The sequence below is a fragment of the Lentzea chajnantorensis genome (assembly GCF_054300775.1).
Map to the genome: position 1 here is coordinate 1187120 of NZ_JBSDZT010000002.1, position 57671 is coordinate 1244790.

Consider the following 57671-nt stretch of genomic DNA (forward strand, 5'->3'; position numbering starts at 1 on the left):
GGCCTTCGCGTCGAAGCCGGGGTTCTCGTAGAAGTTCGCGTCCTCCGCGGCGAGCACCGCGTGCTTGACGTTGTCCGGGATCTCCTCGTAGGTCAGCATCGTGCGGTTCTGACCGGGCGAGGTGATCTTGCCCATCTCCGAGCCGTCGGAGTACTTCAGCGTGATCGTCTTGTCCTGGTCGGCCGCGATCTCGTCCGGGCGCGGCCAGTTCACGAGCGGGTACGCCACGGCGACGGCGATCACCGGACCGAGGATCATCAGTCCGAGCGCGACGAAGGCACCGATCCGGACGCGCTTCCAGATCTTCTTCTTGCGCAGGCGGCGCTCCTCCTCCTCGGTGAGCTTCCGGCTCGTCGTCGTCGTAGTACTCGTCGTCGTCGACCGGTGCGCCGGCGAGCAGGAACTCGTCGTCGGGCTCGCGGTGGGTCAGCAGGTCGGGTTCGCGCTGCGCCGGCGGCCGGTTGACCGGGGGCAGCTGCGTGGTCCGCTCCTCACCGGGCTTGCGCGGGGGAACGCCGGGGCGGCCGGGACCACCCTGCGGGCCGGCGGGACCACCGGGGCCACCGGGGCCACCGGGGCGGCGGGCGCCGGGAGGCGGTGGGACCGGCATGCCACCGGGCGGCGTGGGCGGGCGACCGCCGGGACCGCCTGGACCCTGACCACCGGGACCACCGGGACCTTGACCACCGGGGCTGCCGGGACCAGGTGCACCGGGACCGCCCTGCGGACGGCCGGGACCACCCTGGGGCCCGCCAGGGGCGCCCTGGGGTCCGCCTGGTCCGTTCGGGCGGCGTGGGGGCTGCTGCTGTGGGAAACCACCGGGCGGCGTGCCACCCTGGGGAGGGCGTGCGAAACCGCCGGGCGGAGTGCCCGGTCGCGGCTGATTCGGGGCATCGCGCCTGCCGCCGTCCGGGTCGTCCCCGGTCGGCCACTGCGGCTCGCCGCCGCGCTGCCTGTCATCATGCTGGTCGTTCACGTGAAAAGGCCTCCCAGACCGGCGTGCATCAGCACACGGTTCGGTGGTCGTACTTCGTTCGCAGCAGGCTCACCGGTGGTTCACTCCGCCGCAGTCCTCCTGCGTGGCTTTTCCAGCCCACGCTTCCCCAGGACGTATGACTGCACCAGGTGGTTCCAACTGCATGTGCGACAGACTTCCACCACGTACACGGTGAACTCGTCGAAGAGGGTTGCCATGCGCGCGAGTTCTTCAGCTGTGCGGGCCGAGCCGGTCGCGTGCTTCAGCTCGTCACCGTAGACCCACGACACGTGGGTCAGCGGTTCCTTGCGGCACACCGGGCACGGCACGTCCGTCTGCGTGCCGTGGAACTTCGCAGCTCGGAGCAGGTAGGGGCTCGCGTCGCAGACCTCCATGGTGCCCGTCCGGCCGGAGTAGACCTCGGCCAGCAGCGCACGCCGCTGCAGCGAGTAGTCCACGACCTGCCGTTGGGTCAACACGTGACCAGAGTACGTGCCGAGTCCTTTCCGATGATGGGCCGTTCAGGGCAGCAGGGTCCGGGGCGGTATCACGGTGTGCCACATCCCACAACGAAGAGGGGTCCACGATGTATCGCGTCGATATAATCACCTCACCTATCGGTGCAGGTGCGAGGAGGTGACTCGTGTTCGAGTTCGCGCTGCTCGGCCTGCTGCACGAGGCGCCCATGCACGGCTACGAGCTGCGCAAGCGCTTGCACGACCTGCTCGGAGCGTTTCGCGCGTTCTCCTACGGATCGCTGTACCCAACACTGCGGCGACTCCAGCGTGCGGGCCTGATCGTGGAGGAAGGGCCGGAGGAGTCGGCCCTTGCTTGGGGACGTCGGGCACGCAAGGTCTACAAGCTCACTCCGGAAGGCAAGGAGAGGTTCGCCGACATGCTCGTCAACGCGGGTCCGCAGACCTGGGACGACGACTCGTTCGGCGTGCACCTGGCGTTCTTCTCGCGGACGCCGGCCGACGTCAGGATCCGCATCCTGGAAGGCCGGCGGCGGTGTGTCGAGGAACGCAGGGAGGGGCTGCGGGAGCGGCTCACGCGCACGGGTGAGCAGATCGACCGCTACACCCGTGAGCTGCACCGGCTGGGCCTGGAGGGCACGGAGCGCGAGGTGCGGTGGCTCAACGAGCTCATCGCGCACGAACAGTCCGAGCAGGACGAGTAGTACTCACCGTTGATCAAGGAGGACTGGGCAATGGGCGGAAATCGCCGCACCGTTCGCGTGGCCATCGTCGGGGTTGGCAACTGCGCGGCGTCGCTGGTGCAGGGCGTCCACTACTACCGGGACGCCGACCCGAGCACCCGCGTGCCCGGCCTGATGCACGTGCAGTTCGGCGACTACCACGTGCGCGACGTCGAGTTCGTCGCCGCGTTCGACGTCGATGCGAAGAAGGTCGGTGTCGACCTGGCCGAGGCGATCGTGGCCAGCCAGAACAACACGATCAAGATCGCGGACGTGCCGCCGCTGGGCGTGGTCGTGCAGCGCGGGCACACGTTCGACGGTCTCGGCCGCTTCTACCGCGAGACGATCGAGGAGTCCGACTCCGAGCCGGTCGACGTGGTCGCGGCGCTGCGCGAGGCCGAGGTCGACGTGCTGGTCTCGTACCTGCCCGTGGGCTCGGAGGAGGCCGACCGCTTCTACGCCCAGTGCGCGATCGACGCGGGTGTGGCGTTCGTCAACGCCCTGCCGGTGTTCATCGCCTCGGACCCGGAGTGGGCCGAGAAGTTCCGCGCGGCCGGCGTGCCGATCGTGGGTGACGACATCAAGTCGCAGGTCGGCGCCACCATCACGCACCGCGTGCTGGCCAAGCTCTTCGAGGACCGCGGCGTCCAGCTCGACCGCACCATGCAGCTGAACGTGGGCGGCAACATGGACTTCCTCAACATGAAGGAGCTGGAGCGCCTGGAGTCCAAGAAGGTCTCCAAGACCCAGTCCGTCACCTCGCAGCTGTCCCGCGACATCGGCAAGGACAACGTCCACATCGGCCCGTCCGACTACGTGGCGTGGCTCGACGACCGCAAGTGGGCGTACGTGCGCCTCGAAGGCCGCGCGTTCGGCGACGTGCCGCTGAACCTGGAGTACAAGCTGGAGGTCTGGGACTCCCCGAACTCCGCGGGCATCATCATCGACGCCGTGCGCGCCGCGAAGATCGCCCTGGACCGCGGTGTCGGCGGCCCGATCCTCTCGGCGTCGTCGTACTTCATGAAGTCCCCGCCCGTGCAGTACTCGGACTCCGAGGCCCACGCGGCCGTCGAGGCCTTCATCCGCGGCGAGTGATGTCCGGTCGTCTGCAAGTACCACCAACACGGGTGTTGGTGGTACTTGCAGACGCCGTTCAGCGCTTCGAGAGGCGCAGCCTCTGCCAGGTGCCGTCCGCGGTCCAGCCGCCGTCCACCGGCAACGCCACCCCGTTGACGTACTTCGAGCCGTCACCCGCGAGGAACCGCACGGCCTGCGCGATGTCGTCCGGCGCCGCGAACCGCCCCATCGGCACGTGGTCCGTGATGTCGTCGTCCACGTAGTACCCGCCGGCCTGCGACTCGACGTCCATCTCCGTCTTGACCCAGCCGGGGCACACCGCGTTGACCCTGATCCCCCGCCCGCCCCACTCGACGGCGAGCGTGCGCGTCAACCCGATCAACCCGTGCTTCGTCGTGTTGTACGCCGCCCGGTCCGCCACCCCCCGCAACCCGGCGACGGACGCGATGTTGACGACACTGCCGCTGCGCTGCGCGAGCATCACCTTGCCCAGCGCCTGCGTGAGCAGGAACGGTCCGGTCAGGTTGACCGCCATGATCTGCTGCCACTGCTCCAGCGTGGTGTCCTCGAACGGCACGATGCCGGCGATCCCCGCGTTGTTGACCAGCACGTCCACCCGCCCGTAGGTGCTCGTGACGTGCTCGGTGAGGCGCTGCACGTCCTGGGCGTCGGCGACGTTGCCGACGATCCCGCCCTCGCTCTCCCGCAGGTCGAACCCGACGACGGTGAACCCGTCCGCGCGCAGCACCTCGGCGATGCTCCGGCCCATGCCCTGCGCCGTGCCGGTCACCACAGCCACTCGTTGCGTCATGCGGGCCACGCTAGGCACCGCGCGGGCGCGGCGGGAGATGTGCGCACTGTGGTCTGGTGCTCAGCACCAGTCTTCGCGGCCGGTTACGCGAGCGCGTCCGGCAGGTCGGAGATCGACTCCAGCACCGTCACCTGGGCCAGCACGTCCTCCGCAGGCGGGAAGTGCGGGTTCGGCACGGCCAGCACGGTCATCCCGGCCGCCAGCGCGGCCTTCAACCCGTTCGTCGAGTCCTCCACGGCATAGCAACGAGCCGGGTCGACGCCCAACCGCGAAGCCGCCAGCAGGTACACGTCCGGCGACGGCTTCCCGGCGGCGCAGGACTCCGACGACACCGCCACGGGCACCGGCAACCCGGTCACGTCCAGGAACACCCTGATCAGCACGGCCGGCGCGGACGAGGCGATCGCCACCGGGAAACGGGACGCCACCGAGCGGACCGCGTCCACGGCGCCGGGGATCACCGGCAGGTGCGCCGCGTAGGCCTTCTCCATCTCCGCGATCACCCCGGCGGAGGCCTCGTCCGCCGACAGCCGGACGCCCAGCGACACCAGGTAGGCGCCCCACTCGGGTGTCGACATGCCCTGCATCGCCCTGGTCGCCTCGGCGGTCCACGTGCCGCCGTGCGCCGCCGCGAATGCCCGGCGCACCTCGTCCCACACCTGCTCGGAGTCGATCAGCACGCCGTCGAGGTCGAAGATCACCGCTTCCACGACGAGAACCGTACTGTGACGCGTTGTGCTTCGCCATGCTAAGTAAATCTGTTAGGGTAGCTAAGTGAATTTCAAGGCTCAGCCCAAACAGGTGTGGATCACTGCTTTCGCAGCCGTGATCGCCTTCATGGGGATCGGGCTCGTGGACCCGATCCTGTTGTCCATCGCAGAGGGTCTGCACGCAACACCGTCGCAGGTCACCCTCCTCTTCTCCTCCTACCTCGGCGTGCAGGTCGTGGCGATGCTCTTCACGGGCGCGGCGACGGCGCGGTTCGGCGCCAAGCGCACGCTCGTCGGCGGGCTCGCGCTGATCGTGGTCGCCACGCTGGCGTGTTCGGCGGCGGGGAGCATCGGTCAGCTCGTCGGTCTCCGCGCGGTCTGGGGGCTCGGCAACGCGTTCTTCATCGCGACCGCGCTCAGCGTCATCGTCGGTGCGGCCAGCGGCGGGCAGAAGGGGGCGATCCTGCTCTACGAGGCCGCGCTCGGGCTCGGTCTGAGCGTCGGGCCGCTGCTCGGGGCGTTGCTCGGCAGCTTCTCGTGGCGCGGGCCGTTCCTCGGCACCGCCGTCCTCATGGCCGTCGCACTGGTCCTCTGTGCAACGTTCCTGGCTCGGGACGCGCACCACGAACGCCAGAAGATCGGCGTGCTCGACCCGCTCAAGGCGCTGCGGCACCCCGTTCTGCTGCGCACCTCCATCGGCGCGGCGCTCTACACGGCCGCGTTCTTCACGGTCCTGGCGTGGTCGCCGTTCGTGCTGCAGTGGGGTGCCGTCGAGATCGGGCTCATCTTCTTCGGCTGGGGCGTGTGCGTCGCCGTCTCCAGCGTCTTCCTCGCGCCGCGGCTCGCGGACCGCTTCGGTGAGAAGAGCGCGGTCATCGGGTCGGTGCTCGCGTTCGCCGCGCTGATGCTGCTGATGGCGGTGCCGAGCAAGCCGCTGCTGGTGGTCGCCGTGATCGTCAGCGGTGTCGTCAGCGGGCTGCTGAACACGCTGTTCACCGGCGCCGCGATGAGCGTCAGCGACGCGCCGCGGCCGGTGGCGAGCGCCGGGTACAACTTCCTGCGCTGGCTCGGTGGCGCGCTGGCGGCGACGTTCGTCAGCCACCTCGCGCAGCCGTTCGTCGTCGCGGCGGTGCTGTGCGCAGGCGCGGCGGTGCTGCTGGCGTTCAACCGCACGGACACGCACGAGGTACCGACGGAAGTCGTGATTGCCGGTGAGCAGCTAGTCGGTTAACGAAGGGTGAACTACGGTCGGTCGCGGTTCCCGAACCGACCGTAGGAGGCCCCCACCATGATCCCTCTGCCGCTCGTCAACCACCGGATCGGCAGAGCAGCGGTGACATGCGAGTACCGCTGCGGGGACGCGTGCTTCCACGACGTCCCGAACACCTCCGGCAACTCCTACTTCGGCGACCTCGTCAGCCGCCGCACCGCCCTCAGGGCCGGTGCCGTGGTCGCCGCCGCCGCGACGGTCGCACTGCCCGCGACCGCTGCCGCCGCCGCTGACGACGTTGTCACCACCGCCGCCCAGCCCGAGGCGCAGGGACACCGCCCGCCCAGGGGCCTCGACTTCACGCCGGTCGAGGTCAACACCAAGGACGAGGTCGTCGTCCCGGAGGGGTACGAGCAGGCGGTCGTGATCCGCTGGGGCGACCCGCTGTTCCCCGGCGTCCCCGACTTCGACTTCGACGACCAGACGGCCGCCAAGCAGGAGAAGCAGTTCGGCTTCAACTGCGACTTCGCCGCGATCCTGCCGCTGGACCCGCTGGAGCTGAGCGGGATCATGGTCACGAACCACGAGTACACCAGCGAGCCGTTCATGTTCCGCGGCTACGACCCGAACAACCCCACCGAGGAGCAGGTCAAGATCGCCTGGGCCGCGCACGGCCTGTCGGTGTTCATGATCAAGCGGTCGTACTTCTCCGGCCACTACCGGCCGCGGTTCAGCAGGTACAACCGCCGCATCACCCTCAACACGCCGTTCGAGGTGCGCGGCCCGGTCGCCGGCAGCGACCTGCTGAAGACCTCCGCCGACCCCACCGGCAGGAAGGTCCTCGGCACGATCAACAACTGCTCCGGCGGCGTCACGCCGTGGGGCACGATCCTGTCCGGCGAGGAGAACTTCAACCAGTACTTCGCCAACGCCGCCACCCGCAACGACCCGCGGCTGAGCCGCTACGGCGTCACCGGCACGGCGACCACGCGCAAGTGGGAGCGCTTCGACAAGCGCTGGGACCTCGCGCAGGAACCCAACGAGGTCAACAGGTTCGGCTGGGTCATCGAGCTCGACCCGCACGACCCGGACTCGACGCCGGTCAAGCACACGCACCTCGGCCGCTTCAAGCACGAGACCGCGAACATCCGCGTCGCAGAGGACGGCCGCGTGGTCGCGTACTCCGGTGACGACGAGCGGTTCGAGTACATCTACAAGTTCGTCTCCACCGGGAAGATGAAGCCGGGCAAGAGCAAGGCCGCGCGCCGGCACAACATGACGCTGCTCGACGACGGCACGCTCTACGTCGCGCGGTTCACCGGCGACAGCCCGGTCTCGGAGATCGACGGCACCGGCAAGCTGCCCAGCGACGGCAGGTTCGACGGCACCGGCGAGTGGATTCCGCTGGCCGCGGGCACCAGGTCGTTCGTGCCGGGCATGACCGCCGAGGAGGTGTACGTCTTCACGCGCATCGCGGCGGACAAGGTCGGCGCGACGAAGATGGACCGCCCCGAGGACATCGAGTGCCACCCGCGCACCGGCACCGTCTACTGCGCGCTCAGCAACAACGTCGAACGCGGCGTCACCCCCGGCAGGGAGGGCGCGACCGAGCCGAACCCGCGCGTGAACAACCGGCACGGGCAGGTGCTGGAGCTGACCGAGCGCAAGGGCGACGCGCTCGCGCTGACGTTCGACTGGGACCTGTTCCTGGTCTGCGGCTTCCCCGAGGACCCGAACACGTACTTCGGCGGGTACGACAAGTCCCAGGTGAGCCCGATCTCCAGTCCGGACAACGTGGCGTTCGACCGCTTCGGCAACCTGTGGATCTCCACGGACGCCGACGGCAAGCTCAACGGGCTGAACGACGGCCTCTACGGCGTGCCGCTGGAGGGTCCGGAACGCGGTCACCTCAAGCTGTTCCTCACGGTCCCGCGCGGCGCCGAGACGTGCGGCCCGGTGATCGGCGAGCGGGTCATCACCGTGTGCGTGCAGCACCCCGGTGAGGTGGACGGCGCGAGCGCCGACAAGCCCGTCTCGAACTGGCCGGACCGCGGTACGAGCCGGCCGCGCCCGTCGGTCGTCGCGGTGTGGCGCAAGGGCCGTCGTCAGCTCGGTGAGATCGGCTGATCACCCTGCGTGCCGTGGTCTTTCGGGAGTAGTACGAGTTCGCCTGCCGTTCACCTGCTGGACGGCGGGCGATCTCGTTGGGCTCTTAGGTTCGGCCAGTTCCCACACTGACCGATCTCGGAGGCCTGCGTGTCCTCACCCACCGATCGGGGCCGCCGCCTGCTGCCCCTGCTCCCGACGAACCACCCGCTCGGGCGTCAGGCCGTCACCTGCGAGTTCCGCTGCGGCAACGCGTGTGCGCACGAGGCGCCCAACTCGTCGCGCAACGCCTACTTCGGCGACGTCGTCAAGGAGGTCGTGAGCCGCCGCGGCATGCTGAAGGCGGGTGCGGTCGTCGCCGCCGCCGGTGCCGGCGCGCTGGCGTTCTCCGGTGCGGCTGCCGCTGCCCCGGCGCACACCGGCGCCGAGGCCCTCGGCCGCGGCCACGGCGGTGGCAAGGACCCCGGCGGTCTCAACTTCGAGCCGGTGGCGCCCAACACCCTCGACCAGCTCAGCGTTCCGCAGGGGTTCCAGCAGGACGTCGTCATCCGCTGGGGTGACGCGGTGCTGGACGACGCGCCGAAGTTCGACTTCGACAACCAGACGCCGGAGGCGCAGGCCAAGCAGTTCGGCTTCAACAACGACTTCTGCGGCCTCGTCCCGGTGCCGGGCGACCCCAACAGCTGGCTCATGGTGAGCAACCACGAGTACACGACCGAGTCGTTCATGTTCAAGGACTGGTCGTCCACGACGATCACCGAGAAGCACGCCAAGATCGCGTGGGCCGCGCACGGCCTGTCGGTCGTGATGGTCGACCGCGACCCGCGCACCGGCCGGCTCTTCGTCTGCCCGGACGACAAGAAGAAGTACAACCGCCGCATCACCCTCACCACGCCGTTCGAGGTGAAGGGCCCGGCCGCCGGCTCGAAGCACCTGAGGACCTCCGCCGACCCGACCGGCCGCAGGGTGCTGGGCACGCAGAACAACTGCGCCGGTGGCGTCACGCCGTGGGGCACGATCCTGTCCGGCGAGGAGAACTTCAACCAGTACTTCGCCAACGGCGGCACCGTGACCGACCCGGACACGAAGGCCAAGTTCGCCCGCTACGGCATCAGCGGCGGCGCGACCCTGCGCCAGTGGGAGCGCTTCGACAAGCGCTTCGACCTGGCCCAGGAACCCAACGAGGCCAACCGCTTCGGCTGGATCGTCGAGATCGACCCGCTGGACAAGAACTCGACGCCGGTCAAGCACACCGCGCTCGGCCGCTTCAAGCACGAGGGCGCGAACGTCATCGTCGCCAAGGACGGCCGCGTGGTCGCGTACATGGGCGACGACGAGCGCTTCGACTACATGTACAAGTTCGTCTCCGACGAGAAGATGCAGAAGGGCCAGTCGAAGCGCGCCCGCGAGCACAACAAGCAGTTGCTGGACAAGGGAACGCTGTACGTCGCGCGCTTCTCCGGCGACAGCCCGGCCGCCGAGATCGACGGCACCGGCAAGCTCCCCGCCGACGGCGAGTTCGACGGCACCGGCGAGTGGATCCCGCTGGCGCACAACGACAGGTCGTTCGTGCCCGGCTTCACCGCCGAGGAGGTCTACGTCTTCACGCGCCTGGCCGCCGACAAGGTGGGCGCCACGAAGATGGACCGCCCGGAGGACGTCGAGCCCTCGACGCACAACCGCCGGATCTACGCCGCGCTCACCAACAACACCGACCGCGGCAAGGCCGGCAAGGAGGGCCCGACCGAGATCAACCCGCGCAACGGCAACAAGCACGGCCACGTGCTGGAGATCGAGGAGCGCCGCAGCGACAACACGGCGACCACGTTCTCGTGGAAGCTGCTGCTGGTCTGCGGTGACCCCAACGACCCCGGCACGTACTTCGGCGGGTTCGACAAGTCCCAGGTCAGCGCGATCTCCTGCCCGGACAACGTCGCGTTCGACACGCACGGCAACCTGTGGATCTCCACGGACGGCAACGCGCTGGGCTCCAACGACGGCCTGTTCGCGGTGCCGGTCGAGGGCAAGCGCCGCGGTCAGGTGAAGCAGTTCCTCACCGTGCCGCGGGGTGCGGAGACGTGCGGCCCGGTCATCACCGAGGACTTCGTCCTGGTGTCGGTGCAGCACCCCGGTGAGATCGACGGGGCGTCGGCGAACAACCCGCTGTCGCACTGGCCGGACGGCGGCACGTCCCAGCCGCGTCCGTCCGTCGCGGTGGTGTGGCGCAAGGACCGTCGCAAGATCTGCGACTGACCCGAGGCCGACCGGTGCGGCCACCCGTCCCGTGACGGGTGGCCGTGCCACCGGCTGAGACGGTACTGAACCGGCCCGGAAACCGGCCCGTAGCCCACGGTGTGATGAAACGTGCTGGCTTGGTCCTGGTCTCGTCGACCCTCCTGGGCATCCTCGCGGGAGGCGTGGGCTCCACCGCCGCGCCGACCCCGGACCTCCTCGGTGACTCCGCCGTGCGGACCGCACCCGCGGTCCAGGTCCCGCCCGGTCACCGGCTCGCCGCCAAGTTCTACGCCAAGGGCGTGCAGACCTACAGCTGCACGGCAGGTGCGTGGAAGGGCCTGGAACCCGCCGCCACCCTGGCCGACCGGCTCGGCCGGGCCGTGGGCCTGCACAGCCGCGGCCCGATCTGGGTGTCCACCGTGGACGGCAGCGCGGTCGAGGCCGCCCCGGTCGACGGTGCCCGCAACGAGGTGCAGGGCGCTGTTCCCGAACTGTTGCTGCAGGCCAAGTCCACCAGGGGCACCGGCGTGTTCTCCGGCGTCAGCTACGTGCAGCGGCTCGCCACCAAGGGCGGCGTCGCACCCGCGGGCAGCTGCACCGAGGGCGCCCAGACGTCCGTGCACTACGAGGCGCTCTACACCTTCTCCGTGCCCGCCCGCTGAACCAGCGCCACCACCGCTGCGCTGACCATCGTGATGCCGACGACCCACAGGCCGGTCTTCTGCGTCCCGGTGAGGTCGCGCAGCCACCCGGTGACGTAGGGCGCGGCGAACCCGCTCACGTTGCCCAGCGAGTTGATCAACGCGATCCCGCCGGCCGCCGCCGTGCCGCCCAGGAAGCTCGTGGGCAGCGCCCAGAACGTGGGCAGGGCGGCGCAGACGCCGATGGCGCACACCGAGACCGCCACCATCGCCGCGACGGGGTGCTCCAGGTGCAGCGCCACGGGGATCGCCGCGCCACCGAGCAGCATCGGCGCGGCGACGTGCCACTTCCGCTCCCCGGTGCGGTCGCCGTGCCTGGCCCACAGGACCATGGCGACCGCGCCGAGGACGTACGGGATGGCGTTGATCAGCCCGCGTTCGACGACGCCCGCACCCGGCGCGAGGCCCTTGATGATCGTCGGCAAGAAGAACCCCAGCGTGTACAGGCCGTACACGATGCCGAAGTACACGAAGCTCAACGCCAGGACGCGCGGGTGCGTGAGCGCCTTGCGCAGCGGCCAGTGCTCCTCCGCGGGCTGCTCGACGGCCTCCTCCGGCTTGTCCGGCAGCCAGAACCAGGTGACGAACGCCAGCGCGATGGCGGGCAGCCCCTCGACCAGGAACATCGTGCGCCAGTCCGTCCACTGGATCAGCAGCCCGCTGAGCGTGGCGCCCAGCGCCGTCGAGATCGGCACCGCGACCATGAACATCGCGACGACCTTCGCCCGGTCCTCCTGCGGGTACCAGTACGTCAGGTACAGGATGATCCCGGGGAAGAACCCGGCCTCCGCCACACCCAGCAGGAACCGCAGCACGATCAGCACGGTCCCGTTGGGCACGAACGCCATCGCGCTCGCCAGCACACCCCAGCTGATCATGATCCGCGCGATCCACCTGCGGGCGCCGAACCGGTGCAGCGCCAGGTTGCTGGGCACCTCCAGCAGCAGGTAGCCGAGGAAGAACACGCCGGAGGCGAACCCGAACACCGTCGCGGTGAGCTGGAGCTCCTCCGACATGCCGTTCGGCCCGGCGAACCCGATGTTGACCCGGTCCAGGTAGTTGATGAAGTAGAGCAGGCACAGGTACGGCAGGATCAGCTTCTTCGGCACTACAGTTCCCCCATGACTGATCGTCCGGTCGCCCTCGTCACCGGGGCCTCCAGCGGAATCGGCTCGGCCATCGCCAGAAGTCTGGCCCCGACCCACGACCTGTTGCTAGGCGGACGCGACGAAACGTCCCTCTCGCTGCTCGCCGCCGAGCTCCCAGGAGCGCAGGCCTGGCCGTTCGACCTGACGAACACCGCCTCCGCCGACCTCGGCGCGCTCCCCCGCCTGGACGTGCTGGTCCACAGCGCCGGCGTGGCGGTCCTCGGCCCGCTCGCCGAGGCCACGGAGGACGACTGGCGCAAGACCTTCGAGGTCAACGTCTTCGCCGTCGCCGCGCTGACGCAGCTGCTGCTGCCCCGGCTCCGCGAAGCCTCCGGCCAGGTCGTGCTGATCAACTCCGGCGCCGGTCTGCGCGTCAACCCGGGCTGGGGCGTCTACGCGGCCTCGAAGTTCGCACTCCGCGCCTACGCCGACGCCCTGCGCGCCGACGAGCCCGCACTGCGCGTGACCTCGATCTTCCCCGGCCGCACGGACACGCCGATGCAGCAGGACGTGCGGCGCCAGGAGGGCGGCGACTACGACGCCACCCAGTACCTGGACGCGGCCTCGGTGGGGCGGGCGGTGGCGTCGGCCGTGCTGGCCACGCCGGACGCCCACATCACCGAGCTGGTCCTCCGTCCACAGCCCCGCTGAAGTTGTCCACAGGATTGTCAACAGCCTGTGGCTAGTGGCTGACGCTCCGGAGTCGCTGCGCGACCGCCGTCACGCCGGCCTGCGCCTCCTGCCGGTCCACCCGCGTCGACTCCCCACCGGCGACGACGTGGTCGCCCGCCACCCACACGTCCGTGACCCGGCGCGAGCCCGCCGCCCAGACCAGGTTCGCCAGCAGCTGGTCGTCCGGCGCGTCCAGACCGGTCGCGAACGCGGGGTCGTCGGCGTCGACGTGCACGACGTCGGCCCAGCGACCGGTCTCCAGCGCGCCGATGTCGTCGCGGCTCAACGCGTCGGCGCCGCCGCGGGTGGCCATCAGCAACGCCTGGGCGGCGCCGAGTGCGGTGGCGTCCATGGCCGAGGCGCGGGCGAAGAGGGCGGCGAGGCGGGCCGCGGCGAGGAGGTCGAGGTCGTCGCTCGACGCGGGGCCGTCGGTGCCGAGGCCGACGTGCACGCCGGCGGTCAGCAGGTCGCGGACCCGTGCGATGCCCGAGGCGAGCTTCGCGTTCGAGGCGGGGCAGTGGGCCACGCCGACGCCGAACGACGCGTACAGGGCGATGTCGTCGTCGGACAGGTGCACGGAGTGCGCGGACAGCACGCGGCCGCCGAGCACGTCCGAGGCCTTCAGCAGTGCCGGCACCGAGCCGAACTCCGCGCGGGCGGCCTCGTCCTCGAACGGCGACTCGGCCACGTGCACCATGAACAGCGCGCCGCGGGCCCGTGCCTCCTGCGCGATGGCCGTCAGCTGCGGGGCCGACAGCGTGTAGGCGGAGTGCGGCCCGTAGGCCAGCTCGACCCGCTCGCCGGGGCCGAAGCGCAGGCCGTCGGCGTCGATCCAGGCGGAGATCTCGCCGGTCAGCGCCTTCCAGTCCATGCCGGGCACGTCGAGGATCGCCCCGCCGAACACCACCCGCGAGCCGGCCGCCAGCACCGACGACACCAGCTCGGGACCGTGGAAGTACATCTCGGCCGAGGTCGTCACGCCGTGCCGCAGCATCTCCACGGCGCCCAGCAGCATGCCGGTGCCGATGTCCGCCGGCGTCATCCGCGCCTCGTTCGGCCACATCTGCTCCTGCAGCCAGCGCAGCAGCGGCAGGTCGGAGCCCAGACCGCGCAGCACCGTCATCGGGCTGTGCGCGTGGGTGTTCACCAGACCGGGCATCAGGATGCCGGACAACGAACGGACCTCGCCGTCGAAGGCGGGCGCGTCCGAGAGCGGGCCCACGTGGGTGATGCGGCCGTCGACCACGTCCACGACCGCGTCGCGCAGGACGGAGCAGGACGGGTCGCAGGGCAGGACCACGGGGGCGTGCAGACGCAGTGACATGCGGAGGATCCTGCCATTGTGATGCCGATCACAAACATGCATAGGTGGGCGAAGTGGGGGAATCCCGTCCCTGTCGGGCGCGGGCCGACCCCCAGGGTCCGCCCCGACCAAAAACTTCACCCCATCCAAGGGGCCCGTCGCGTCGCGCGACGGGCCTTTTGTGCATCCCGCGCAACCGCGGGTGCGGCCCCGGCGTCACTTGATCATGTCGAAGAAGCCGTGCACGTCCCGTGGAGACCTCCGGCGCGCACAGAAGCCCGCCACCCCCAAGCCGCCCACCCGGCGCTGAGTTGGCATGATCACCTCGCACGGGTACGGGCGTGATCATGCGGAGGCATCAGTGGCCGACATCGACCCACAGAACGACGACCAGCTCACCGATGTCGAGATGACGCAGGAGTTCGACGTCATCCGCGACGACAGCTGAGCTAGCTGATCGGCAGCTCGGCGCGGACCGTCCACCCCGTCGGTTCGCGTCGGCCTGCGGAGAACGTCCCGCCGAGCAGCTCCACCCGCTCGCGCATCCCCACGATCCCGTAACCGCCCGACCCCCCGACGGGAACGCCTGAGGCGACGCCGTCGTCCGCCACGCCCAGCCGCAGCACACCGTCGCCGGAGGACAGTTCCACGTCCACTGAGGACACAGCGGCGGCGTGCTTCCTGGTGTTGGTCAACGACTCCTGCACCAGCCGCAGCACGGACCGCGCGAGCTCCTGCGGCACCGCGTCCCGCAGGTCGAACGACAGCCGCACCGGCAGCTCCGACTCCTCCGCCAGCGCGCGCACGTCGTCCTCCAGCGACGAGGACGCGGCCGGTCCGGTGGACGTCCCGTCCCGCATCGTCCCGACCAGGCGCCGCATCGCCGTCAACGCCTCCGCGCCGGACGCGGCGATGGACGGCAGCACGTCGACCTCGCGGTTCACCTGCCCGGCCTGGGCGTGCACCACGATCGCCGTCACGTAGTGCGCCACCACGTCGTGCAGCTCGCGCGCCAACGCCATCCGCTCGGCGTTCTGGGCGGCGGCGACGGAGGCCGCCAGCTGGGATGCGCGTTCGTTGTCGCGGGCGCGGAAGTACAGGCCGGTGCCGACCGCGAGGACGAGCATGATGGTGGCGCCGAACAGGTACGACGTCGGGTCCGGCCGCCACTCGCGGTACTCGGTGGCCGACACGACCGGCCACCCCAGCACCTCTGCCGTGATGACCGCCGCGATGACCAGCAGCGTGCCCGCGACCGCACGCCAGGAGGAGCCTTCCCGCACGAGGATCGCGATGGTCGCCATCGCGGCACCGGTGACCGAGATGTTCACGCCGCTGACGAAGAAGTGCGGCTCGAACGCCACACCGAGGAACCGCAGGTACAGGGCGGTGCAGACGACCGCGAAGGCCAGCGCCAGCGCCGCGTCGAACGGCCGGCGCGGCGCGAGCACCGCGATCGCGCAGACGACCAGCACGCCGGGGACCTGCCACCAGCCGAGGTCGGTGGTGATCGAGCCGGTCTCGGCGATGACGATGCCGGTGAGCGAGAGCGCCAGCGGCCACTGGCGTTTGGCGAGCAACCGCCAGTTCAGATCCGTGCTCTCCACCCGGTACACGGTAAAGCCGGAGGTCTGATCCCGCGTCCGACCGGGGTCTGGGACGCCATCAGCCAGAAGGCTGAGTGGGCGACCTGCGGAAATACCCTCACGGCGGATGCCGGATCACGCCCCGGTCACGGACTCTGGAGGAGCTGAAGTCGGGGAACGGAGGACGTCGTGTTGTCAGTCGTGTTCACCTGGGCCGCCGCTGTGGTCGGTCTGCTGGTCCTTGCCCTCATGGCCCTGTCGGGCGTGCTGATCGACTCCAAGCACTAGGTGCGCGACCAGCGTGTGGTGGGGAAGTCAGACGCTGGTCAGGGAGTTCTGCTGGCGCAGCAGCTCGGCCAGCCTGCTGGTCGGCTGCGGACGCGTCTCGTCCACCGCGGCGGCGAAGCGCGCCGGAGCACCGGTCCGTGCGCGCGCCGCGGCGGCCGGGTCCAGCCGGAAGGCCGGACGGGCCGCGGACGGGCGCTGGCGCGAGCGCAGCCAGGCGAGCCGGTGCAACGCCTCCGCGTGGTGGTCCGTGATCGTGACGGCCGCCTGGTCGAACGAGTGCAGCACTGCCGCGTTCAGGTGAACGGTCGCGAAGTCCCGCCACAGCGTGCGTTCGGACGAGGTGTCGAGGCCCATCGCCTCCGCCACCACGCGCGCCACCCCGTAGGCGCCTTCCTCCGCCAGTGACCGGGTGCCGATCTCCGCGCCGACGAACCACGAGTTGAACGGCGCCGCCGGGTAGTGCACGCCGCCGATCGACAGCCGCATGTTCGAGATCACCGGCACCGCGTGCCAGCGCAGCCCCATCTCGCCGAACCACGGCAGCGTCGGGTGCTCCAGCGGCACCTCGTGCACGACCTCGGGCGGCAACGTGAACAGCCGCGGCCCCTCGTGCTGCGTCTCCACCACCAGCGGCAGCACGTCGAACCGCGACCTGCGGGCCGGCGGCCGCCACCCCATGCCCTGCGCGGTCTCGGTGAACTGGGCGTAGCGCCGGTCGCCGGTGCCGTCGGCGTACCCGGCGTACCGGATCAGCTGCTCGTTCCAGATCACCGGCCCCGGCGAGCCGGGCGCGTCCGGCGCGAAGACGGTCACCAGCGGCCGGATCTCACCGCCGTTCGTCGCCAGCCGCAGGTGTTCCACGCACTCGCCGGCCACCGCGGCGGCGTTGCGGTAGCCGCGCAGGTCGCGGACCTTGAGCCGCCGCCACGGCACCCCGGAGGTGCACCAGCCGGAGTCGCGCAACGCGATCCGCGCGCCGTAGGCGAGCTCGTGGGTGGTGTGGCGGTAGGTTCCGGTCTCGGCGATCTCGGCGCGCACCTGAGCGATGCGGGCGGACAACGAGCCTGCGTCGGAGTGCGCCGCGTGGAACATGCGGACGAACTCCTCCGCGACGGGGAGGACGTCGGGGGTCACGGAGCGAGAACCTAATTCCGCGGCGGCCTCACGCGTCACTGCCACTCGGGGCACATCGGGTGATCAACACCTGCCACCTGATCGGGTGACAGCAGGACCCGCAGTGGTGAACGCCGCAGCTTGAGACCTCGATCAGGTGAGGTCGTTCCGCTTGAACATCAGGTCGTGCGACACGCGCCCCTCGTTCACGGCCCGCTGCTCGAACTTCGTGACCGGCCGCCAGTCCGGCCGCGGCGCCCAGCCGTCGTACATGTTCGTCAGCAGCCGCTCGCCGGAGCACACCGCGAGCATCTGCTCCGCGTAGTTCTCCCAGTCGGTGGCGAGGTGCAGCACGCCACCCGGCTCCAGCCGCGAGGCCAGCAGCGCCACGAACTCGGGCTGCACCAGGCGGCGCTTGTGGTGCTTCTTCTTCGGCCACGGGTCCGGGAAGAAGATCCGCACACCGTGCAACGACGCGGGTGCCACGTGGTCGGTCAGCAGGTCGACGGCGTCACCGCGCAGCACGCGCAGGTTGTCGAGCCCGCCCAGGTGCTCGGCGCGCAGCAGCAGCTGGGCCAGACCGGGCTTGTAGACCTCGACGGCGACGTAGTTCAGCTCGGGCGCGGCGGCCACGAGCTGGGAGGTGGTCTCGCCCATGCCGGAACCGATCTCCAGCAGGACGGGTGCGGGACGACCGAACCACGACGTGAAGTCGAGCGGCCCCTCGGGCAGCGTCTTCACGTCGTGGCCGAGCTTCTCCCAATGGGTGTCCCAGGCACGCTCCTGCCCCACGGTCATGCGCTCGCCGCGCTGCACGAAGCTGACGATGGAACGGTGGTGCTCAGGCCTGGTCACGACCGGACAGCCTAGGCGATGAGCTCGATGTCCTCGATTTGCGCACGCAGGTCGGCGACGGTGAAGTCGATCGGCTGGGCCTGACCGGGACCCCGGTGCGCCGGCACCAGGTGGATCCAGCCGCGGTGGGAGTCGGTGAACTGGACGGTGGTGGGTGTCGCCGGACCGTAGACACCGGTTTCGGAGGGGACGTACTCCCAGTAACCGACCTCGCCGAAGTCGGCCCACGGCACGTACACCCAGCCGGGGCGGGACGACAGGAGCTCGGTGACGGCGTCCTCGACGGCGTGACCCTCGGTGCGGGACCGGAGTCTGCCCCGGTCGAGCGCGCGCAGCCACCAGGGTGCAGGTGCGTCCTCGACGTCTCGAACGGACCGGTACATCGCGAGGACCTGGTTTTCGTCGCCCTTGTTCACCCACGACTTGCGTGCGTCTGCAGGGGACAGAGCGAGATCAAGAGAGTTGGGCGCCTCGAGCGCACTAGCCCATTCGAGGCCGAGCATTGCTTCGACACGAACCACTGGCCACCTCCGGCCTCGGGATAACCCCATTGAACGCCAACTCAAACGTGAGGGATGTCCGAATAGTGGTGTTTCACGGGTTGTTAACACCACTATTACGCTGAGTGTGACCCCGGGCACGTTGCGCCGCGCAGCGGAAACACGATGTACCCGACGTGCCACTGCTCCCCGCTCTCGCCGTCGTGCTGCCGTTGCTGCTCGCCGCGCAGACGATCGAGGAGCAGGAGTGGCACCTCGACGCGCTCGACGTCTACAGCGCGCAGGCCCAGACCCGCGGCGACGGCGTGATCGTCGGCGTGATCGACTCCGGTGTCGACGCGAGGCACCCGGACCTGGTCGGACGCGTCCTGCCGGGCACCGGTTTCGGCAGCTCCAAGGGCACCGACGGCACCACCGACACCGACGGGCACGGCACCGCCATGGCCGCGATCATCGCGGGGACCGGTCGCAACGGCGGTGCCCTCGGCATCGCGCCCGGCGCGAAGGTCCTCCCCGTCGCGAGCGCGGAGAAGACGCAGTTCGCGCTCGACGTCGTGGCCGAGAGCATCCGGTGGGCCACCGACCACGGCGCCAAGGTGATCAACCTGTCGCTGGGCTTCACCGGCTCGACGACGCCGGGCCTCGTCCGTGCCGTGAACTACGCGGTGGAGAAGGACGTCGTCCTCGTCGCCGCGACCGGCAACGAGGGCAAGGCGGTCTCGGCACCCGCGAACATCGGCGGCGTGATCGCGGTCGCGGGCACGAACCGCACCGGTCAGCCGTGGAAGTCCTCCAACGTCGGTGCGGGCACCGTGCTCGCCGCGCCCGCCGAGGGCATCGTCACCGCCGCGCCGGAGAGCGTGTACTCCAGCGGCTACGCCGAGATGGACGGCACGAGCGCGGCGTCGGCGATCGTGGCCGGTGCCGCGGCGCTGGTGCGGGCCAAGCACCCGGACATGGCGGCCAAGGACGTCGTCAACGCGCTGATCAGGACCGCGAAGGACGTCGACGTGCCCGGCCGCGACGACCGGACCGGTTTCGGCCTGGTCGACCCGGCCGCCGCCGTCGCGGCCCAGCTGCCGCCGGTGGAGCGCAACCCGCTGCTGCCGCCGCCCGCGCCGTCGACCGACCCGGCGCCGGCCGCGGTGGCTCAGGAACGGGTCGCGCAGCAGGTCGTCGTGAAGGACCGGCTGCCGTTCGTCGCCGGCACCGCCGGCGGCGTCGCGCTGCTCACGGCGTTGCTGATCGCGCTGCCCACCGCCCGGTCGCGCCGCCGCCCGCAGCCGGAACGGGTCAGTGCGCCTGGTACTCCACCGACTCCTTGGTGAGCTGCATGAACGCGTCCTCCAGCGACCCGCGCTGAGGGCTGAGCTCGTGCAGCACGACCTGGTGCTCCGCGGCGAAGCTCACCGATCTGCTGCGCCGGGATGCCCTGCACCACCAGCGCTCCGCTCGCCGGGTCGTCGGTGACCGTCGCGTGCGCCGCGAGGACCTCGCGCAGCTTCGCGGCGTGCGGCGACCGCACCCGGACGGTGTCCTGGGTCGCGTCGGCGATGAACTGCTCGGTGGTGGTCTGCGCGATCAGCCGGCCGCGGCCGATCACGATGAGGTCCTGCGCGGTCTGCGCCATCTCCGAGAGCAGGTGGCTCGACACGAACACCGTGCGGCCCTCGTCCGCGAGCCGGTGCATGAACTGCCGGATCCACAGGATGCCCTCGGGGTCCAGGCCGTTGACCGGCTCGTCGAACAGCAGCACCTCGGGGTCGCCGAGCAGCGCGCCCGCGATGCCGAGCCGCTGCGACATGCCGAGCGAGAAGCCGCCCGCGTTCTTGTGCGCGACCTCGGTGAGGCCGACGACCTCCAGCACCTCGCCGACCCGGCTGACCGGGATCTTGTTGGAGACCGCGAGCCACTTCAGGTGCGAGCGGGCGGACCGGTTGGGGTGCACCCACTTCGCGTCGAGCAGCGCGCCGACCTTGCGCAGCGGCTGCTTGAGCTGGGCGTAGTGCTTGCCGTCGATCGTGACGTCGCCCCCGGTGGGGGTGTCGAGGCCGAGGATCATCCGCATCGTCGTGGACTTGCCCGCGCCGTTCGGTCCGAGGAAACCGGTCACGCGGCCCGGTCGGACGGTGAACGACAGGTCGTCGACGGCCTTGGTGCTGCCGTAGTGCTTGCGCAACCGCACTGCCTCGATCATGGCCTCTCCTGTTCGCTGGAAGAACTGACCGGGACGCAGGTCGCCCCCGACGGATGACCTGCGTCCCGCTCCCCCTTTACCTGGAACCGGTCACGCGTCCCGGCGCTTCGCGACGATCAGCGCGACCACCAGCAACGCGACCGCGATGCCGGCGAAGTAGGCCAGCGACCCCCACTGGCTGAGCTTGAAGTCGATGCCCGCCCCGCCCTGCTCCGGGCTCTCCGCGCCCATGGAGAGGAAGTGGGTGGCGTTCGTGAACGGCAGCCAGGCCTGGATCTTGATGCCGACCTTGGGGATGAACCCGATCAGGCCTTCCGCGGCCATCTGCCAGACGAGCAGGATCGAGACCGCACCGGCGGTCTGGCGGACCATGATGCCCACGGCGATCGCGATGACCGCGCCGATGGCGTAGACGAGGCCGACCCCGGCGACGTGCCGCCACTCCGCGGCCGTGTTGATCGCCAGGTCGGAGCCCGACGACAGCAGCTTCGCGATGCCCACCGAGCCGAAGGCGATGACCTCGCCGAGCACACCGGCGATGAACGCGACCACGACGGTCTTCGCGACGAGCGCCGACGTGCGGTTCGGCACCGCGAGGAAGGTCGAGCGGATGGTGCCGAAGCGGTACTCGGTGGTGACCGCGATCGCCGCCATCACCAGCACCACCGCGATGGCGAGCTGGGCGCTGCCGATCTGGGTCAGACCGAGCGACACCTGGCCCTCGCTGGCCGCGGCGATGATCGCGGTGAGGCCCACGCCCAGCACGATGGCGAGTGCGCTGCACCAGTACGGCGAGCGGGTCGAGAAGAGCTTGATCCGTTCGACTGCCAACAGGGTCATCAGACTCACTTCCCGATCTCTGCGTGGTACTCGACAGCATCGCCGGTCAACTGCATGAACGCCTCTTCGAGCGAACCGCGCTGCGGGCTCAGCTCGTGCAGCACCACACCGTTCGCCGCCGCGATGTCACCGATCTGGTCACTGGTGGCACCCGATACGGACAACGCCCCGTCGGCGCCGTCACGAACCGTGAAGCCCTTGTCCACGAGCAGCGGGCCGAGCTTCGACAGCTGCGGGCTGCGCACGAGCACGGAGTTGCCGGTCGAGCGGTCGATGAACTCCTGCGTGGTGCTCTGCGTGATCAGCTTCCCCCGGCCGATCACGACGAACTCGCTGGCCGTCAGGGCCATCTCCGACAGCAGGTGGCTCGACACGAGGACCGTGCGGCCCTCGGCGGCCAGGTTCTGCATGAACGTGCGGATCCAGAGGATGCCCTCGGGGTCCAGGCCGTTCACCGGCTCGTCGAACAGCAGCACCCCCGGGTCACCGAGCAGTGCCCCGGCGATCCCCAGCCGCTGCGACATGCCGAGCGAGAACCCACCGGCCTTCTTGCCCGCCACCTGCGTCAGGCCCACGGCGTCGAGCACCGCGTCCACGCGCCCGTCCGGCAGCCCGTTGGACTTCGCGAGCCAGCGCAGGTGAGCCCGCGCACTCCGGTTGGGGTGCACCCACTTCGCGTCGAGCAGCGCTCCGACCGTCCGCAGTGGACGGTTCAGCTCCGCGTAGGGCTTGCCGTCGATCAGCACGCGGCCTGCCGTCGGACGGTCGAGCCCCAGGATCATGCGCATCGTGGTCGACTTGCCGGCACCGTTCGGACCGAGGAAGCCGGTCACCCGTCCAGGGTGGACGGTGAACGACAGGTCGTCGACCGCGACCGTCCTGCCGTATCTCTTGGTGAGGCCGATTGCCTCGATCATGGTGTCGTCCCCCTCTTCGTGATGGGACAACTCTCCTGCGGCGAGGGGTGCCACCACATCGCCCTGCGGTCTGCGCGTGCGTCAACTTCCGTCGTCCGGTGGCGCTACCTCGGTCGTAGTTGAATGAGCCACATGGGATACACGGATGCTCCCGAAGGCTGGTGGCGTGAGTTCGTGCTGGCCACGCCGGCCCGCACCGGCAAGCTCGCGGTCACCCGCAAGGACGGCTCACCGCACATCGCGCCGGTGTGGGTCGACCTCGACGGCCCCGACCTCGTCTTCCTGACCGCGCGCGACACGGTCAAGGGCAAGTCGATCCTGCGCGACGGCCGGGTGGCCCTGTGCTTCGACGACGAGACGCCGCCGTTCAACTTCGTCACCATCACCGGCCGGGCCGTGACCGACGAGGACCCTGAGCAGCTGAGGTACTGGGCAGGCCGGACCGCCGCCCGCTACATGGGCGACGACCAGGCCGACGCCTACGCCGAGCGCAACGGCGTGCCCGGCGAGATGGTCGTCCGCGTGAAGGTCGACAAGGTCGTGGCCAAGACGAACGTGGCAACCTGACCCCTTGCTCGCAGATGCCGTGGAAGCTAGGCCGGGAAGAAGCGGGTCAGCGCCTGTGCGGCACCGTCTTCCAGGACGGTGCCGGTCACCTCGTCGGCCGCCGCCTGCACGACCGCCGGTGCCTGGCCCATCGCGATCCCGCGTGCCGCCCACCGCAGCATCTCGACGTCGTTGGAGCCGTCCCCGATCGCCAGCGTGTCCGCGGCGTCGACCCCCAGCGACTTCCGCAGGTCCTCCAGCGCCCAGCCCTTCGTGACGCCCGGCGGCACCGCGGTCAGCCACGCCTCGGTGTGGTCGACGCTCCACGAGACGCCGGGCAGCTCCAGTTCCCGCACGGCGAACGCCAGCTCGGCCGGGGTGTGGTCGAGCCAGCGCATCACCAGCCGCGGGGTCGGTGTGGCCGCGAGCTCCTCGAAGGTCGCCTGCGTCGTCTCGCCCCACAGGTCGTGCGGCAGGAAGCTGCCGAGCGAGAGGTTGCCGACGCCGGTCTGCTCGACCGCGAACACCGAACCGGGCAGCAGCGCCTGCAACGTCCTGATCGTCGGGCCCGGTTCGAACGTCGTGCGCCGGGTGATCTCCGCCGTCGCCGGGTCCCACCACACCGCGCCGTTCGAGCACAGCGCGAGGGAGACCGGCAGCTGCGGGGCGACCGGGGTGGTGCCGATGAGGCTGCGGCCGGTGCACAGGACCACGTGCGTGCCGTGGCCTGCCGCACGGGTGACGGCGGCTTTCACGGCGGGTGAGACGTCGTTCGAGCCGACTCTGGTGAGGGTTCCGTCGATGTCCAGCGCAACCAGGTGCGGTCTCCAGTTCACGTGGAGCCACCCTAGGCGAAGGTTAGTGAACTGTGGTTCACTAACGCGGTGGCACGGCCTCGCACCATCTCCGACGAACGCGTCCTCACCGCGGTCGCGACCGTGATCGACCGGCGCGGCCCGGAGTTCACGGTGGCGGACGTCGCCGCCGAGGCCGGGGTGTCGGTCGGTGCGGTGGCGAAGCGGTTCGGCTCGAAGAGCGGCCTGCTGCAGGCGCTGACCAGGGCCGGAACGGAGGACGTCGTCCGCAGGACGCGAGAGGCGGGCGGTGTCCGGGCGGCGCTGCTGACCTGGTTCGACCGGCTGGCCGACCCGGTCGTAGCGACGAACAACCTGGCACAGCTGGGGGTCGACCTGATCGACCCGGAGCTGCGGGCGTTGCTGGCCGGGCACTACGCGGCGATGGAGGCCGAGCTGGAGGTCCTGTGCGCGGCCGAGGGGCTGCCACCGAACGCGGCGCGCGTGCTGGCCGCGCTGGTGTACGGGATCGCCATGGACTGGTCGGTCCGGCCGCGCGGAGAGCTGATGGCACGCATGGAGGAAGACGTCGACCTGGTGTTGGAAGGGATGCGCTGAATGGCGACCTGGGCGGAGTTCGCGGCCGAGGAGCCCGAGCTGGCCGCGTTCGTGGAGGGCCGGTTCGCCGCTGACCGGCACGCGTTGATCGCCACCCTGCGCAGGGACGGCGCACCGCGGCTCAGCGGTGTGGAACCGGACTTCGCGCGCGGCGAACTGTGGACGGGCATGATGCTCGACTCGCTGAAGTCGCGCGACCTGCGGCGTGACCCGCGATTTTCGCTGCACTGCACCACCACTGCCGCCTCGATGGCGGAGGCCGGTGACGCGAAGATCAGCGGCACCGCGGAGTTCTGGACGGACAAGGAGGACTACCTGAAAGACCTGTACGACCGCACCGGCTGGATGCCGGACGCCCTGGACCTGTTCCGGATGAACGTCACCGAGGTCGTGTCGATCACTGTCGAGGGCGACGAGATGGTCGTCGTGTCCTGGCACGAGGGAAGGGGAGCCCGTCGTGTCGCGAAGAAGCCCTGACCTGAGCGGGAAGGTCGCCGTCGTCACCGGCGCCACGCGCGGTGCCGGCCGGGCGATCGCGGTCGAACTGGGCGCCGCCGGGGCCACGGTGTTCGTCGCCGGCCGGACCACGCGCACGCGGCAGTCGGAGGTCGGGCGGTCGGAGACCATCGAGGACACCGCGGAACTGGTCGACGCCGCCGGGGGCAGGGGGATCGCGGTCCGGTGCGACCTGACCGACCCGTCCGACGTGGCCGCGCTGGCGGCGCGCATCGACCGGCTCGACGTGTTCGTCGACAACGCCTGGGGCGGCGAGAACCTGGTCGAGTGGGGCAAGTTCTGGGAGCACGACCTCGACCGGCAGCTGCGCATGTGGCGCAACGGCGTCGAGTCGCACCTGGTCGCGATCCACCGGCTGGTGCCGCTGGTGCTCAAGTCCGATGACGGGCTCGTCGTCGAGGTGACCGACGGCGAGGACGGCGACGCCTACTTCGTGAACCTGCCGTACGACGCGGTGAAGAGCTCGGTGCGGCGGTTCGGCGAGGTGCTGGCGAAGGACCTGGAGGACCACCCGAACGTGACGGCGCTCTCGGCCACGCCGGGGTTCCTGCGGTCCGAGCAGATGCTGGAGGGCTTCGGCGTCACCGAGGCGAACTGGCGCGACGCGGTCAAGGACGTGCCGGACTACGCGTTGTCCGAGACACCGCACTACCTCGGCCGCGGTCTCGCGCACCTCGCCGCGGACCCGGACCGGCGCCGGTTCGCCGGGCGGTGCCTGTCGTCGTGGAAGTTGATGCGCGAGTACGGGTTCACCGACCTCGACGGCTCGCAGCCCGACTGGGGCCGCTGGTACGACGAGGTGGCGAAGCCGCGGAGGGCCGGGCAGACCGTGGAGGCGGACCCGGAGGACTACCGCTAGGCGTCACCGGGGCGGACGAGACCGGTCTCGTAGGCCAGCACCACGGCCTGCACCCGGTCTCGCAGCTCCAGCTTCGCGAGGATTCGGCCGACGTGCGTCTTCACCGTCGCCTCCGACAGGAAGAGCTTGCGCGCGATCTCGGTGTTCGACAGGCCCTTGGCGATCAGCACGAGCACCTCGCGCTCGCGTTCGGTCAGCACGTCCAGCACGGTGGCGTCGCGCAGCTCACCGCCGCCGTCGCCGAGGAACCGGCCGAGCAGCCGCTTCGTCACCGACGGCGAGACCACCGCGTCACCGGAGGCCACGGCCCGCAGCGCGGAGACCAGGTCGCCGGGCGGGGTGTCCTTCAGCAGGAACCCGCTGGCGCCGTTGCGCAACGCCGACAGCGCGTACTCGTCCATGTCGAACGTCGTCATGACCAGCACCTTGGCCGTGTCGGCCTCGGTGATGCGCTTGGTCGCCTCGACCCCGTCGAGCACGGGCATGCGGACGTCCATCAGCACGACGTCGGGCCGCAGCTTGTCGGCCATCTGCACGGCGTCCAGGCCGTCGGCGGCCTCGCCGATGACGTCGATGTCCTCCTGCGCCCCCAGCACCATGCGGAAGCCCATGCGCATGAGTTCCTGGTCGTCGACCAGCAGCACCCGAATCACGTGATCACCCTATGCGGCGAGCGGGAAGACCGCGCGGACGCGCCAGCCACCACCGGGGTTGGGGCCCGCCTCGAACTCACCGCCCAGCACCGCCGCCCTTTCCCTCATGCCGATGAGACCGTTGCCGCCGGACACCTTGACCACGTCGTGCGGTGTGCCGAAGCCGTCGTCGACGACCTCGAGGTGCAGCTGCTCCGGCGTGCGGGCCAGCCGGACGGTCGCCGTCGAACCGGTGCCCGCGTGCTTGATGGTGTTGGTCAGTGCTTCCTGCACGATCCGGTAGGTGCTCAGGCCGACACCGGCGGGCAGGTCGTCGACGTCGCCGGTGATCTCCAGGCGGACCGGGACCCCGGCCGCGCGGGCGTTCTCGGCGAGCTCGACCACGCCGCGCGCGTCGGGCTGCGGCTCCCACTGCGTCTCGGAGTCCTCGCTGCGCAACACGCCCAGCAGCCGCCGCATCTCGGTGAGCGCGAGCCGGCCGGTCTCGGCGATCGTGCGCACGGCGTTCTCGGCGACCTCCGGCTGCTTGCGGATCGTGTACGCGGCGCCGTCGGCGTGGACGATCATGACGCTGACCGCGTGGGCGACCACGTCGTGCAGCTCGCGGGCGATGCGGGAGCGCTCCTCGCCGACCGCGAGCCGCGCCTGCTGGTCGCGCTCGGTCTCCAGCAGCTTGAGGCGTTGCTCCAGTTCGTTCTGGTAGGCGCGGCGGGCCCCGATGAACTCGCCCATCGCCCAGCTGAAGCCGAAGATCACGAAGATCATGAACACGAACAGGACGGCCTCTGGCTGGCCGACCTGGAAGACCGCCCAGAGCAGCGTGCCCGCGATCAGCCAGGCCAGGTAGATCAACCCGGCCTTGCGGCCCATGTACGCGACGAGCGTGTACAGCGCGATGGCCAGTGCGAAGTCGGCCATCCGCACCGGCAGCCCGGTCTCCCACCCGCCGTGCGTGAACAGCTGCAGGAACCCGCCCGCGAGGATCAGGTAGCTGGAGCCGACCGGGTGGTAGCGCCGGAACGGCAGCGGGCCGAGCAGCAGCAGCGTGACGGCGAGGAACGCGGACACGGACAGGCCGCGGTCGACGCCCGCGACACCCGCTGCCAGGTCGAACAACGCCAAGATCCCGGCGATCAGGGAGTCCCCGAACGCCGGGTGTGCCTTCATCCACAGGCTGAACCGCCGCACCGGACAAGGTTAGGTGCGAGTCGAACTTCCGCGCGTCGCGCCACGGGCTGACACCGGGTACTACCTCGGAGTGAGTTCCTGTGTCGAGGGGTTGATGCACCGCAGGCGTGCTCACGACAGGACGAAGGCAGGGCACCGTGGTGGCTGCCCTGCCTTCATCTGCACTGGACGCCGTCCGCGCGCACTACTTCGCGGAGTAAGGCGACTCGATCTTCGGTGCGGGTCGCGGGTCGCTCACATGTGCGTGGCGCTCCTCGTAGATGCGGTGCTCCTCCGCCATCTGGTCGGCGAGCTGCTGCTGCACCTGGCGATCCCTGATCCTGGCCAGGATCGCCATCGTGACGCCGTGGGCCAGTGCCAGGAGCAGCAGCACGATCCCCAGCTTCACGACCACGTTCTTCACCGCGTCACCGGTCTCGATGCCAATCGTCGAGACCAACGCGAGCAGGCCGAGCACGACGAGGTGGAACAGGACGGCCGTCAGCTTCATCATGCCGCCGGCCTGGTCGTCGTCGTACGCCGCGCGCTTCAGGTATTCCTTGCCACTGCGGTAGATCAGCTGGCCGTCTACGACGACCAGGACGATCCCCAGCACTAGGAACGTCACGTAGCTGTCACCCATGCACGGTGGCTACCCGAGTACGTACGTGCACAAACCGTGGCAGGATTCGGACGTGACGGCGTTGCAGGGACGACAACTGGCCAGCCCGCTCTGCGCGGCGGTGGCCCACCTGTGCGTCGCGCTGCAACAGCAGGTCTCCCCCGCCACGGCCGCCGGTTTCCAGGAGGTCCTGCGCCGGCTGCACGCACCGTTGCAGGTCGCGGTCGCCGGCCGCATCAAGTCCGGCAAGTCGACGCTGGTCAACGCCTTGATCGGGCGCCGGGTCGCACCCACCGACGTCGGCGAGTGCACGCGGCTCGTGACCCGGTACCAGTACGGGACGGTCGACCGGATCGAGGTCGTGCTGCAGGACGGGCGGCGGCAGGTGCTGCCGTTCGACGCGGCCGGCATGATCCCCGCCTCGCTCGGCCTCGACGGCGTCTCGCACATCGAGGCCTACCTGACGAACGCGGTCCTGCGCGACTTCACCGTCATCGACACGCCCGGCCTGGGCTCCCTGGACGCGAGCTCGGTAGCGCGGACCGAGGAGCTGCTGGACCCGGTGTCGCGCAACGCGGTCGCCGGCGCCGAGGCCGTGCTGTACGTCGTGACGCAGGGGGTGCGCGCCGACGACCACCAGACGCTGGCCGCCTTCACGGCCGCCACGGCGTCGCGGGAGGCGGGGCCGGTCAACGCGGTGGCGGCGTTGAACAAGGTCGACGCGGTCGCCCCGGAGTCGGTCGCGGGGTCGGACGGCGACGTGTGGCGCGCCGCCGAGATCCTGGCGGCGAAGCAGGCCGAGCTGCTCAAGCCGCGGGTGGCCGACGTGCTGCCGGTGATCAGCCTGCTCGCCGAGTCCGCGGAGACCGGCGAGTTCACCTCCGCCGACGCCGACGCGCTGCGGCAGCTGGCCGCGCTGGACGCGGACACCCGCACGATGATGCTGATGTCCGGCGACCTCTTCACGTCGTGGGACTGCGCGGTGCCGGCGGGCGTGCGGTCGCGGTTGCTGGAGAAGCTCGACCTGTACGGCATCGGCCGCGCACTGGCCGCCCTGGACGCCGAACCCGGTCTCACCGCCGGCGCGTTGCGGCGGGTGCTGTTCGACGCGTCGGGGTTCGCCGCCGTGCGGGCGCGGCTCGACGCGGTGTTCCGCTCCCGTGCCGACGGCATCAAGGCCGCGGCCGCGCTCGCGTCGGTGACGTCGCTGGCCGCGGCCGACCCCGGTGAACGGCAGCGCGTGCACGACGCGATCGAGGCGCTGCTGGCCCGGCCGGAGGCGCACCAGCTGCGGTTGCTGGAGGCGTTGACGCTGGTCTCGTCGGGTGCGGTGGTGCTGGCGCCGGACCTGACCGAGGAGGTGCTGCGGCTGGGCAGCACCCCCGGCGTGTCCGGCCGGCTGGGACTGCCCGGCCGGCCGGTGGCGGAGCTGCAGGCGTTCGCGCTGGAACGGGCCGGCTGGTGGCGTTCGTTCGCCTCCTTCGGCGCGACGCCGGCGCAGGCCCGGGTGGCGCACGTCGTCCACAGGGCGTATTTCCTCATTTGGCAGCAACTACGTGCTGGGGGGCACCGATGAGCGTGGGTGGAACCGATCCGGCGGACCTGGCGTCGGACGCTGGTGTGGAGACCATTGCCGACGAGCTGCTCGACCAGGCGCTGGCCGAACGCCGCGCACTGGTCCAGCTCTGCCTGTACGCGCTCGACCGCGCGAGCTCCGGCGTGGTGCAGCGCATCGAGGAAGGTCTGTCGTCCATAGGAGTGGTCGCGGTCCGCGCGGACGGCCAGCGGTTCGACCCCGCACAGCACGAGGCGGGCGGCACGGTGCCGACGGACGACGTGTCGTTGCTCGGCCTGGTCGCCGAGACCGAGGTCCCCGGCTTCTGCGACCGCGGCCGAGTTCTGCGCGCACCGATCGTGACGGTCTACACGCCCCGATGAGCAACCTCCCGCAGACGGTCCGCGCGGCCCGTGAACGCCTCACGGCGGTGGTCCGCGACCTCGACCCGGCGATGGCCGACTGGGTCTCCCGCCGCTCGGTGCCGGAGACCTCGTCCGTCGTTGTCGTCGGCGAGACCAACCGCGGCAAGTCGTCGCTGGTCAACGCACTGCTGGCCGCACCGGGCCTGTCGCCGGTCGACGCCGACGTGGCCACCTCGACCTACCTGGTCTTCCAGCACGGCCCCGACTGGGCCGCCCGCGCCTGCTACCCCGGTGTGCTGGCGCCCGTGTCGTTCCCGCTGCCCGCCTTGATCAACTGGGTGTCCGCGGCCCACGAGCTGCCGCCCGGCGAGCTGCCACCGCGCTACGTCGAGGTCGACGCGCCGATCCCGCTGCTCTCGCGGATGTCCGTTGTGGACACTCCGGGGGTCGGCGGGCTGGAGTCCGTGCACGGTGAGCTGGCCCTGGAGGCCGTCACCTCCGCCACCGCGCTGGTGTTCGTGGTCGACGCCTCCTCCCCGTTCACCCGCGGCGAGCTGGACTTCCTCAAGCGCGTCGGCGACCGGGTCGAGACCGTCGTCTTCGCCCTGACGAAGACCGACCGGTACCGCGGCTGGCGCCAGGTCCAGGACGCGAACACGGCCCTGCTGGCCGAGCACGCCCCGCGCTTCGCCGAGGCGGCGTGGTTCCCGGTCTCCTCCCGCATGTTCGAGATGGCCGCCCAGGCCCCGAACCCCGACGCCGCCGCGATGCTCCGCGAGCGTTCCGGCGTCGCCGCGCTGCAGACCTCGTTGCAGGAGCTGGTCTCCGGCCGCGCCGGGATGCTCGCCGAGGCCAACGCCCTGCGCGCACTGACGACGGTGCTCGCCGAGCTGACCATCCGCCTCGACCACGAGAAGCGCGCCCTGTCCGTCGGCGAGGACGAGGCGGAGGTGCTGCGCGCCCGCCGCGAGGAGCTCGTCACCGAACGCCGTTCCTCCACCCGCGGCTGGCAGGTCCGCCTGCGCGGCGAGGTCCAGCGCGCCCGCGTCGAGAACTCCCACGAGATCTCCCGTCAGATGCGCGACCTGCAGACCTGGTACCGCCAGGCCATCGACACCGCCGACCGCACGGCGCTGGCGGCGCTGCCCGCCCAGGTCGACACGGCACTGCAGGTCGTCTCCAGCCGCATCTCCACCGTGCTGTCGGTGCGCTTGGCCGCCATCGCCGACACCGTGCTGTCCTCGTTGTTCAGCCCCGACGAGCTGACCCTGATCCGCGGCCAGTTCGCCCGCGGCGAGCGCCCCCCGGTCGTGTTGCGCCCCAAGGAGAAACGCCCACCCACGGCAGAGGACAAACTGCTGGTGTTCATGGGCGTTTCCGGCGGCCTCGGCGCCGGCAAGCTCGCCGTCATGCCGCTGGCGGGCCTCGGCATCGCCGCGCTGAACCCGATCGTCCTGCCGGTGACCATTGCGCTGGGCCTGGGCGCCGGCTGGTGGATGGCCAGGACCCGCACCCACACCGCCGAGAAGCAACACGTCAAGCAGTGGCTCTCCGACGCCATCGCCGACGCGCGGTCGATGGTCGACCAGCTCGCCGCCGAACAGCTCATCGAGGCCGAACAGGCGTTGTCGCTGGCGCTGGACGAGGCGCTGGCCAAGCGGATCGAGGCCATCGAGGCCGAGCTGCGCGAGGTCGACAAGGCCCTCCGCATGGAGGCCGGTGAGCGCGGCCGCGAGCTGCAGGCCGTGACGCGTCAGCTGGCGGAGGTGGAGTCGGGGCGGTCCAGGGCGGAGGAGCTGCTGGGCCGCATCCGCCAGGTCCGCGACCGCACCTAGGCTTCGGTGACCTGCACGACCAGCGGCCACGACTCCTCGGCGAGGTGGTGGTGGCCCGGGAAGTGGTCGACGTGCACGTGAAGCTCGAAGTCCGCCTCCTCGGCCAGATCGCGCAGCACCTCGCCCAGCACCGCCAGGTGCTCGGCCCCACCGCTGACCACGAGCTCCTGGTCCACCACGTCGACCACGACCTCGCCCCCGGTCACCCGGACCTCCAGTGCCCGCAGGCACGTCTCGTACGGGGCCGGGTCGGTCAGCTCCGTCTCCACCCGCCCGCCCGTGCAGAAGAACAGGTCGGCGGCCTGCGCGACCGACCCTCGGGAGCCCGACAGGTCGACCTCCCGCGTACGCGACGAGCAGCGCAACACGACTGCCATGACTGTTCCTCCGGTCGGCGGGTGTGGTTGGCGGTGGAACCAAACCGGCATAACGTAGGTCAGACCGGTACGCAGAAGGTGTAGGAGGTGTGTCCCGGTGTACATCGACGAGAACGGTGCGGCCGACGCCGAGCTGAAGGTGACCGTCGAGGACGAGGAGTACACCGCCGACGTCACCTTCGACCTGAACGACGACGGCGTGAACGACTCCGCCGTGGTCGAGACGGACGACGGCGGCCATCTGGCGTTCACCGACACGAACGGCGACGGTGACGCCGATCTGATGAGCACGTTCGACAAGGACGGCAATCTCCTGAGCCAGGCGCGGTTCGAGGAGAATTCCGGTGAGTGGGTTGCCGTCCACCCGGACGACCAGACGCAACAAAAGACGAATTCCGGTGCTTCGCAGACGATTGTCGTGGACACCGACGAAGGTGAGCGAAAGGTCGGTCCGGCGACCGAGGACACCGACGGCGACGGCAAGGCCGACACCGCGGTGGTCAAGGACGACGAGGGCGACACCTGGCTGTTCACCGACAAGAACGGTGACGGGCGTGCCGACGTGGCGACCGAGATCACACGGTCTGGCGAGGTCACGATGTCCGAGCAGCGCGGTGACGACTGGGTCGAGGTCGAGCACGGGCACATCGAGTCCGACGGCCGGTACGTGACGGACTCCAAGAGCGGCGTTCTGGACGACTCGGACGAGTGGTTCGAGGAAGAACGGTTCAACGGGGTCGTCCGAATCGATTCCACGACCGGGCAGTGGATCAGCCCCAACTGAAGCGCAGCTCACAGGCCCCGATGTGGTGAGAACCGCATCGGGGCCTCTTGTGTTTTTCCCCCGTCGTGGACGCCTTAACTCCGTCCGTGTGCTGAATCGATTCCAGAATCGGTTTTGTGAGGCAAGCGACAGGCTGGGGGTGCGTTACCTGCCATTCACCGGGCTAACCTCGGTCCATCCCCTTCCACGTGCGCCTGGCCCCACCGGGCGTTGTGGAGCTATTCCCGAGGACGACGAAGTCCCGCACACCGGACGATCCACGTCCTCGGGCGGCCGAGGCGTTCAGTCAGGAGACGAGACGAGATGACGGCAGTGACCATTCCCGGTCTCGACCACGCACCTACCAACCACGCGCGTCTGCTCGCATGGGTTCAGGAAGTCGCAGAGCTGACCTGCCCCGACGAGGTTGTTTGGGCTGACGGGTCCCAGGCCGAATGGGACCGCCTCACGAAGAAGCTCGTCGACGCCGGCACGTTCGTGCCGCTGAAGAAGAAGCCGAACTCGTTCTGGGCCGCCTCCGACCCCAGCGACGTGGCCCGCGTGGAGGAGCGCACGTACATCTGTTCGGTGCGCGAGGAGGACTCGGGCGCGACGAACAACTGGATGGACCCTTCCGAGATGAAGGCCATCATGACCGAACTCTACCGGGGCTGCATGCGTGGCCGCACGATGTACGTGATCCCGTTCTGCATGGGCCCGCTCGACGCGGAGAAGCCGATGCTGGGCGTCGAGATCACGGACTCGGAGTACGTGGTCGTCTCGATGCACATCATGACCCGCATGGGCAGCAAGGCCCTCGCGGTCTTCGGTGACGACGCGGACTTCGTGCCCGCGCTGCACTCGCTGGGCGCTCCGCTGGAGCACGGCCAGGAGGACGTGCAGTGGCCGTGCAACGAGACCAAGTACATCTCGCACTTCCCGGAGACCCGCGAGATCTGGAGCTTCGGCTCCGGCTACGGCGGCAACGCCCTGCTCGGCAAGAAGTGCTACTCGCTGCGCATCGCGTCCGTGATGGCGCGCGACGAGGGCTGGCTCGCCGAGCACATGCTGATCCTCAAGCTCACCTCGCCGGAGAACAAGGCGTACTACGTCGCCGCCGCGTTCCCGTCGGCCTGCGGCAAGACGAACCTCGCCATGCTGGAGCCCACCATCCCGGGCTGGAAGGTCGAGACGCTCGGCGACGACATCGCCTGGATGCGCTTCGGTGAGGACGGCCGCCTGTACGCGGTGAACCCGGAGAACGGCTTCTTCGGCGTCGCGCCCGGCACCGACTACCACACCAACCCGAACGCGATGCGCACCATCGCCAAGGGCAACTCGCTGTTCACGAATGTCGCGCTGACCGACGACGGCGACATCTGGTGGGAGGGCATGGGCGAGCCCCCGGCCCACCTCACCTCGTGGAAGCACCAGGACTGGACGCCGGACAGCGAGGAGCTCTCCTCGCACCCGAACTCCCGCTACTGCACGCCGATCGAGCAGTGCGACATCAAGGCGCCCGAGTGGGACGACCCGAAGGGCGTGCCGATCAGCGCGATCTTCTTCGGTGGCCGTCGCGCCACGACGATCCCGCTGGTCACCGAGTCGCGCGACTGGCAGCACGGCACCTACATGGGCGCCACGCTGTCGTCGGAGACCACGGCCGCCGCGGTCGGCAAGACCGGTGTCGTGCGTCGTGACCCGATGGCGATGCTGCCGTTCATCGGCTACAACGCCGGCGACTACTTCCAGCACTGGGTCGACCTCGGCAAGCGCGCCGACGCCGACAAGCTGCCGAAGATCTTCTACGTCAACTGGTTCCGCCGCGGCGACGACAAGCGCTTCCTGTGGCCCGGGTTCGGCGAGAACTCGCGCGTGCTGAAGTGGGCCATCGAGCGCATCGAGGGCAAGGCCGCCGCCCAGGAGACGCCGATCGGCTACGTGCCGACCGCGGCTGACCTGGACCTGGAGGGCCTGGACGCGCCGATCGAGGACATCGAGGCCTCGCTCGCGTTCGACGCCGACGAGTGGCGTGCCGAGATCCCGCTGGTCGAGGAGTGGTTCGACAAGATCGGCGAGAAGGTGCCGACCACGCTCCGCGACCAGTTGGCCGCTCTGAAGCAGCGCCTCGGCTGACCTTTCACGGCACGCGGGGACCCCGCGTTCCCCCAGAGGGAACGCGGGGTCCCCGCGTGCGTTTTCAGCGGAGGCGGGGAGTGACTGGGTCGCTGAGGTGGGGTATCACTGAGGGGTGACGCAGGACGAGGACTTCCTCGGCGGACTCCACTACGACGGCACCAGCCGCGACGTCGCGGTCGGTCCCTCCACGGGCATCGTCCGCTACTACCCCGTGCCGCCCGCACCACCGGCCCACACGCCGTGGTGGCGCTACGCCCTCGTGTTCCTCGTCGGCCTCGCACTAGGCGTTGCCGCCGGCGTGGTCCTGTGCAGCGAATTCCTCTGAGTCCGCGCAGCTCATCGTCCATTGCGGACGAAGTTGTCCACAGGTGTGGACGGCTCTGTGCACAGGTTGTGGATGGTTGTGGACAGCCCTGTGGGCACACCGGGGCGCGGTCTCTATCGGGAGAAGCGGTCCCGCTCCAGGAATGAACCCGGCCCCTCCCGGGAACGTCTTGTACATGTGATGGCGATCACCAAGATCGTCACCGGGGACGGAAAGGGAGGTGTGCCGTGGGAATCGCAGGAGTCGCGATGCTGGTGCTGTCTCTCGCCGCCGTGCTGATGGTCGTGATCGCCGGATCAGTTGGGCAGCGGGTTGTCGCGGATGCCGAGGAGAGTGCCGCTGAAGGCCCTGGTGGCCTCCGCGTAGCAGATGGCGTTGGTCCAACCCTCTGACCACGCCTGCGAACCGGGGTTCCGCCACGCCGGGAAGACGTCCGTGCGCTTGGACGAACCCAGGTAGTCGTGCACGGCCTTGGTGCACTTGTCCGTCGCGATGGCGTTCATCTGCTCCTTGGACGGAGCCGGGTCGCTCGGCTTGCCGAGGGAGACCACACCGCCGGGCACGGCCTCGGCGAGGTGCGCGCCGTTGCAGGCCGTCACCTTCACCTCCGCGTCCTTCGACGGTGAGCCGCTGGTGCAGGTCTGGAACGTCGAGAAGCCGTTCTGGCCGAGGATGTTCTTCACGGAACCCTTGCGCGCCAGCGGCTTCTCGTCGGGGCTGATCTCCACGACGGTGCACAGCCGCCAGCGCTGGCCGTCCTTCCAGCCCTGCTCGTTCGGCCAGAAGGCCCACACCCGCAGGCGCGTCGAGTCCGCGTCGCCACTGCCCAGGTACTCGGTCAGCACCGAACGGCACGGCGGCAGCGCGACCTTGCGCAGCGCCTGCGTGTCCGGGTAGCTCGCGCCAAGACCGGAGAGCTCACCGACGCTCATCACCTCGGCCTCGTGCGCCCCGGCGCAGTCGAGGACCTTGAGGTCGAAGGCGTTCATGCACTGCCCCGCCTTCGGCAGCGTCGGCGCGGACGCGCTGGCGGTGGACGGCATCGGTCCGGGGACCGCCTGCCCGCCCACGTTGATCGTGCAGGCCGAGACCGCCCACGCGCTCAAGAAGATGCCCACCGCCAGCCGCACACGAGTCACACCGCAGAGACTAGGGCCTTGACCTGATCGGCGATGGCCCGGCGCTGGTTTTCGAAGGCCGCATCGGTCAGCGCGGCCGGGTCGGCGGGCTGCCCGAGGACCGGCGTGTGCAGGTGTCCACCGAGGACTTCCGTTGCCCCGTAACCGATCCGCAGCCGGTTCGCGCGGTACATGCTCTCGTTCGACAGGTAGTCGCCGCCACCGCCGACCGCCGCGACCGCACCGGGGGTGGGCTCGTCCGTGCGGCAGTCCTGCTGCGAACCGACCGGCGTGCCGACCTTCCACTCGCAGAAGCTGCGGTTGAGCACCACGGGGTACGGACCGGTGCCCGCGTCGATCATCTTCTGGTACGGCAACGAGGTCTCGATGAACTCGGTCGCCGGCTGCGGCCACCCGGCCGCGTCCGGGACGCTGCCGAACGTGCGCACGTCGTTGTTGTCCGGCGAGCCGCCCCGCCAGCGAGCCGCCCACCGTTCGACGTCGAACCGGTCCGGCCGGCCCTGGCTGATCGTCACGAACCCGTCCGGCCGGTTCCGCTGCTGCAACGCGGAACCGTAGAACTGCTCGACGATCCCCTCGTCGAAACCGCCCCACAGCACCGGGAGCACCGCCGCCTGCACCACGACCTTGCCGCCGGGGGTGTCGATCTCACGGCCGTCGAGCTGCAACGCCGCCGCACCGGCCGGGTTGGCGCGCCGGACGTTCGTGCCGGTGAGCTGGAACGGGTCGAAGCCGGTCACCGCGATCCGCCGCACCCCCGGCCTCACCGGGAACGCCGCGTCGCTCAGCCCGCGCGAGGCCCAGTCGAACTGCTGGATCAGCTTCGCCCGGTCGTTGACGGACAACGCGAACCGCGGCTTCCACTGCCGCAGCGCGGTGGTGAGCTGCAAGCGCGCCCAGTAGAGCGGGCGGTCGTCGTAGGCGTCGTGCGCGAGCGGTTTCGCGCTCTGCGCGCGGGCGACGGCGGCCTTCCACAGCGCGTTGCCCTCGTTCACGACGAACTGCCGCGCCTGCTTCGCGACGATCTGGCGGCACAGCTTGGCGGTGAAGTCCCCGACCCTGCCGTCGAACCCGCCGAGCGCCACCAGTGCGGGACCGACCGCGGGCCCGCCGGGCACGAGCACGTCGTCGAGCCGCTGCTCCTCGACCGTGAGCGGTGCGGCGGTGTCGTAGCAGTGCGCGTCCTGGGCCTGCGCGACCCCCGGCGCCACGACGAGCGACGCCGTCGCGATGAGTCCGACCAGACCGGCGATGGTTTTCACACCTAGATGCTTAGCGCAACGGGCCACCCGGCAAACCCGCCAGGTGGCCCGTTGTCGTCAGCCTTGCGTCTCGACAGGTGTCAGTGCGCGGCCACCGGCTTGACCCGCGGGCTGTCCTCGTCGACGTGGTAGTCCGACGGGTCGGTGTGGTCGACGCCGTTGGAGACCCCGGCCTTCCTCGCGATCAGCGTGGCGATCACCGCGACCAGCAGGTTCACCACCAGCGCCACGATGCCGACGTAGATCTGCACGGTAGAGGCGCCGAACGGGTGCCAGCCGAAGATCGACAGCTTGCCGAGCGGCAGCGCCGATCCGGCGAAGTGCGCCTTGCCGATGGCCGGGTTGCCGATGTTGTAGAGCAGCCACATGCCGTAGCCCATGCCCGCGACCCAGCCGGCGATCAGGCCGTAGACGTGGAACCAGCGGGTGTACAGCGCGATCGCGACCGCCGGCAGCGTCTGCAGGATCATCACGCCGCCGATGAGCTGCAGGTCGATCGAGAACTGCGGGTCGACGAACACGATGAACGCGACAGCGCCGAACTTCACGACCAGCGACGCGAGCTTGGCCTGCTTCGCCTCCTGCGCCGGCGTCGCGTCCTTCTTCACGTACTCCTTGTAGACGTTGCGCGTCCACAGGTTCGCCGCCGCGATCGACATGATCGCCGCGGGCACCAGCGCACCGATGCCGATGGCCGCGAACGCGATGCCAGCGAACCACGACGGGAAGTTCTGGCCGAACAGCTCGGGAACGATCGTGTTCGTGTCGGGGCGGCCGGTCGCCTGGTTGACGATCGGCTTGGTGCCCGCGCTGATCGCGACGTAGCCCAGCAGCGCCAGCAGACCCAGCACCAGCGAGTACGCCGGCAGCGCGACCATGTTGCGCTTGATGACGTTGCGGCCGCGGCTCGCGAGGATGCCGGTCAGCGAGTGCGGGTAGATGAACAGCGCCAGCGCGGAGCCCAGCGCCAGCGTCGCGTACTGCAGCTGGTTGTTGCTGTTCAACAGGATGCCGTCGGTCTTGGCCGGCGTCGCGTCGAACTTGGCCTGCGCGTCGTTGAAGATCTCGCCCCAGCCGCCGAACTTCGCGGGCAGGTAGACGATCGCCACGAGGATGACGATGTAGATCAGGATGTCCTTGACGAACGCGATCAGCGCCGGCGCCCGCAGGCCCGACTGGTAGGTGTAGAGCGCGAGGATCACGAACGCGATGAACAGCGGCAGGTGGCCGAGGATGCCGGAGCCGTTGAGGCCCATCGACCGCAGCACCGCTTCGAGACCGACCAGCTGCAGCGCGATGTACGGCATGGTCGCGACGATGCCGGTGACGGCGATGATCAGTGCCAGCCAGTGCGAGCCGTAGCGGCCCTTCACGAAGTCGGCGGGCGTGACGTAGCCGTGCACGCGGCTGACCGACCACATGCGCACCAGCGGCAGGAAGACGATCGGGTAGAGCACCACCGTGTACGGCAGGGCGTAGAAGCCGAGCGCACCGGCACCGAACATCAGCGCCGGCACAGCGACGAACGTGTACGCGGTGTAGAGGTCGCCACCGACCAGGAACCACGTGATCCAGCTGCCGAACTTCCGGCCGCCCAGACCCCACTCGTCGAGGTGGTCGAGGGTCTCGCCCTTCTGCCACCGCGCCGCCACGAAACCCATGACCGTGACGAGCAGGAAGAGGACGCTGAAGACGATCAGCTCAGTCCACTGCATCAGTTCGCTCCCTCGTCCAGGTCGTCGACACCCAGCTCGTCCGGCTTACCGGTGACGACCGGCGCGTCCTTGGTCTTCACGTAGACCAGACCGACGGCGAGCACGCCGACCGGCACGAACACGAACTGGTACCAGTAGAAGAAGGGGAGCCCGAAGAGGCGGGGCTCGTCCATGTTGAACCACGGTGTGATGAGCATCAGCAGCGGGACTATCAGCAACAGGTTCCAGTTGCTCCAGCGCAAGCCGGTCCTGGGTTCCGACGGCATGGGGCCCTCCGTGTACGCGGTGTTGCGCGGATGTTAGGCCTGACGACACGGCTCGTCAGCACGCTGATCGGAATCGTTGCACTCCGCTTAACACTTTCTTTGGGCGGTCAGCTCCGCGCTTCCCCGAGCTGCTCGACGAGGTCGGCCTCCGCGAGGTCGAAGTACTCCCGCAGCTTGCCGGTCGCGCGGTCCACGTCACCCGCGTTGAGCAGCTCGACTATCTCCCGGTTCAGCGGCAGGTACGCCAGGTGCAGCCGCTTCGGATCGCTGACCACCCGGAACGCCAGCATGAGCTCCGCGAACAGCCGGTCGGACTCCTCGCTCAGCCGGCTGCTGCCCGCCAGCCCCACGATCCCGCGGTGGAACCGCACGTTGGCCGTCCCGACCCGCCCCCAGTCCTTCCTGGACCCGTGCGAGAGCGCTTCCTCGACCGGCATCCGCACCGCGTTGCGCCGCGCCTCGTCGACGTCCGCCCACTTCTGCAGCGCACCGCACTCGATCACCCGCCGCGCCGCGTAGAGGTCGCGCACGTCCTCGGCCGTCGGCGTCCGCACGAACACCCCGCGGCTGTGCTCGTGCACGAGAATTCGATCCCGCGTGAGCAGCCGGAACGCCTCCCGCAGCGTGTTGCGGCTGACCCCGAGCGCCCCGCCGATCGCCTCCTCGCTGAGCCGCAGGCCCGGCGCCAGCTCCCCGTCGAGCACGCGCTCGCGCAGCATGTCGGCGACCTTCTGCGCGGTGCTGGCCCGCTCCAGGCCGCCCTTGCCCTGCGCCAGCGTCGACACCCACGTCTCGGTCACCGCGCCAGTCTATTTGCGGGATCGTTCGATTGCAGTATCGTTCAACAATTCTACAATCGCGCGCCGGTGCCCACGCATCGCCGCACCGGATCGCGCCTGCCCCGCCTCACCGGGCCTGGACCAGCGCCGCCGCCCCGACCAACCCCGCTTCCCCACCGAGCTCCGCCGCCCGCACCTCAAGACCCGCCAGGTACGACAACCCGGCGTGCGCCTTCAACGCCCGCCGCACCGGCTCGAACAGCAGCTCACCGGCCTGCGCCACCCCGCCGCCGATCACCGCCACGTCCAGGTCGCACACCGCAGCCGCCCCCGCGATGGCCATCCCGACGGCTTGGCCAGCGCGGTCGAAGGCGGCCAGCGGGATCTCCTCACCGGCGAGCGCTGCGGCGGCGAGCAGGGCGGCGTCGGCGTCGTCCGGGGCCTGCCAGCCCGCGTGGCGCGCCCAGGCGACCATGCGGGGGCCTGCGGCCACGGTTTCCACGCAGCCGCGGCCACCGCACGTGCACGGCGTGCCGTCCGGGTCCACGACGACGTGGCCGATGTGGCCGGCGTTTCCGGTGCGACCGCCGAACGGACGGCCGTCGAGGACCAGGCCGCCGCCGACGCCGGTCGAGACGACCAGGCCGACCAGGTAGCGGCTGCCCTGGCCGGCGCCGCGCCAGTGCTCACCGAGGGCCATGCAGACGCCGTCGCCGGCCAGTTCCACCGGCACACCGGGGAGCAGGGACGCCACCGAGTCGCGCAGCGGGAAGTTCCGCCAGGACGGCACGTTGATCGGCGACACGGTGCCGTCCACCGTGTTGACCGGGCCGGCCGAGGCGATGCCCACGCCGGCCACCGCCACGTCGGCGACCACCGACGTGACCAGCGACGACACCGCGGGCCACGGGTCCGCGGCGGGAGTGGGGACGCGGGTGGTCCGCACCACCGCGCCGGAGGGGTCGACGAGGGCGGCGGCGATCTTGGTGCCGCCGAAGTCCAGTGCCAGCACCAGATCAGTCACGGTCGCCGATCCTAATCCGCGCACCCCGGCAGCGGCTCCACACCGATCACAGTGGACGGTGTGGCGGCGGGGTCAGCGCTTCAGCATCCGGGTGAGACCGGCAGCCACGGTCGTCGCCAGCACCCAGCCGGACACGATCAGGCCGGACGCGATCCACATCGACGTGCCCGGTGTCTGCCAGCGGTTCTTGTTGCCGAAGTCCACGATGGGCACGACCAGGTCGATCGTGTAGAGCCACGCGTTCCACGGCAGGTGGTCGTCCTCGTTGATCGGCACCAGCGGGCCCTTGTGCTGGAACCAGATGCTCCCGATCAGCCACGCGGTGATCAGCCACCCCAACGCGCGCGCCGGGCGGTAGCCGTAGCCGACCATCGAGCGCTGCAGGAAGCTCCACAGCAGCACCAGCGGCCCGAAGAACCGCATGCCCTCGGCGACCGCGCGGTACCGCAGGCGCTGCTTCTCGATCAGCACGGTGGAGGCGTGCTCCTCGTTGCCGGCCGCGGTCAGCATCTCCGCGAACTGGTCGTACGGGCGCGGGTGGTAGCTGCGCCGCATCGCGTGCCGCAGCCAGCGCAGCCGCTGCTCGACCTGGGCGTCGTCGCGCAGGTCGATCGGGTGGGCCAGCGAGTCGTAGCGGAAGTCGTCGAGGTCGATGAAACCGGTGGCGTTCCAGAAGTTCTCGTTGTCGTCCAACGAGTTGCAGCGCGCCTGCCGCAGCGTCACGAGACCCTTCGGCGGTGACACCACGTTCAGCATCAGCTCCTGGACCTGCATGCCCATGCCGTTCAACGCGTGGCTGTCGAGCTTGTAGCCGAGCACGCCGCCGTTGAAGTTCGCCATGCGGCCGATCACCGCGCGCCGGCACCGCACCCCGCCGTGCGCCACGAATTCCTTCTCACCGCGTGCGCAGATGAGGTCACGGCCGATGGTGGCACCGCCGATGTCCAGCGACGGCTTCTCCCGCGGCTGGTGGCGGTACTTGCCCGGCTTGGTCAACCGGCTGCCGCGCAGGTCGAGGTTCGCGCCCACGGTCACGGCGCGCAGCTCCAGCCCGCCGGAGACGTTCGACTCGCGGACCACGAAGTTGCTGCCCACCCGCGTCCGGTTCGCCAGCACGGCGTCCGCGAACGGGTTGTCCACAACGGCGCGTTCCACGGTGATGCTGCCGCGCACGTGCGTGTCGACCATCCGCAGCTGGCCCTGGATGTGCACGCCGCGGCCCACGACGTCACCGCCGATCTCCGCGCCGTCGACGTGCAACGCGCGCCCGGCGCCGGTCGGCTCGGTGCCGACGGCGGGGGGCGACACGGCGTCCAGCACGGCGTCGGCGAACGACAGCGTGCCGCCGATCTTCGCGTTCACCGCGCGGATCGTGCCCGCGCTGGTGAAACCGCGGTCGAGCTCGACGTCACCGGACACGTCCACGCGGTCGAGGACCAGCGTCGCCGACGGGTCCGCGTGCGGGTCGGTGGTCTCGTCGAACTCCGCGCCGCGCGACAGCACCGCGCCGCGCAACGACAACGCCGAGCTGATCCGGGCGTTCGCGAGGAACACCACGCCGTGCGAGGTGAACGTGCCGAGGAAGTTGCCGCCGACCTGCACCCCGTTGCCGTTCAACGTGAACCCGTCGGCGTTGCTCAGCACCGCGCTGACGAGGTTGACGTTGCCGCCGATCCGCGCACCGGCGATCCGGATCTCGCCCTCGGTGCGGATGCCGAAGCCGAGCAACGCGCCGGCGAGCGTCACCCGGTCGGCGTGCACGCACAGCCCGCCGGGAACGCTGAACTCGCTGTCGCGCAACAGGACCGAGCCCGCGATGTCGGCGTCGGTCAGGTCGACGAGCCCGCCGACGCGGCAGCCGAGCAGCGAGACGTCGTTGCTGCTGTGCAGGTTGCGCGCCTGCAGACCGGGCAGGTCGCAGTCGGTGAAGGAGATGCCGGCGAGGTTCGCCTGCCGCAGGTCCGGTGTCGCCTCGAACCGGCAGCGCTCGAACTCCAGCACGTACGGCACCTCGACCGCGCGCAGGTCGAGCACGCCGGTGACGACGTGGTCCACCACGCGGATGACGGGTGGGGTGCTCGGCTTGCGCCGCGGCAACCGCCACCCGCCACCGCCGGTGCTGTTCTCGTTCTCCCCCAGGCCGCGCAGTACGTCAGCCGCAGGGAGCCTCTTCTGCGTGGCCACCGCACCAGTGTGACCGGCCGCGCCGCGTTTCGAGGTCGATCACGGGGAACCGGCGCGGCTACGCGGACGGCCCCTGGTGCGTCGGGTCGAGCACGCGCGACAGGAACGACTTGGTGCGCTCCTCCTGCGGGTTGCCGATCACCTCGGCCGCCGGGCCCGCCTCGACGATGTAGCCGCCGTCCATGAAGATCACCTTGTCGGCGACCTCGCGGGCGAACTGCATCTCGTGCGTGACGACCAGCATGGTCATGCCCTCGTCGGCGAGCTGCCGCATGACGCCGAGCACGTCACCGACGAGCTCGGGGTCGAGCGCGGAGGTCGGCTCGTCGAACAGCATCACCTCGGGGTCCATCGACAGCGCGCGGGCGATCGCCACGCGCTGCTGCTGCCCGCCGGACAGCTCCGCGGGCATGGAGTTGGCCTTCTCCTTGAGCCCCACGCGTTCGAGGTTGCGCAACGCGATCTCGTTCGCCGCCTGCTCGCTGCGCTTGAGCACCTTGCGCTGCGCCACGGTCAGGTTGTTCATGACGTTGAGGTGCGCGAACAGGTTGAAGCCCTGGAAGACCATGCCGATCTTCGTGCGCGCGAGGTCGATGTCGACGTCCGGGTCGGTGAGCTCGACGCCGTTGACGACGATCCGGCCTCCCTGGGGCTCCTCCAGCAGGTTGATGCAGCGCAGCAACGTGGACTTGCCGGAACCGGACGGACCGATGATGCAGACCACGTCACCGCGGTTGACCTGGAGGTCGATGTTCTTCAGGACCTCGAGCGGGCCGAACGACTTCTTCAGCCCGCTGATCTCGACACTGACGTCGCTCATACGACGGCCACCTTCTTCCCGCCGGAGCGCCGTTCCAGGTACCGCGACAGGTAGCCCAGCGGCAGCGTGATCACCAGGTAGGACAGGCCGACCACGAGGATCGGCGTCAGCGTGGGGCTGCGGCTGAGGAACTCGCGGCCGAACTTGAGCAGCTCGTAGTCGTCGCGCGCCAGGCCGATGACGTAGACCAGCGACGAGTCCTTGGTGAGCAGGATCAGCTCGTTGGTCAGCGGCGGCAGGATGATCCGGAACGCCTGCGGGATCACGATCGTGATCATCGCGCGGCCCCGCGACATGCCCAGCGAGCGCGCGGCCTCGACCTGGCCCTTCGGCACCGCCTGGATGCCGGCGCGGACCGTCTCCGCGATGTAGGCACCGCCGACGAGGCCGAGCGCCATCATCACGATCGAGTAGATGTCGAACTTCAGCTGGAACGCCAGCGGCACCGCGACGGTGAACGCGAGGAACACCAGCAGGGCGGGGACACCGCGGAAGAACTCGATGTAGACGGTGGCGATCCACCGGTACGGTGCCACCGACGAGAGCTTCATCAGTGCCAGCAGCAGGCCGAGCACCAACGCGAGCCCGAACCCGAACAGCGTGTAGATGACGGTGTTCTTGAACGCGACCGTGATGAGCTCGGGGAACATCGCCCCCGCGGTATCCACGTCGAAGAACGTGTGCGCGATCTCCGACCAGTTCGCGGTGAACGCCACCACCAGTGCGACCAGCACCAGCAGGCCGTACTGCGCGTACCTGAAGTATGTGGCGCGCTTTCGCTTGGACAGCGCCATGTGAGGCTCCTAGCGGATCGGTCCGGACGTGAGACGGGGTCGGCAGGTCCTCTGCCGACCCCGTGGGAAGCCGCTTACTTCGACGCCGGCTTCTTGCCGAACCACTTCTCGTAGATCTTGTCGTACTCGCCGCTGCTCTTCGCGTCCTTCAACACCTGGTTGACGACGTCGAGCAGGGCCTTGTTGTCCTTCTTGATGCCGATGCCGTACTTGTCGCCGGTCGGGAACTCCGTCGTCACCTCGGTGTCGGGGAACTCCTTGGCGTAGTCGTACAGCGGGCCGTTGTCGTTGATCGCGGCGTCGACGGACCCGGTGCGGACCGCCGTCTCCTGCAACGTCAGGTCCTCGAACTGCACGACCTCGTAGCCGTACTTCTCCTTGTTCTCGTTCGCGTAGATCTCACCGGTGGTGGACTGCTGCACGCCGAGCTTCTTGCCCTTCAGCGCGGCCAGGTCCTTGTAACCGGTGCCCTTCTTCACGAGCAGGGCCTGCTCGGCGTCGAAGTACGGGTCCGAGAAGTCGAGCGCCTTCTTGCGCTCGTCGGTGATCGTCATCGCCGCGGCGGCGACGTCGCAGTCGCCGACGTTGAGGCTCTGGCCGTTCTGGATGCCCTCGAACGCGGTGTCGAGGATCTCCTGCTGGACGTTCAGCTTCTTGGCCACCAGGTCGACGAGGTCGACGTCGAAGCCGATGGTCTTGTCGCCCTCGCTGTACTGGAAGGGCTTGTACGACAGGTGCGTGCAGGTGACGAGCTTGCCGTCCTTGACGAGCTTCACCCCGCTGTCGCTGCTGGTGCCGCCACCGCTGTTGGTGCTCGTCGCGCAGCCGGTCAGCGCGGTCAGCGCTAGGGCCGCTGCGGGCAGCAGGGCGAGCACGTGCCTGGTTCGACGAGCCACTGCGTCACTCCTCGTAACTGTTGCGGACGAGTGAACGGGATACTGCCACCCGGGTGACGTGGTGGACAGCACGTGCGTGTTACAGGCCACTCCGTTGCAACAATTTTGCGTGACATGGGCAAATCGGCCGCAGGATGTTGCGCAAATTGGCCTAGATCACACAACGTCTGTACATATTGCACACGAATGGTGACGAACTGCGAGCGCGTCCTTGATCAGGATTTGATCACGGGGACTGCGGTTCGGTCCGGTTCCGCCTCAGCTGCTCCGTTCCGCGAGCAGCCCCGCCACCAGCGCCGTCCACCCCGTCTGGTGCGTCGCCCCGAGCCCTTCGCCCGTGTCGCCGTCGAAGTACTCGCTGAACGTCACGTGCCGCCGCCAAAGGGGTGACTCCGACGCCTCGATCCGCTTGCCGTCCGACGGCCGGCGCCCGTCGTGGTCGGGCAGGAACAGCCCGACCAGCCGGTCGCTCAGCTCGTCCGCGACCTGACCGGCCGTCATCGCCCGCCCGGAGTTCGTCGGCATCTCCACCTGGAACTCGCCGCGGTGGAACGCCTCGACCGTGCGCAGCGCCTCGACCAGCAGGGCGTTCGTGGGCAGCCAGACCGGGCCGCGCCAGTTCGAGTTGCCGCCGAACATCGGGGTGTGCGACTCGCCCGGCTCGTAGCCCATCCGGTGGTCCTGTCCGGCGACCTTGACCTCCAGGCCCTCGCGGTGCGCGGCGCTCAGCGACCGGATGCCGTGCGGCGAGAGGAACTCGTGCTCGTCGAGCATCCGGTGCAGCACCCGCCGCAGCCTGTGCTCGTCCAGCAACGACGCGAACGCGCCGCGCTCGTAGTGGAACGTGATGAACTGCCGCAGCTCCGGCCGCCGCTTGAGCAGGTGCTCCAGGCGTGACGTGAAGCCGTGCAGCTCCTCCAGCACCCACGGTTCCAGCACCGCGGACGCCAGCAGCGGGATCAGGCCCACCATCGACCGCACCCGCACCGGTTCGGACTCCACTGACCCGTCGTGGGCGCGCCGGGAGACCCGGTCGTAGCAGAAGCCGTCCTCGTCGTGCCAGATGCCGCTGCCCGACGACCCGAAGTGCGTGAACGCCTCCGCGATCGACAGGAAGTGCTCGACGAACTTGGTCGCCACGTCCTCGTACGACTCGTCGTCGCGCGCCAGCTCCAGCGCGATCTGCATGAGGTGCAGGCTGTAGGCGGCCATCCACGACGTGGCGTCGGACTGCTCCAGCCGCCACTCGCCGAGCATCGGCTCCGACCGGTTGACCGGGCCGATGTTGTCCATGCCGAGGAAGCCGCCCTCGAACAGGTAGCTGCCGCCGGCGTCCTTGCGGTTGACCCACCAGGAGAAGTTCAGCAGCAGCTTGTGGAAGACCTTGGCGAGGAACCCGCGGTCCCTGCTGCCGTCCGCGCGGTAGACCTGCAGCGCCGCCCACGCGTGCACGGGCGGGTTGACGTCGCCGAACTCCCACTCGTAGGCGGGGATCTGGCCGTTCGGGTGCATCATCCACTCGCGGCAGAACAGCAGCAGCTGCTCCTTCGCGAACGCCGGGTCGACCAGCGTGAACGGGATCGTGTGGAACGCGAGGTCCCACGCCGCGAACCAGGGGTACTCCCACTCGTCCGGCATCGAGATCACGTCGGCCACGTCGAGGTGCCGCCAGTGCACGTTGCGCGCCTCGGGGGTGCGCCGCGAGCTGGGCGCCTCGGGCTTCGTCGGGTCGCCGTCGAGCCAGTCGCGGGTGCGGAAGCGGTAGTGCTGCTTCGTCCACATCAGACCGGCGAGCGCGCGCCGCAGCACGTGCCTCTGCTCAGGCCCCGCCTCGGGCGCGATCGCGTCGTGGAACTCGTCGGCCTCCCGCCTGCGGGCGGCCATGGTCTCGGCGAAGCTCGGCCCGAACGGGTCCACGTGCCCGTCGCCGCCGGTCAGCCGCAGCCGCACCGTCACCGTCTCGCCCGGCTCCACCGGGTCGAACGAGTACCAGGCCGCGAACTTCGTGCCCGCCGCACCGGGGTCGTCCGGCCCCACGACCTGGCAGGCGCTGGTCGAGCCGCGCACCACGTACTCGCAGATGCCGTCCTTGGCCCACGGCGACGGGTTGCGCTCGGCCCCGAAGAGCGCCACCTCGTTGCTCTCGTTGTCCGTCATCAGCAACGACGGCGAGTCGTCCAGGTGCAGCGTGTACCGGCCGAGGTTGCCGTGGTCCGCGGTCACCTTGCGCCCGGTCGTGGTGCTCGCGACCAGCCGGCACGGCCGCCCGTCCCGCCCCCACGCCCAGGTGTTGCGGAACCACAGCTGCGGCAGCAGGTGCAGCGGCGCGTCCTCCGGCCCGCAGTTCGTGGCGCTGATCTCGACGCAGATGTCGTCGGTCTCCGCCTTCGCGTACGTGACCACGACGTCGAAGAACCGGTTCTCGTCGAGCACCCCGGTGTCGGACAGCTCCGGCTCCCGGTTCTCCCGCCCCGCGGTGCGCGCCATCTCCCTGAGCTGCTCGTACGGGTACTCGCGCTGCGGGTAGCGGTAGACCACCTGCATCCAGGAGTGGGTGGGCGTCCCGTCGGTCACCCACCAGTGCTCCTTGACGTCCTCGCCGTGGTTGCCCTCCTCGTTGGCGAGACCGAAGTACCGCTCCTTGAGGATGGGGTCCCTGCCGTTCCACAGCGCCAGGGCGAGGTTGAGGAACCCGTGCACGTCGCAGATGCCCGCGATGCCGTCCTCGCCCCACCGGTAGGCCCGCGACCGGGCGTGGTCGAACGGGAACGACGCCCAGGCGTCACCGCCGGGCGAGTAGTCCTCGCGGACCGTGCCCCACTGCCGGCCGGAGAGGTACGGCCCCCACAGCCGCCACGGCGAAGTCGGTGTGCCCGACTCCGCGAGACGCGCCCGTTCCGCTTCTTCGCCCATCGACCCAGTGTGCGTCACGGGTCAGGACGATTGCTGGGGCCCGGGTGTGGTTTGGGTCGTACCTCACTGAAAGACCGGGTCAGGACCCCTGTGCCGCGTGCGCGTCCAGCACCAGCGCGACCGCCTCGGTGACCCTGGCCGCGTGCGCCAGGTGCAGCCACTCGTCCGGCACGTGGCAGTTCGAGTCCGGTCCGATCACGCCGGTGACCACGAACTGCGCCTCCGGGTACGCCTCGTGCAGCAGGCCCATGAACGGGATCGAGCCGCCCAGCGACACGGTCCGCCACGGTGCCCCGAAGACGTCCTTGCCCGCCTCGTCGAGCACGGCGGACAGCCACGGGGCCAGCTCGGGCGCGTTCCAGCCGTCGGCGGCCTCGACGCGGGAGAGCCCCACGGTCGCGTTGTAGGGCACGTCGGTGGTGAGCAGCGTGCGCACCGCCTCCAGCGCGGCCGCGGAGGACGCGGTCGGCGGCAGGCGGAACGACAGGACCAGCGAGGTGTACGGGCGCAGCACGTTGCCCGCGTCGTCGGGCAGCGGCAGGCCCTCGGCGCCGGTCACGGACAGGGTGGGCCGCCAACCGGAGTTCAGCGCGAGCTCGACCTCGTCCGGGGACATCGGCCGCAGGTCGCCGACGCGCGGGACCGGGTCCCACAGGGCACCTGGTGCGGCCTCGACGGCCTCGCGGACCTCCGCCAGCCGGTGAGCGGGGATCTCGACGTGCATCTCCGGCACCAGGACCTCGCCGGTCTCGGAGTTCTCGATGCGGTCGAGCAGGGTGCGGGCGATCCGGAACGACGACGGCACGATGCCCGACGCCATGCCGGAGTGCAGGCCGCCCTCCAGCACCCGCACGGTGACCGTGACCTGCACCAACCCGCGCAGCGACGTGGTCAGCCACATGCGGTCGTAGTCGGAGCCGCCCGAGTCGAGGCAGACGACCAGCGACACGCGGCCCAGCCGGTCGGACAGGTGCTCCAGGTACGCCGGCAGATCGGGCGAACCGGACTCCTCACCGGTCTCCAGCAGCACGACGCAACGGGCGTGCGAACCGCCCGACGCGCGCACGGCCTCGATTGCGGCAACTGCGGCATAACCGGAGTAACCATCATCGGCAGCGCCGCGCCCGTAGAGACGTCCGTCACGCAGCACAGGGGTCCAGGGGCCGAGTCCTTCGCCCCACCCGCCCACCGGGGGCTGCTTGTCGAGGTGTCCGTAGAGCAACACCGTGTCGTCGCCGGAGTTGCCGGAGGCCGGCACGTCGACCACGAGCAGCGGCGTGCGTCCCGCCAGTTGGACGACCTCCAGGGTCGCGCCGGGCAGGTTTCGCGAGGCGATCCACGCGCGCACGTGGTCGATGGCGGCGGCCAGTTCGCCGTGTTCCTCCCACGCCGGGTCGAAGGCGGGGGAAACGGCAGGCACGGCCACGAGCCGAGACAGGCTCGGGACGATCTCGGAGTCCCAGAGCGTCCGGACGGTGCTGGTCACAACGGAGCGGTCCACCTCTCGATCCTGTCACGACTCCGCCTCTGCCCGCGTCGTCAGACTCTTACCAGGAGGCCCGCACAGAAGTTAACGATCGGTAACCGGGACAGTGGCGTCCGGTGGTCGGACGGCCTACTCGGAGGACAAAAGGTCGAACCTCCGACTGTTGTCCCTGATCAGAACGTTGACTCGTGTGTTACGAAGTGGGACGGGTCTCACCAACTCGGGTGAGGCCGTGTCAGGATGTGGTCGTAAGCCACCGTCACCGTCGACGGCTGCCTCCGGCCCCACAGGGCTGGCGGCGACCGCCGACGTCGCCGCACGAGGTCGTCACGAGCGATCGGGCGGTCGGAGAAGACAGAGGAGAAGGCGCATGTCGTCCCCTGAGCAATGGACGCACCCTGAGCCGGACGCAGCGCCGGCCGCCACTGCCGCGAAACCGACGGCGGAACAGGTGATCGCGGGCTTGCGAGCGACCGACGAGGGCGGCGCCGACCTGGTGCAGCTCCTCACCCCCGAGGGCGAGCGGGTCGCGCACCCCGACTTCGACATCGACATCACGGCGGAGGAGCTGCGCGGCCTGTACCGCGACATGGTCCTGATCCGCCGCGTCGACCGCGAGGCGAACGCGTTGCAGCGCAAGGGCCAGCTCGGCATCTGGGTGCCGCTGCTGGGCCAGGAGGCCGCGCAGATCGGTGCCGGCCGCGCGATGCGCCCGACCGACATGGCCTTCCCGAGCTACCGCGAGCACGGCATCGCGTGGACCCGCGGGATCAATCCGACGGAGCTGCTCGGCATCTTCCGCGGCACCGACCAGGGCACCTGGGACCCGGTCGAGAAGCGCTTCCACCCGTACACGATCGTCATCGGCAACCAGGTCCTCAACGCGGCCGGGTACGCGATGGGCCAGAAGTTCGACGGCAAGGTCGGCGACGACGAGGGAGAAGCCACCATGTGCTTCTTCGGCGACGGCGCGACCAGCCAGGGTGACGTGCACGAGGGCTTCGTGTGGGCCGCGGTCTACGACGCGCCGCTGGTCTTCTTCTGCCAGAACAACCAGTGGGCCATCTCCGAGCCCACCGAGCGCCAGTCGCGCCTGCCGCTGTACCAGCGCGCCCGCGGCTACGGCTTCCCCGGCATCCGGGTCGACGGCAACGACGTGCTGGCCACGCTCGCCGTGACGAAGTGGGCGCTCGACGAGTGCCGCCACGGCAACGGCCCGATCCTGATCGAGGCGTTCACCTACCGGATGGACGCGCACACCACCTCCGACGACCCGACCCGCTACCGGCTGTCGGACGAGCTGGAGATGTGGAAGCTCAAGGACCCGATCGAGCGGGTCAAGGTCTACCTCGTGAAGCAGCAGTGGGCCGACAGCGCGTTCTTCGAGGGTGTCGAGGCGGACGCCGACAAGCTCGGCGAGGAGCTGCGGGAGTTCTGCACGAACATGCCCGACCCGCCGGCTGAACGGATCTTCAGCAACGTCTACGCGGAGGGGAACCCCAACCTCGACGCGCAGCGCGATGAGTTCCTCGACTACGTCTCGGGTTTTGCTGGAGGTGAGCACTGATGGCTGCTCCGACGATGGACCGCTCCACCGCTGCCGCCCCGGCGACCCCGGTGCAGACGCTCACGATCTCGAAGGCGCTCAACATGGGCCTGCGGGCGGCCATGGAGGCCAACCCCAAGGTCATCATGATGGGCGAGGACATCGGCAAGCTCGGTGGCGTCTTCCGCATCACCGACGGCCTGCAGAAGGACTTCGGTGAGCAGCGCGTGCTGGACACGCCGCTCGCGGAGTCCGGCATCATCGGCACCGCCGTGGGCCTCGCGATCCGCGGCTACCGCCCGGTGTGCGAGATCCAGTTCGACGGCTTCATCTTCCCCGGCTTCGACCAGATCGTGTCGCAGGTCGCGAAGCTGCACTACCGCACGCAGGGCAAGATCAAGATGCCCATCGTGATCCGCGTGCCGTTCGGTGGCGGCATCGGTGCGGTCGAGCACCACTCGGAGTCCCCGGAGTCGTACTTCGCGCACACCGCCGGCCTCAAGGTCGTCTCGTGCTCGAACCCGGCCGACGCGTACTGGATGATCCAGCAGGCGATCGACTGCGACGACCCGGTGCTGTTCTTCGAGCCGAAGCGCCGCTACTACGAGAAGGGCGAGGTCGACACCACGACCCAGCCCGGCAAGCTGTTCGAGTCGCGCGTGCTGCGCTCCGGCACGGACGCCACGCTGGTCGCCTACGGCCCGATGGTCCGCACCTCGCTCGACGCCGCCAACGCGGCCGCCGAGGACGGCACGTCGCTGGAGGTCATCGACTTGCGCACGCTGTCGCCGCTCGACCTGGAGCCGGTGTTCGAGTCGGTGCGCCGCACCGGCCGGCTGGTCGTCGTGTCCGAGGCGCCGTCCGAGTCCTCGATCGCCAGCGAGATTGCGGCCAAGGTCCAGCAGGAGTGCTTCTACTCCCTGCAGGCACCGGTGCTGCGGGTGACCGGTTTCGACACCCCGTACCCGCCGTCGAAGCTCGAGGAGGAGTTCCTCCCCGACCTCGACCGGGTGCTGCACGCCGTCGACCGCTCTCTCGCCTGGTAAGGGGACAACCGGAAATGCCGCAGTACAAGCAGTTCCCCCTGCCGGACACGGCTGAGGGGCTGACCGAGGCCGACATCCTCACCTGGCACGTGAAGCCCGGTGACACCGTCACGGTCAACCAGATCATCGTCGAGATCGAGACGGCCAAGGCCGCCGTCGAGCTGCCGTGCCCGTGGGCCGGCGTCGTGACCGAGCTGCTCGCGGAGCCCGGTCAGACCGTCGAGGTCGGCGTCCCGATCATCACGATCGACACCGACCCCGGTGGCGCGGCCGCACCCGCCCCCGCTCCTGCCGCGGCAGAGACGAACGGCACCTCGTCCGGCAAGATCGGCGAGGAGATGCCGGGCGGGCGCATCGCGACGCTCGTCGGCTACGGCCCGAAGTCCGGTGCGGCCAAGCGCCGTGCCCGCAAGGACGCCCCGGCCGTGGCCGGCGCCGCCGGCGCCGCCGTCGCCGCGGTCACCCCGGCCGCCGTCGCGGCACCGCCGGCCCCCGCTCCTGCTCCGGTCGTCCCGGAACCCGTTGCGGCGGCTCCGGTCTCGGCCCCCGGCGGGTACGTGCCGCTGGCCAAGCCGCCGGTCCGCAAGCTCGCCAAGGACCTCGGCGTCGACCTGCGCGCCCTCACGGGCTCCGGCCCCGGCGGCGTGATCACCCGGTCCGACGTGGAGAACGCGGTGTCCGCACCGGTTGCCGCACCCGTTGCTGCGTCCACTGTGGACAACGGCACGCGGGAACGCCGGGTGCCGATCAAGGGCGTCCGCAAGGCGACCGCGCAGGCGATGGTGGACAGCGCGTTCACCGCACCGCACGTCACCGAGTTCCTGACGGTCGACGTGACGCCGATGATGGAGCTGCGGGCCCGGTTGAAGAACCACCCGGAGTTCCGCGGCGTGAAGCTGACGCCGCTCGCGTTCTGCGCCAAGGCCGTGATCCTCGCGGCCCGCCGCACACCGGACGTCAACGCCACGTGGGACGCGGCGGCCAACGAGATCGTCTACAAGGACTACGTCCACCTCGGCATCGCGGCCGCCACGCCGCGCGGCCTGGTGGTCCCGAAGGTCCGCGACGCCGACCGCATGTCGTTGAAGGAACTGGCCGTCGCGCTGGACGAGCTCGCCACGGTGGCCCGCGAGGGCAAGACCGCGCCGGCCGACATGATGAACGGCACCATCACGATCACCAACGTCGGCGTCTTCGGCGTCGACACCGGCACGCCGATCCTCAACCCCGGTGAGTCCGCGATCCTCGCCCTCGGCGCGATCCGCGACATGCCGTGGGTGGTCGACGGCGAGATCAAGGTCCGCAAGATCTGCCAGCTCGCGCTGTCGTTCGACCACCGCGTGGTCGACGGCCAGCAGGGCTCGCAGTTCCTGGCCGACGTCGGCGCGCTGTTGGCCGAGCCGGGCATCGCGCTGACCTACTGATCCCAGGTCCGTGAAAGGCCCCCGTGCTGCGGCACGGGGGCCTTTCGCTGTTCAGCCACCTGTTCGGCCAATCCGGCTTGACCCTCCAGCCACTGGAGACTGCACAGTTGTCCCCGTGACGCGCTACCAGATCGGCGAGCTGGCCAGGATGACCGGCCTGACCGTCAAGACCATCCGGTTCTACTCGGACTCGGGCCTCATCCCGCCCACGGACCGGACCGCCGGCGGGTACCGCACCTACGACGCGGAGGCCGTCGCCCGGCTCAAGCTCGTCCGCACCCTGCGCGACCTGGGTGTGGACCTGCCGACGGCCGGGCGGGTGCTCGCCAAGGAGGTGTCGGTGACCGACGTGGCGCGTGCACACGCTGATGCGATCGACGCGCAGATGAGGACGTTGCGGCTCCGCCGTGCCGTGCTGCGCGCCGTCGCCAAGGGAGGGGAGATGGAACTGATGAACGAGCTGGCCCGCATGTCGGACGAGGAGCGGCAGCGCATCCTCGACGACTTCTTCGAGGACGTGTTCGGGCCGTACGAGCTGGACCCGCAGTTCGAGCAGCACATGCGGTCCGTGCGGATCGAGCTGCCGGACGACCCGTCGCCGGAACAGCTGGAGGCCTGGGTCGAGCTCGCGAAGCTCGTGCAGGACCCGGACTTCCGCGCGTCGATCAAGCGGATGTCCCGGCAGCACGAGCAGTACCGCCGCGACAACGTGAACATGACCCCGCCGTCGAGCGGCAACCAGATGGAGACGTTCACCTACTCCATCGACCAGGCACGGCAGGCGATCGAGGCCGGCATCGCACCGGACTCGGCGGAGGCAGCGGAGGTCGTCGCCCGCGTCAACGCGAAGTGGGCGGAGGCGCTGGACGTGCCGAACGACGAGACCGTCGTGCGGCGGCTGCGCGAGTTCGCCGACTTCGCGGACCCGCGGGCCGAGCGGTACTGGGTGCTGATCGGCCGCGTCAACGGCTGGCCCGCCATGCCGGACAACACCCGTGAGCGCGAGTGGCTGCGCGCCGCCGGGGTGCCGCTGGGCTAGACCCTGCGCACGACGCGGGAACCAGCTGGGCGCCCAGCTCGTTCCCGTGGCGACGAAGGTGACGGCTCGCGGTGGACGGGGTCTTCAAGCCTCGCAAGACCCCGCCCCTCAGACGGCCTGAGGACGGCCTGGGGTGATCAACTCACTTGATCTGCATCCCGGAGATCATCCGCGACACCACCAGCCGCTGGATCTCCGACGTCCCCTCAAAAATGGTGAAGATCTTCGCGTCGCGGTGCATCCGCTCCACCGGGTGCTCCCGCGTGTAGCCGGCGCCGCCGAGGATGTGGATCGCCCGCTCGGTCGCCCACACCGACACCTCGGACGCCTTCAGCTTCGACATCGAGCCCTCGCCCGCGGTGAACGGCACGTTGTTGCGGCCCATCCACGCCGCCCGCCACACCAGCAGGCGTGACGCGTCGATCTCCATCCGCATGTTCGCGAGGTCGAAGGCGATCGACTGGTTCTCGATGATCTTGCGGCCGAACGCCTCGCGGTCCTTCGCGTACTCCAGCGCGTAGTCGTAGGCGGCCCGTGCGACACCGACGGCCATCGCGCCCACGGTCGGGCGGGTGGTCTCGAAGGTCGCCATCGCCGCCTGGCCGCCGGCCTTCAGGCCCTCACGAGCTCGTGCCAGCCGGGCGTCCAACCGCTCCTTACCGCCCAGCACGCAACGGCCCGGCACCCGCACGTCGTCCAGGAACACGTCGGCGGTGTGCGACGCGCGCATGCCGTGCTTCTTGATCTTGCCCGGTGACGACAGGCCGGGGGTGCCGGGGGGAACGATGAAACCGGCCTGGCCGCGCGAGCCCAGGGCGGGGTCGACGACGGCGGTGACCACGTGCACGTTCGCGATGCCGCCGTTGGTGGCCCAGGCCTTCTGGCCGTTCAGGACCCACTCGTCGGTGGCCTCGTCGTAGCGGGCCCGCGTCCGGTAGCCCGCCACGTCCGAGCCCGCCTGGGGTTCGGAGGCGCAGAACGCCGCCAGCTTCGGGTCCGACTCGTCGCCGAAGCACTCCGGGACCCACTCGGCCAGTTGTTCCGGCTCGCCGCCCGCGAAGATGCCGGCGACCGCGAGACCGGTGCCCATCAACGACAGCGCGATGCCCGCGTCACCCCAGAAGAGCTCCTCGGTGGCGATGGGCGGCGACAGCCCGATCGGGTCGGCGAACCAGGTCGCGAGGGCCTCGAAGCCGTAGAGACCGATCTTCGCGGCCTCCTGGATGACCGGCCACGGCGTCTCCTCGCGCTCGTCCCACTCCGAGGCCGCCGGCCTGATGACGTCGCGAGCGAAACCGTGCACCCAGTCGCGCAGGTCGGTCTGGTCTTCGTTCAGTTCGAGCGAGAAGCCACCCACGGGAGAACCTTCCTACGCCTTCGGGATGTTGAACAGGCTCATGAACCCGGCCGCGAACCCCAGATCGCCCTTGACCTTCAGCTTGCCCGTCATGAACAGCACGGGGGCTGACGCGTTGCCGGTCGCGAGCTTCAGGAAGTCGGCCGGCGTCAAGGTCACGATGGCGCGGGCCTCGCGGGTCACGCCCTTGTTGATGGTGCACGTCGCGTCTTCGATGATGGCCTCGTAGACGTCTTCGAGCACGTGGAAGTGCACGACGGCGCGGGTGGCACCGGCCCGGTCCGCGCGGAAGTGGACCTCCATGCGGCGGAACACCTCGTCCAGCACGCGCACGCGCAGCGCCGGGTCCGCGACGACCGCCTCGATCTGGTCCTTGGAGGCGCGCGAGATGATGCGGGCGAAGT

Annotated in this window: 54 protein-coding genes and 1 pseudogene (2 of these 55 running past the window's edge); 23 read left to right on the plus strand and 32 right to left on the minus strand. The window is 69.9% G+C overall.

The window, feature by feature from the left end; all coding sequences use genetic code 11:
- Positions 1-258: the 5' end (the start) of a transglycosylase domain-containing protein gene (locus tag ACVDFE_RS06440; RefSeq protein WP_458429867.1), read on the minus strand. Its footprint begins 1833 nt before the window's first position; the window shows 258 of its 2091 coding nt (coding positions 1-258); it begins with the start codon at positions 256-258; its stop codon lies off the left edge, out of view.
- Between the two features lie 798 nt (positions 259-1056).
- Complete coding sequence (locus ACVDFE_RS06445; RefSeq protein WP_360393909.1) at positions 1057-1455, minus strand: DUF5318 domain-containing protein; 399 nt, start codon at positions 1453-1455, stop codon at positions 1057-1059.
- Positions 1456-1619: 164 nt separating this feature from the next.
- Between ACVDFE_RS06445 and ACVDFE_RS06450 the strand changes: the two genes are divergently transcribed.
- Both ACVDFE_RS06450 and ACVDFE_RS06455 read left to right on the plus strand, forming a co-directional pair.
- On the plus strand, positions 1620-2156 hold the full coding sequence (locus ACVDFE_RS06450) for a PadR family transcriptional regulator (protein WP_360393912.1): 537 nt from the start codon (positions 1620-1622) through the stop codon (positions 2154-2156).
- A gap of 30 nt (positions 2157-2186) precedes the next feature.
- Positions 2187-3269 carry an inositol-3-phosphate synthase gene (locus ACVDFE_RS06455; RefSeq protein WP_360393915.1) on the plus strand — a complete coding sequence of 361 codons (1083 nt, stop codon included), beginning with the start codon at positions 2187-2189 and terminating at the stop codon, positions 3267-3269.
- 58 nt (positions 3270-3327) lie between these two features.
- On the opposite strand, the gene ACVDFE_RS06460 is transcribed toward ACVDFE_RS06455, so the two are convergent.
- Together ACVDFE_RS06460 and ACVDFE_RS06465 are read right to left on the minus strand one after the other, a co-directional pair.
- Entirely contained in the window at positions 3328-4062 is a 735-nt protein-coding gene (locus ACVDFE_RS06460; RefSeq protein WP_458429868.1) for an SDR family NAD(P)-dependent oxidoreductase, read from the minus strand.
- A gap of 83 nt (positions 4063-4145) precedes the next feature.
- Complete coding sequence (locus tag ACVDFE_RS06465) at positions 4146-4772, minus strand: HAD family hydrolase (RefSeq protein ID WP_360393925.1); 627 nt, start codon at positions 4770-4772, stop codon at positions 4146-4148.
- Between the two features lie 64 nt (positions 4773-4836).
- On the opposite strand from ACVDFE_RS06465, the gene ACVDFE_RS06470 reads away from it, so the two are divergent.
- The 4 genes from ACVDFE_RS06470 (at position 4837) to ACVDFE_RS06485 (ending at position 10985) form a co-directional block, all read left to right on the plus strand.
- Positions 4837-6003 (plus strand): MFS transporter, encoded by a 1167-nt coding sequence (locus ACVDFE_RS06470; protein ID WP_360393928.1) that lies wholly within the window; start codon positions 4837-4839, stop codon positions 6001-6003.
- Between the two features lie 57 nt (positions 6004-6060).
- Entirely contained in the window at positions 6061-8109 is a 2049-nt protein-coding gene (locus tag ACVDFE_RS06475) for a PhoX family protein (RefSeq protein WP_458429869.1), read from the plus strand.
- Between the two features lie 129 nt (positions 8110-8238).
- Positions 8239-10341, plus strand: coding sequence for a PhoX family protein (locus ACVDFE_RS06480; protein ID WP_458429870.1), 2103 nt, complete (start codon positions 8239-8241; stop codon positions 10339-10341).
- 104 nt (positions 10342-10445) lie between these two features.
- Positions 10446-10985, plus strand: coding sequence for a DUF3455 domain-containing protein (locus tag ACVDFE_RS06485; protein WP_458429871.1), 540 nt, complete (start codon positions 10446-10448; stop codon positions 10983-10985).
- On the opposite strand, the gene ACVDFE_RS06490 is transcribed toward ACVDFE_RS06485, so the two are convergent.
- Complete coding sequence (locus tag ACVDFE_RS06490) at positions 10958-12133, minus strand: MFS transporter (protein ID WP_458429872.1); 1176 nt, start codon at positions 12131-12133, stop codon at positions 10958-10960. The two genes, ACVDFE_RS06485 and ACVDFE_RS06490, sit on opposite strands and share 28 nt — an antisense overlap.
- 12 nt (positions 12134-12145) lie before the next feature.
- Between ACVDFE_RS06490 and ACVDFE_RS06495 the strand changes: the two genes are divergently transcribed.
- A complete protein-coding gene (locus tag ACVDFE_RS06495) occupies positions 12146-12823 on the plus strand; it encodes an SDR family oxidoreductase (protein WP_458429873.1) in 678 nt (225 codons plus the stop codon).
- 31 nt (positions 12824-12854) lie between these two features.
- On the opposite strand, the gene ACVDFE_RS06500 is transcribed toward ACVDFE_RS06495, so the two are convergent.
- Entirely contained in the window at positions 12855-14168 is a 1314-nt protein-coding gene (locus ACVDFE_RS06500) for an amidohydrolase family protein (protein WP_458429874.1), read from the minus strand.
- A gap of 295 nt (positions 14169-14463) precedes the next feature.
- Here ACVDFE_RS06500 and ACVDFE_RS06505 point away from each other — a divergent pair, with 295 nt between their 5' ends.
- The gene (locus tag ACVDFE_RS06505; RefSeq protein ID WP_360393946.1) at positions 14464-14595 is read left to right on the plus strand and encodes a hypothetical protein; all 132 of its coding nucleotides are present in this window, start codon (positions 14464-14466) and stop codon (positions 14593-14595) included.
- A 1-nt stretch (position 14596) separates the two neighbouring features.
- On the opposite strand, the gene ACVDFE_RS06510 is transcribed toward ACVDFE_RS06505, so the two are convergent.
- The 4 genes from ACVDFE_RS06510 to ACVDFE_RS06525 all read right to left on the minus strand — a co-directional run bounded on the left by ACVDFE_RS06510 (position 14597) and on the right by ACVDFE_RS06525 (position 18405).
- The gene (locus tag ACVDFE_RS06510; protein ID WP_458429875.1) at positions 14597-15754 is read right to left on the minus strand and encodes a sensor histidine kinase; all 1158 of its coding nucleotides are present in this window, start codon (positions 15752-15754) and stop codon (positions 14597-14599) included.
- Between the two features lie 294 nt (positions 15755-16048).
- Entirely contained in the window at positions 16049-17155 is a 1107-nt protein-coding gene (locus ACVDFE_RS06515) for a nitric oxide synthase oxygenase (RefSeq protein ID WP_458429876.1), read from the minus strand.
- Between the two features lie 132 nt (positions 17156-17287).
- On the minus strand, positions 17288-17932 hold the full coding sequence (trmB, locus tag ACVDFE_RS06520; protein WP_458434279.1) for a tRNA (guanosine(46)-N7)-methyltransferase TrmB: 645 nt from the start codon (positions 17930-17932) through the stop codon (positions 17288-17290).
- Between the two features lie 68 nt (positions 17933-18000).
- The gene (locus ACVDFE_RS06525) at positions 18001-18405 is read right to left on the minus strand and encodes a hypothetical protein (RefSeq protein WP_458429877.1); all 405 of its coding nucleotides are present in this window, start codon (positions 18403-18405) and stop codon (positions 18001-18003) included.
- A gap of 260 nt (positions 18406-18665) precedes the next feature.
- Between ACVDFE_RS06525 and ACVDFE_RS06530 the strand changes: the two genes are divergently transcribed.
- Positions 18666-19817 carry a S8 family serine peptidase gene (locus ACVDFE_RS06530; RefSeq protein WP_458429878.1) on the plus strand — a complete coding sequence of 384 codons (1152 nt, stop codon included), beginning with the start codon at positions 18666-18668 and terminating at the stop codon, positions 19815-19817.
- Here the strand turns inward: ACVDFE_RS06530 and ACVDFE_RS06535 are convergent.
- The 3 genes and pseudogenes from ACVDFE_RS06535 to ACVDFE_RS06545 all read right to left on the minus strand — a co-directional run bounded on the left by ACVDFE_RS06535 (position 19783) and on the right by ACVDFE_RS06545 (position 22443).
- Positions 19783-20686: pseudogene (locus tag ACVDFE_RS06535) on the minus strand (ABC transporter ATP-binding protein). The gene ACVDFE_RS06530 and the pseudogene ACVDFE_RS06535 overlap by 35 nt on opposite strands.
- Positions 20687-20776: 90 nt before the next feature.
- Positions 20777-21526 (minus strand): hypothetical protein, encoded by a 750-nt coding sequence (locus tag ACVDFE_RS06540; protein WP_458429879.1) that lies wholly within the window; start codon positions 21524-21526, stop codon positions 20777-20779.
- A 5-nt stretch (positions 21527-21531) separates the two neighbouring features.
- Positions 21532-22443, minus strand: a complete 912-nt coding sequence (locus tag ACVDFE_RS06545) for an ABC transporter ATP-binding protein (RefSeq protein ID WP_458429880.1) — start codon at positions 22441-22443, stop codon at positions 21532-21534.
- Positions 22444-22575: 132 nt separating this feature from the next.
- Between ACVDFE_RS06545 and ACVDFE_RS06550 the strand changes: the two genes are divergently transcribed.
- Positions 22576-23010: a PPOX class F420-dependent oxidoreductase gene (locus tag ACVDFE_RS06550; protein WP_360393967.1), complete on the plus strand. Its 435-nt coding sequence runs from the start codon at positions 22576-22578 to the stop codon at positions 23008-23010.
- A 26-nt stretch (positions 23011-23036) separates the two neighbouring features.
- On the opposite strand, the gene ACVDFE_RS06555 is transcribed toward ACVDFE_RS06550, so the two are convergent.
- Complete coding sequence (locus ACVDFE_RS06555; protein WP_458429881.1) at positions 23037-23825, minus strand: HAD family hydrolase; 789 nt, start codon at positions 23823-23825, stop codon at positions 23037-23039.
- 48 nt (positions 23826-23873) lie between these two features.
- Here ACVDFE_RS06555 and ACVDFE_RS06560 point away from each other — a divergent pair, with 48 nt between their 5' ends.
- From ACVDFE_RS06560 to ACVDFE_RS06570, 3 genes are read left to right on the plus strand one after another with little or no spacing between them, the layout of a single operon-like run.
- Positions 23874-24401: a TetR/AcrR family transcriptional regulator gene (locus ACVDFE_RS06560; RefSeq protein ID WP_458429882.1), complete on the plus strand. Its 528-nt coding sequence runs from the start codon at positions 23874-23876 to the stop codon at positions 24399-24401.
- The gene (locus tag ACVDFE_RS06565) at positions 24402-24878 is read left to right on the plus strand and encodes a pyridoxamine 5'-phosphate oxidase family protein (RefSeq protein ID WP_360393975.1); all 477 of its coding nucleotides are present in this window, start codon (positions 24402-24404) and stop codon (positions 24876-24878) included. It begins immediately after the preceding gene.
- On the plus strand, positions 24859-25776 hold the full coding sequence (locus tag ACVDFE_RS06570; RefSeq protein WP_360393978.1) for an SDR family oxidoreductase: 918 nt from the start codon (positions 24859-24861) through the stop codon (positions 25774-25776). The genes ACVDFE_RS06565 and ACVDFE_RS06570 overlap by 20 nt, the downstream gene beginning before the upstream one ends.
- Here ACVDFE_RS06570 and ACVDFE_RS06575 read toward each other — a convergent pair.
- The 3 genes from ACVDFE_RS06575 to ACVDFE_RS06585 all read right to left on the minus strand — a co-directional run bounded on the left by ACVDFE_RS06575 (position 25773) and on the right by ACVDFE_RS06585 (position 28239).
- A complete protein-coding gene (locus tag ACVDFE_RS06575) occupies positions 25773-26429 on the minus strand; it encodes a response regulator (RefSeq protein WP_065915577.1) in 657 nt (218 codons plus the stop codon). The two genes, ACVDFE_RS06570 and ACVDFE_RS06575, sit on opposite strands and share 4 nt — an antisense overlap.
- Before the next feature lie 9 nt (positions 26430-26438).
- The gene (locus tag ACVDFE_RS06580; RefSeq protein WP_458429883.1) at positions 26439-27617 is read right to left on the minus strand and encodes a sensor histidine kinase; all 1179 of its coding nucleotides are present in this window, start codon (positions 27615-27617) and stop codon (positions 26439-26441) included.
- A gap of 184 nt (positions 27618-27801) precedes the next feature.
- Positions 27802-28239, minus strand: coding sequence for a hypothetical protein (locus tag ACVDFE_RS06585; RefSeq protein WP_360393986.1), 438 nt, complete (start codon positions 28237-28239; stop codon positions 27802-27804).
- Between the two features lie 52 nt (positions 28240-28291).
- On the opposite strand from ACVDFE_RS06585, the gene ACVDFE_RS06590 reads away from it, so the two are divergent.
- From ACVDFE_RS06590 to ACVDFE_RS06600, 3 genes are read left to right on the plus strand one after another with little or no spacing between them, the layout of a single operon-like run.
- Entirely contained in the window at positions 28292-29794 is a 1503-nt protein-coding gene (locus ACVDFE_RS06590) for a dynamin family protein (RefSeq protein ID WP_458429884.1), read from the plus strand.
- On the plus strand, positions 29791-30156 hold the full coding sequence (gene grpE, locus ACVDFE_RS06595) for a nucleotide exchange factor GrpE (protein WP_360393992.1): 366 nt from the start codon (positions 29791-29793) through the stop codon (positions 30154-30156). Before ACVDFE_RS06590 ends, grpE begins: the two co-directional genes overlap by 4 nt.
- A complete protein-coding gene (locus tag ACVDFE_RS06600) occupies positions 30153-31973 on the plus strand; it encodes a dynamin family protein (RefSeq protein WP_458429885.1) in 1821 nt (606 codons plus the stop codon). Before grpE ends, ACVDFE_RS06600 begins: the two co-directional genes overlap by 4 nt.
- Here the strand turns inward: ACVDFE_RS06600 and ACVDFE_RS06605 are convergent.
- Positions 31970-32350: an Imm32 family immunity protein gene (locus ACVDFE_RS06605; RefSeq protein WP_458429886.1), complete on the minus strand. Its 381-nt coding sequence runs from the start codon at positions 32348-32350 to the stop codon at positions 31970-31972. The genes ACVDFE_RS06600 and ACVDFE_RS06605 overlap by 4 nt on opposite strands.
- A 97-nt stretch (positions 32351-32447) precedes the next feature.
- Here ACVDFE_RS06605 and ACVDFE_RS06610 point away from each other — a divergent pair, with 97 nt between their 5' ends.
- The 3 genes from ACVDFE_RS06610 to ACVDFE_RS06620 all read left to right on the plus strand — a co-directional run bounded on the left by ACVDFE_RS06610 (position 32448) and on the right by ACVDFE_RS06620 (position 35577).
- The gene (locus tag ACVDFE_RS06610) at positions 32448-33134 is read left to right on the plus strand and encodes a hypothetical protein (RefSeq protein WP_360394001.1); all 687 of its coding nucleotides are present in this window, start codon (positions 32448-32450) and stop codon (positions 33132-33134) included.
- A 303-nt stretch (positions 33135-33437) separates the two neighbouring features.
- Positions 33438-35249: a phosphoenolpyruvate carboxykinase (GTP) gene (locus ACVDFE_RS06615; RefSeq protein WP_360394004.1), complete on the plus strand. Its 1812-nt coding sequence runs from the start codon at positions 33438-33440 to the stop codon at positions 35247-35249.
- Between the two features lie 115 nt (positions 35250-35364).
- The gene (locus ACVDFE_RS06620) at positions 35365-35577 is read left to right on the plus strand and encodes a hypothetical protein (RefSeq protein WP_458429887.1); all 213 of its coding nucleotides are present in this window, start codon (positions 35365-35367) and stop codon (positions 35575-35577) included.
- A 296-nt stretch (positions 35578-35873) separates the two neighbouring features.
- Here ACVDFE_RS06620 and ACVDFE_RS06625 read toward each other — a convergent pair whose 3' ends face one another.
- The 12 genes from ACVDFE_RS06625 to ACVDFE_RS06680 all read right to left on the minus strand — a co-directional run bounded on the left by ACVDFE_RS06625 (position 35874) and on the right by ACVDFE_RS06680 (position 50870).
- On the minus strand, positions 35874-36716 hold the full coding sequence (locus ACVDFE_RS06625; RefSeq protein ID WP_360394010.1) for a septum formation family protein: 843 nt from the start codon (positions 36714-36716) through the stop codon (positions 35874-35876).
- Positions 36713-37978, minus strand: coding sequence for a hypothetical protein (locus tag ACVDFE_RS06630; RefSeq protein ID WP_458429888.1), 1266 nt, complete (start codon positions 37976-37978; stop codon positions 36713-36715). The genes ACVDFE_RS06625 and ACVDFE_RS06630 overlap by 4 nt, the downstream gene beginning before the upstream one ends.
- Before the next feature lie 80 nt (positions 37979-38058).
- Entirely contained in the window at positions 38059-39693 is a 1635-nt protein-coding gene (gene mctP, locus ACVDFE_RS06635) for a monocarboxylate uptake permease MctP (protein WP_360394016.1), read from the minus strand.
- Entirely contained in the window at positions 39693-39959 is a 267-nt protein-coding gene (locus tag ACVDFE_RS06640) for a DUF3311 domain-containing protein (RefSeq protein ID WP_360394018.1), read from the minus strand. The genes mctP and ACVDFE_RS06640 overlap by 1 nt, the downstream gene beginning before the upstream one ends.
- A gap of 107 nt (positions 39960-40066) precedes the next feature.
- Positions 40067-40759 carry a GntR family transcriptional regulator gene (locus tag ACVDFE_RS06645; protein WP_360394020.1) on the minus strand — a complete coding sequence of 231 codons (693 nt, stop codon included), beginning with the start codon at positions 40757-40759 and terminating at the stop codon, positions 40067-40069.
- A 106-nt stretch (positions 40760-40865) separates the two neighbouring features.
- Positions 40866-41762, minus strand: coding sequence for an ROK family protein (locus ACVDFE_RS06650; protein ID WP_458429889.1), 897 nt, complete (start codon positions 41760-41762; stop codon positions 40866-40868).
- Positions 41763-41834: 72 nt separating this feature from the next.
- Positions 41835-43946: a hypothetical protein gene (locus ACVDFE_RS06655; RefSeq protein ID WP_458429891.1), complete on the minus strand. Its 2112-nt coding sequence runs from the start codon at positions 43944-43946 to the stop codon at positions 41835-41837.
- A gap of 58 nt (positions 43947-44004) precedes the next feature.
- Entirely contained in the window at positions 44005-44766 is a 762-nt protein-coding gene (locus ACVDFE_RS06660; RefSeq protein WP_360394028.1) for an amino acid ABC transporter ATP-binding protein, read from the minus strand.
- Positions 44763-45560: an amino acid ABC transporter permease gene (locus tag ACVDFE_RS06665; RefSeq protein ID WP_360394031.1), complete on the minus strand. Its 798-nt coding sequence runs from the start codon at positions 45558-45560 to the stop codon at positions 44763-44765. Before ACVDFE_RS06665 ends, ACVDFE_RS06660 begins: the two co-directional genes overlap by 4 nt.
- A 74-nt stretch (positions 45561-45634) precedes the next feature.
- Positions 45635-46456 (minus strand): transporter substrate-binding domain-containing protein, encoded by an 822-nt coding sequence (locus ACVDFE_RS06670; RefSeq protein WP_360394033.1) that lies wholly within the window; start codon positions 46454-46456, stop codon positions 45635-45637.
- Between the two features lie 258 nt (positions 46457-46714).
- A complete protein-coding gene (locus ACVDFE_RS06675; protein WP_458429892.1) occupies positions 46715-49369 on the minus strand; it encodes an MGH1-like glycoside hydrolase domain-containing protein in 2655 nt (884 codons plus the stop codon).
- A gap of 79 nt (positions 49370-49448) precedes the next feature.
- Positions 49449-50870, minus strand: coding sequence for a M20/M25/M40 family metallo-hydrolase (locus ACVDFE_RS06680; protein ID WP_458429893.1), 1422 nt, complete (start codon positions 50868-50870; stop codon positions 49449-49451).
- Positions 50871-51225: 355 nt separating this feature from the next.
- On the opposite strand from ACVDFE_RS06680, the gene pdhA reads away from it, so the two are divergent.
- From pdhA to ACVDFE_RS06700, 4 genes are all read left to right on the plus strand, one after another.
- Entirely contained in the window at positions 51226-52422 is a 1197-nt protein-coding gene (pdhA, locus tag ACVDFE_RS06685) for a pyruvate dehydrogenase (acetyl-transferring) E1 component subunit alpha (protein WP_458429894.1), read from the plus strand.
- Positions 52422-53447: an alpha-ketoacid dehydrogenase subunit beta gene (locus ACVDFE_RS06690; protein WP_360394047.1), complete on the plus strand. Its 1026-nt coding sequence runs from the start codon at positions 52422-52424 to the stop codon at positions 53445-53447. The genes pdhA and ACVDFE_RS06690 overlap by 1 nt, the downstream gene beginning before the upstream one ends.
- A gap of 14 nt (positions 53448-53461) precedes the next feature.
- Positions 53462-54871 carry a dihydrolipoamide acetyltransferase family protein gene (locus ACVDFE_RS06695; RefSeq protein WP_458429895.1) on the plus strand — a complete coding sequence of 470 codons (1410 nt, stop codon included), beginning with the start codon at positions 53462-53464 and terminating at the stop codon, positions 54869-54871.
- Between the two features lie 115 nt (positions 54872-54986).
- Complete coding sequence (locus tag ACVDFE_RS06700) at positions 54987-55910, plus strand: helix-turn-helix domain-containing protein (protein ID WP_458429896.1); 924 nt, start codon at positions 54987-54989, stop codon at positions 55908-55910.
- 142 nt (positions 55911-56052) lie between these two features.
- Here ACVDFE_RS06700 and ACVDFE_RS06705 read toward each other — a convergent pair whose 3' ends face one another.
- Both ACVDFE_RS06705 and ACVDFE_RS06710 read right to left on the minus strand, forming a co-directional pair.
- A complete protein-coding gene (locus ACVDFE_RS06705) occupies positions 56053-57267 on the minus strand; it encodes an acyl-CoA dehydrogenase family protein (RefSeq protein ID WP_458429897.1) in 1215 nt (404 codons plus the stop codon).
- Between the two features lie 12 nt (positions 57268-57279).
- Positions 57280-57671, minus strand: the 3' portion of a protein-coding gene (locus ACVDFE_RS06710; RefSeq protein WP_360394057.1) for an SCP2 sterol-binding domain-containing protein. The gene runs 238 nt beyond the window's last position; 392 of the gene's 630 nt are visible here — the last part of the coding sequence; the start codon falls outside the window, past its right edge — the gene reads right to left on this strand; its stop codon occupies positions 57280-57282.

Coding starts and splice junctions, on each gene's coding strand:
- ACVDFE_RS06455 (WP_360393915.1), top strand. CDS start 2,187: ATGGGCGGAAATCGCCGCACCGTTCGCGTGGCCATCGTCGGGGTTGGC.
- ACVDFE_RS06460 (WP_458429868.1), bottom strand. CDS start 4,062: ATGACGCAACGAGTGGCTGTGGTGACCGGCACGGCGCAGGGCATGGGC.
- ACVDFE_RS06475 (WP_458429869.1), top strand. CDS start 6,061: ATGATCCCTCTGCCGCTCGTCAACCACCGGATCGGCAGAGCAGCGGTG.
- ACVDFE_RS06485 (WP_458429871.1), top strand. CDS start 10,446: ATGAAACGTGCTGGCTTGGTCCTGGTCTCGTCGACCCTCCTGGGCATC.
- ACVDFE_RS06495 (WP_458429873.1), top strand. CDS start 12,146: ATGACTGATCGTCCGGTCGCCCTCGTCACCGGGGCCTCCAGCGGAATC.
- ACVDFE_RS06500 (WP_458429874.1), bottom strand. CDS start 14,168: ATGTCACTGCGTCTGCACGCCCCCGTGGTCCTGCCCTGCGACCCGTCC.
- ACVDFE_RS06505 (WP_360393946.1), top strand. CDS start 14,464: ATGATCACCTCGCACGGGTACGGGCGTGATCATGCGGAGGCATCAGTG.
- trmB (WP_458434279.1), bottom strand. CDS start 17,932: ATGACCGTGGGGCAGGAGCGTGCCTGGGACACCCATTGGGAGAAGCTC.
- ACVDFE_RS06540 (WP_458429879.1), bottom strand. CDS start 21,526: ATGACCCTGTTGGCAGTCGAACGGATCAAGCTCTTCTCGACCCGCTCG.
- ACVDFE_RS06545 (WP_458429880.1), bottom strand. CDS start 22,443: ATGATCGAGGCAATCGGCCTCACCAAGAGATACGGCAGGACGGTCGCG.
- ACVDFE_RS06550 (WP_360393967.1), top strand. CDS start 22,576: ATGGGATACACGGATGCTCCCGAAGGCTGGTGGCGTGAGTTCGTGCTG.
- ACVDFE_RS06565 (WP_360393975.1), top strand. CDS start 24,402: ATGGCGACCTGGGCGGAGTTCGCGGCCGAGGAGCCCGAGCTGGCCGCG.
- ACVDFE_RS06585 (WP_360393986.1), bottom strand. CDS start 28,239: ATGGGTGACAGCTACGTGACGTTCCTAGTGCTGGGGATCGTCCTGGTC.
- grpE (WP_360393992.1), top strand. CDS start 29,791: ATGAGCGTGGGTGGAACCGATCCGGCGGACCTGGCGTCGGACGCTGGT.
- ACVDFE_RS06600 (WP_458429885.1), top strand. CDS start 30,153: ATGAGCAACCTCCCGCAGACGGTCCGCGCGGCCCGTGAACGCCTCACG.
- ACVDFE_RS06605 (WP_458429886.1), bottom strand. CDS start 32,350: ATGGCAGTCGTGTTGCGCTGCTCGTCGCGTACGCGGGAGGTCGACCTG.
- ACVDFE_RS06615 (WP_360394004.1), top strand. CDS start 33,438: ATGACGGCAGTGACCATTCCCGGTCTCGACCACGCACCTACCAACCAC.
- mctP (WP_360394016.1), bottom strand. CDS start 39,693: ATGCAGTGGACTGAGCTGATCGTCTTCAGCGTCCTCTTCCTGCTCGTC.
- ACVDFE_RS06640 (WP_360394018.1), bottom strand. CDS start 39,959: ATGCCGTCGGAACCCAGGACCGGCTTGCGCTGGAGCAACTGGAACCTG.
- ACVDFE_RS06660 (WP_360394028.1), bottom strand. CDS start 44,766: ATGAGCGACGTCAGTGTCGAGATCAGCGGGCTGAAGAAGTCGTTCGGC.
- ACVDFE_RS06665 (WP_360394031.1), bottom strand. CDS start 45,560: ATGGCGCTGTCCAAGCGAAAGCGCGCCACATACTTCAGGTACGCGCAG.
- ACVDFE_RS06675 (WP_458429892.1), bottom strand. CDS start 49,369: ATGGGCGAAGAAGCGGAACGGGCGCGTCTCGCGGAGTCGGGCACACCG.
- pdhA (WP_458429894.1), top strand. CDS start 51,226: ATGTCGTCCCCTGAGCAATGGACGCACCCTGAGCCGGACGCAGCGCCG.
- ACVDFE_RS06690 (WP_360394047.1), top strand. CDS start 52,422: ATGGCTGCTCCGACGATGGACCGCTCCACCGCTGCCGCCCCGGCGACC.
- ACVDFE_RS06695 (WP_458429895.1), top strand. CDS start 53,462: ATGCCGCAGTACAAGCAGTTCCCCCTGCCGGACACGGCTGAGGGGCTG.